Genomic DNA, 57,671 nt, shown 5'->3' with positions numbered 1-57,671 from the left:
GGTCGCGGGCATCGAACGCGCGGCCGGTGAGCTCGCGAGCGAGCATGCGACCGGACAGGATCAGACCGGCGATGGGGCCGAGGAAGCCCCCGACGAGCGGGATGAACCCGAGGAGCAGGACGAGGATCGCGATGAGCAGTCCGAGCAGCACGAGGCGGAGTCCTTCGCCGAGCGTCGTCCAGAAGCTCCCGCCGTCGGCCGGAGGGGCGTCACCGAGGTCGAGCTCGACCGCGCGCCAGATGCGCTGATAGAAAGGGTCGCCGATCGTCAGCGTCAGGGCGGTGAAGACGGCACCTGCGAGCGCGAGCCCCGCGGCCACGAGCACGAGGCTGACGGCACCGCGCAGCAGGCCCCGCCAGGGCTCCGTCCATCCCTCGGCGAAGGGAGTGAGCCATGTCGAGATCGAACCGGTGCCCAGCACCAGAGGGACGAGCACGGCGACAAGGACGATGACCGCGATGACGGCGGGGATCAGTCCGAGAGCCATCAGCCCCGGGCGGGTGCGCCAGACACCGAACCCGCGCAGCAGGAGGCGGACGCCGGTGCTGAACTCCCGGATCACGGGGCGGCTCGATTCACGGGGCGGCTCGATTCATCGGTCAGACGGCCTTTCGCAGCGTGTATCCGCGCGGGGTCGCGACGAATCCGGCCTCCTGCAGCGCCAGCGCGAGCTCGGTGCCGTAGACGCCCTCGCCGTTGATCTTCTCGACCGTCAGGGTGTCGAGCCGTCGCGCACGTGCGGTCGCTGCGAGGTCGGTGGCCGCGGCCCGCAGCACGTCGCCGTCGCTGCCGAACGACAGCACCGTGCGTCCGCCGCGTTCGAGATACAGCACCAGCGCACCGTCGACCAGCACGACCAGCCCTCCGGCTTTGCGGCCGGGGCGGTGCGAGACCTCGTCGAGCTTCGGCCAGGCGAGCGCGGCGCCGTAGGGGTTCGCCGGATCGGTGGCGGCGAGCGTCACCGCCTTCCGCGGCGGAGGGTCGGCGAGCCCGGCGTAGGTGCGCAGGCGATCGACCGTGGCGGATGCGGCGAACTGCGCGGCACCCAGCTTCTCGATCACGTAGCCGCGGCGGCAGTGCCCGGCCTCTTCGAATCCCGCCAGCACGCGGTACGTCTGGGCGAAGCCGCCCGGCACGCCCTCCGCCTGCACCGCCCCGCGCGTCACGACGCCGTAGCGATCGAGCAGGAGCCCGGCGCTGACGGTGGCGCGCCGCGCCGCATCGGTCTCGGCGGTCGGGAGCAGCGACCAGCGCCCGCCGATCGCGGTCGGACGCGGGGCCGAACGCGTCAGCGACATCCCGCGGTAGGTGCGGGTGCGCGGCGCCTTGCGCGTCACCCGATGCGCCTGCGACCCTCCGGCCAGCAGTGACCGGATCGGCGCGAACGTGTCGTTGGTGATGTGACCGGACCACGTGAGCGACCACAGCGCCTCCAGCACCGACTGCTCGTTCTCGGCCGACGTCATCTCTTTCAGCTGACCGGCGAAGTACGCGCCGCCCGCCTGCAGCGCGGTCAGAAGGCGGGCCTCGAGCGAGTCGGCGCCGATCTCGGTGTCCGGTTCGGGAAGGGTGAACGGTGCGAGGTCGGCCGGATGGAGCGACACCCAGCCGTCGCGCCCGGGAAGAGTGCCGTGCCCTGACCAGATGACCTCGCCCGAACTCGTGAGCTCGTCGAGCATCGAGGGGGAGTAGTCGCGCACGCGGGACGGCAGCACCAGAGACTCCCAGGCGCTCGCGGGGATCGGCACCCCGGCGAACTGCTCGATCACGCCGATGACGCCGTCGAGTCCCTCGAGGGGGCGCGTCAGATGCTGCCAGTCGGGCAGGAACCGCGCATACGCCTCGGGGGAGACCGGTTCGACACTGCCGCGGATGGCCGCGAGAGACCGCATGCGCAGACGGCGCAGCACCTCGGTGTCGCACCACTCGATGTCGGAGCCGGATCCGGCCGCCTCGGGGAGGAAGTACCCGCTGGTGAGGCGACCCGCCGACTCCAGGCGCTGCAGCGTGTGTCGCGCCACCGCTGCGCCGATGCCGAAGCGTGAGGCGATCGCATCGGTCGTGAAGGGGCCGTGTGTGCGCGCATGGCGTGCGACGAGGTCGCCGAGAGGATCGGCGAGGGGTTCGAGGAAGGCGACGGGGATGCCGGTGGGAAGCGCCGCGCCGAGAGCATCGCGCAAGCGGCCGGCATCCTCGATCGCGGCGATCCGCTGCGCACCGGCGATCGTCACGGGGATCGCGCGGCGGGCGGCCACCAGGGCGTCGAGGTGTGCGGCCGCGACGGTGACATCGCCGGGGCTGACACCGGCCGCACTGGCACCCGCTGCACCGGTTCTGGCCGCGCTGGTCGCTTCCGAGGCTGAGGCGTCGGCGGGGGCGGCAGTCTCGGCGGTCTCGGGGGCGAGCCTCGCGGCCACCTCCGCGGCGTCGAGCGGGCCCAGCATGCGCAGCAGATCGGCGACCCCCTCGAGACCGCGCGCCCGGCGCTCGGGGTCGAGGCGCTGTGCCTCCCGCTCGAACTGCGCGATGACCTCGGGGTCGAGCAGCTCGCGCAGCTCGACCGTGCCCAGCAGCTCACCCAGGAGCGCGGGGTCGACCGAGAGCGCTGCGGCTCGGCGCTCGGCCAGCGGCGAGTCGCCCTCGTACATGAAGGCGCCCACGTAGCCGAACAGCAGGTCGCGCGCGTACGGCGAGGGCTGCCCTGGTTGCGTCTCGACCAGGCGCACACGGCGGTCGGCGATCGAGGTCGCGAGGCGTCGCAACGACGGCAGGTCGTAGACGTCCTGCAGTACCTCGCGCAGCGTCTCGAGGATCACGGGGAACGTCGGATGCCGTCGGGCGACCTCGAGCAACTGCGCCGACCGCTGTCGTTGCTGCCACAGGGGCGACCGACGATTCGGGTTCGTGCGCGGCATCAGCAGCGCCCGCGCCGCGCATTCGCGGAAGCGGGAGGCGAACAGGGCGGATCCGCCGACCTCGTCCGTCACGAGGCGCTCGAGCTCGTCGGGGTCGAAGACGAAGAGTTCGGCGCCCGGGGGCTCGGCTTCGGCATCCGGGATGCGCACGATGATGCCGTCGTCGCTCGCCACGGCCGATCCCTCGACGCCCAGACGTTCGCGGACGCGGGCGTTGATCGCGAGCGCCCACGGCGCATGCACCTTCATGCCGTATGGGGAATGCAGGATGACCCGCCAGTCGCCGACCTCGTCGCGCCCGCGTTCGACCGTGAGCGTGCGATCGGTGGGCAGGGTGCCGGTGGCCTCGCGCTGCTCGGTGAGGTGGGCCATCAGGTTCGCCCGCGCCTGTTCATCGAGGCCGGCGTCGATGAGTCGCTGCGTGGCCTTCTCGGGAGCGGCGGTCGACACCTCACGCGAGAACCTGCCGAGCGCCTCGCCGAGTTCGAACGGGCGACCGATCCCGTCGCCGTGCCAGAACGGCACCTTGCCCGGCTGGCCATACGCAGGGATCACATTCACCCGGTCATGGGTGATCTCTGCGATGCGCCAGCTGGTGGTGCCGAGCGTGAAGACATCGCCCACCCGCGACTCGTAGACCATCTCCTCGTCGAGCTCGCCCACGCGCGCGCCCGTCGTCTCACCGGCGACGAAGACCCCGAACAGTCCGCGGTCGGGGATCGTGCCTCCGCTCGTCACCGCGATGCGCTGGGCACCCGGTCGGCCGGTGAGCGTGCCGGCATCCCGATCCCAGACCAGACGTGGCCGCAGCTCGGCGAATTCGTCGGAGGGGAAGCGCCCGGCCAGCAGATCGAGCGTCGCCTCGTACGCCGACCGCGGCAGCGACTGGAAGGGAGCGGACCGACGCACGGTCTCGAACCACTCCTCGACACTGATCGCCCCGAGCGCGCTGGCCGCGACCGTCTGCTGCGCGAGGATGTCGAGCGGATTGCGCGGCACCTGGATGGCCTCGATCTTGCCGGCCAGCATCCGCTCCGTCACGATCGCGGTGTGCAGCACATCGCCGCGATGTTTGGGGAACAGCGCCGCGCGGCTGATCTCGCCGACCTGGTGCCCTGCGCGTCCCACCCGCTGCAGGCCCGAGGCCGCCGAGGGCGGGGCCTCGACCTGGATCACGAGGTCGACGGCACCCATGTCGATGCCGAGCTCGAGGCTGCTGGTCGCCACGACGCACCGCAGCACGCCCGACTTCAACTCCTCTTCGACCAGGGCTCGCTGCTCCTTCGACACCGAGCCGTGGTGCGCCTTGGCGAGCACGGGATCGGCACCGGCCGTGGCTCCGGCCTGCGCCATCATCTGAGCGGGCACCTTCGCGTCGGGCAGCGGTGCGCCGATCCGCTCGGAGTAGATCTCATTGAGGCGTCCGGTCAGCCGCTCCGCGAGGCGTCGGGAATTCGAGAAGACGATCGTGGAGTTGTTCTGCAGGATGCGGTCGACGATCGCCTCCTCCACGTGCGGCCACACCGACCCGGTCACCTCGGTGTACTCGGCGTCGGACGACTCTCCCGAGACGCCCGGGGGCGGGGGAGGGTTGGTCATGTCGTCCATCGGCACGATGACCCCGAGCTCGAACGTCTTGGATGCCGGGGGTGCGACGATGTCGACCGGCGCGGAACCGCCGAGGAAACGCGCGACCTCATCGATGGGTCGGACCGTGGCCGACAGACCGATGCGCTGTGCGGGAGCATCGGAGCCGTAACCCGCACGCAGCGCGTCGAGGCGTTCGAGGCTCACCGCCAGATGCGCGCCGCGCTTGGTCGCGGCGACCGCGTGCACCTCGTCGATGATGACGGTGTGCACTCCGCGCAGCGTCTCGCCCGCCCGGCTCGTGAGCATCAGGTAGAGCGACTCGGGCGTCGTGATGAGGATGTCGGGTGGATCGGAGACGAGCTTGCGGCGATCGCTCGACGTGGTGTCGCCCGAGCGCACCCCGACGGTGACCGAGGGCGCGGGCACTCCCAGACGCCGGGCGGATTGACCGATGCCGATCAGAGGAGATCGCAGGTTGCGCTCGACGTCGACGCCGAGGGCCTTCAGGGGTGAGATGTAGAGGATGCGCGTGCGCGGTTCGCCCTTGGGTGGGACGGCGTCGTCGTGCGCCGCGCGTTCGCGGAACACGCTGTCGATCGCCCACAGGAACGCCGAGAGCGTCTTCCCCGAGCCGGTCGGTGCGACGACGAGGGCGTGCCGGCCGGCGGAGATGGCCTCCCACGCGCCGACCTGGGCGGCAGTCGGCGCGGGGAACGCACCCCGGAACCAGTCCTGCGTGGCCGGGGTGAAGCGTTCGAGCACGTCACCCATCTGTCCATCTTCGTCGAGACCACCGACATCCGGGGCGGGAACGCCCTCGAATCATGCCGCCGTGCCCGGGGCACGGTCCGCAGGCTCCGTGCCGGGCACGGAATCGCGATCCGGTCGGCGGACGAGCTGGACGACGACGACCGCGAGCACGGCGACGACGAACGTCGCGATGATCGTGGATCCCGACAGCGGCCGGGTGAAGAGCACGACCGCGGCCGAGATCGTGGCGATCGCCGCGAGCACCAGCACGTGATTGCGGTCGATCCACCGACCGATCGCCCCGGTCGTGATCCCTCGACGATCGCCGGCGGATCGCGCGGCGGCGGCGACGGTCCCGCTCGTCTCGCGCAGCCATCGAGCAGGTCGTGCCGGTCCGCTCGCCCATGCCGTCACGGCGACGGCGATCGCGAGAACCGCGATCGCGAGCACGGTGTTCGCCGCGGCGGCGGTGACGGCGTCGTAGATCACCTCCGCGGCGCCGGCCGTCACGGCACCGCCGGCGATCGCGGCCGCCGCGATCGTCCGGCCGATCGCGATCGCCAGCCCGAGCACTCCCATCAGGACGCCCGCGGCGATGGCGGTCGCGACCAGCGCGCGGCGCCGGTGACGCGCGGCGAAGACCCCAGCGGTGAGCAGTGCGAGCGCGACCCAGGGGAGCCAGGAGCCGACCGCGACGATCACGGCGTAGATCGCGGTGAGCGAGCCCAGCGAGGCGTCCTGCACGATCACGATGCTGCGATCGATGGCGGGGATCGCCTGGGCGAAGGTCACACCGTTGGCGAGCAGGCGGCTGCGCACCTCGGCGATGATCGGGCCCAGTTGCAGTTCGAGCGAGCCTCCCGCGGCGATGGTGAGGGCCGCTCCTGGATCGTTCTGCATCGTGGCGAGAACCTGTGTGTGGGTGGTACGCAGGGTCGCTGCCCAGATGTCGGAGAAGGCGGGCGACGCGATGAAGTCCTCGACGGTGCCGCGCACGAGCGACTGCAGCCCCTGTGCGATCGGTGCCTGGAGCAGTCCGAGAGCGGATGCCGCACGGGGCGGGAGATCGAGGCCGGAAAGCCCATCGAACACGGTCGCTGTCAGGCCGGGGAGGTCGACGGCGTCGGTGATGGCGCCGGTGACGGCATCCGTCACGACTCCCTGCACCTCGGGGTCGTCGGCGAGGGGCGCGAACGTCGAGACGAACATCTCGGTATCGGTGAGCTGGTTCTTCGCATACGACGTCACGACGCTGATCGACCCCAGGGCCAGCCCGAGCACGATGAGCACGGCCGACAGCACCGACCATCCGCGAGAGCGGACGTGCCGCGGCGGGCCGGCGGGGACCGGAGCGCCCAGGGCGGTCTTCAGCCGGGCGTTCTCGGCTTCGAGCTCGGCGAGACGGGCCGCGAGCCCGACGGATTCCGGAGTCGTCATGGGATGAGTGTGACAGGTCGAGGGCTGCGGGATCGATCCTTCACGGTGGCGCTCGCGCCGTCGAACGAGGATGATCGCGTGCAGCGGCACGCAGGGCACGAACGGAAGGCAGCAGCATGACCACTCTCACGATCGGAAGCGCCGTCGATGATGCGGACACCGCGGTGCACCTCGATGCCCGCCGGTTCAACCGCCACACGTTCTGGTGCGGCCAGAGCGGCAGCGGCAAGACCTACGCGCTCGGGGTCGTGCTGGAACAGTTGCTGCTGCACACCGAACTCCCGCTGCTCATCCTCGATCCCAACGGCGACTACACGCGGCTGCGGGAGACGCGATCGACCGCCGCGGCCGACGACGCCTCGCGGATCGACGCCAGCGACATCCGCGTCTTCCGTTCCGGTCGCGCCGAAGGCGAGCCTCTGCACGTGCGGTACACCGAGCTCGCACCCGCGTCGAAAGGCGCCGTGCTCCAGCTGGATCCGATCGCGGATGCCGAGGAATACAACGTGCTCCTGCACTCCGACGCCGATACGGACGGGTTCGATGCGGCGTCGATGCTCGCGCGTCTCCGGGCCGCGGGCGATGAGGGCGAGCGCCGGCTCGCGAACCGCATGGAGAACCTGCAGGTCCTCGAATGGGATCTGTGGTCGCGCGGCGCGGCATCCGTCGTCGATGTGATCGACGAGCGTCCCCGTGCGACGGTGCTCGATCTGGGTGGATTCGCGCACCCTGCCGAGCCCAAGGTCGCCGCGCTCGCGGTGCTCGAACACCTCTGGGCGCGCCGCGAGGAGCGCAGGCCGGTGCTGATCGTCATCGACGAGGCGCACAATCTCTGCTCTCCGCATCCGCAGACCGCCGTCGAGCGAGCCCTGACCGAGCAACTGGTGCAGATCGCCGCGGAGGGGCGGAAGTTCGGCCTCTGGCTGCTGCTCTCGACGCAGCGCCCGACCAAGATCCACCCCAACGTCCTGTCCCAGTGCGACAACCTCGCGTTGATGCGCATGAACGCTCCCCGCGATCTCGCGGAGATCGCCGAGGTGTTCGGGTTCGCATCGGAGGACGCGATCCGCCGGTCATCCGGTTTCGCACAGGGCCAGGCTCTCTTCGCCGGCGGCTTCATCTCCCAACCGACCTTCGTGCAGATGGGTGCGCGGATCACCGAAGAGGCCGGCGGCGATGTGAAGGTCCCGATGCGCGCGGAGTGAGGGCATCGGCTCATCCCTCGGCTGTCTGCAACGCGCCGTCCGCCTCGATCTCCAGCCGGAGGTCGAGGTCGAGTCGGGCGAGGAATGCGTCGTCGTGACTCACGATGAGCACGGCGCCGCGATAGGCGCGCAGGGCGTCGACGAGCTGCTCGACCGTGTCGAGGTCGAGATTGTTGGTCGGCTCGTCGAGCACCACGAGGTGCGGTGCCGGATCTGCCAACAGCAGTGACGCGAGCGCCACCCGGAACCGCTCACCGCCCGACAGTGCGGCGACGGGGCGATCCGCCGTGGCCCCGCGGATCAGGAACCGGGCGAGCCGGTTGCGCAGCTCCTTCTCGGGCACGTGCGGCGCGGTCGCCGCGATGTTCTCGAACACGGAGCGCGTCTCATCCAGCCCGTCGACGCGCTGCGGCAGATATCCGATCAGCGAGGTATGGGCCTCGGCCTGCAGCTCCGGTCGTTCATAACTCCGGAGATCCGCGCCTTCCGGGGCCGATTCCGGCCGCACGGGCTCGTCGGGCACAGAATCTCCGGAGTTCTGGAGCCCGGAACCGGCAGCGCTCGCCACCAGCCGTTCCAGCAGCGTCGTCTTCCCCGCTCCGTTCCGTCCGACCAGTGCGACGCGCTCCGGACCCTGCACGACCCATGACCGCTGGCCGTCGCCGATCGTCGCGATCCGGCGGGCACGCGAGACCTGCGGATCGGGCAATTCGATCTTCATCGAGGCATCCGAGCGGATCCGCCGTCCGGCCTCTTCGTGCGCGCTGCGCGCGGCATCCTCCTTCGCTCCGACCTCGGTGCGCAGCTTGCCGGCCGACACCTCCGCGGCCATCTTGCGTCCGTGTGCGATGATCTTCGGCACCCGCTTCTCCCGCTCGGCCTTCTTCGCGGTACGGGACCGATGGGCGAGCTTCGTCTCGGCCTCGATCCGCTGCCGCTTCTCCCGGCGCACGCTCTGTGCCGCGTCGCGTTCGGCCTGTCTGGCGGCGTCCTGCTCGGCGTCCAGCCAGGAGCGCCACTGCGAATAGGGTCCGCCGAAGACGCTCAGGGTTTGGGCGTACAGCTCGGCCGTGTCGTCCATCAGCTCGAGCAGCGACACATCGTGGCTGACCACGACCAGCGTGCCCTTCCACGCCGTGATCATGGCGGCGAGCATCGTCCGCGCCTCACGGTCGAGGTTGTTGGTGGGTTCGTCGAGCAGCGTGATCGGCGCGCGGCGCAGCCGGATGCCGGCGATCGCCACGAGCACGGCTTCGCCGCCCGAGAGCTCGCCGATGCGGCGGTCGAGGAAGTCCGGGGCGAGCCCGGCCTCCGCGAGCGACACGACGGCGCGCGCTTCGATGTCCCAGTCGTCTCCCACCGCGTCGAAGTGCGCGGGGTCGACGTCACCGGCGGTGATGGCGCGCACGGCATCGAGCGCCGTCGCGACACCGAGCAGTTCGGCGACGCGGCGATCCACGTCGAGTGTCAGGCGTTGCGGCAGGTAGGCCACGTCGCCGGTGGTGGTGACGGTGCCGGACGTCGGGGCCAGTTCGCCCGCCATCAGGCGGAGGAGGGTGGATTTGCCGGATCCGTTGCGGCCGACGAGCCCGGTGCGGCCCGAGCCGAAGGAGCCGGACACCTCGCTCAGCGCGGTCGTGCCGTCGGGCCAGGTGAAGGTGAGGCGGTCGAGGGTGACCGATGCGTGCGGGGTCGGGGTTGACATGAGTGTCTCCAGTCGAGTGCGGGGAGCACTGACACCGAGACATCTCCTCAGTACCGACGGAGGTCGGAGCGTTCGCGGCACGTGGCGCAGTGATGCGGGGTGCACAACGGAGGGATGCGGCCGTGTGAGTCGGCGATCGTCGGGTCAGCGCGCGGGTGAGAGAGCGCGGAGGCGACGGATCAGATCAAAGGACTTCCAGACACGGCGGACAGGACTCAACGACGATACCCGGGCGTGTCGCCGGTGCGCAAGCCCGGGCGTGTCGCGCGGCGTTCGGCGGGAGAGGTGCGGCGGGAGACGCGGATCAGGACGCGGGGATCGCGTCGATCCACTTCGTGAGGAACGCCCGCACGTCGCTGAGTTCGTCTTCGGAGATGCTGTGCGTGAGACCGGCGTAGACGCGGCCGGAGAGTTCGGAATGGTCGGGGAGCCACTGGGCGGTGTGATCGACCAGTGCCGGAGGGATGACGTCGTCGTGAGACCCCCGACCCCAGAACACCGCAGGCCGGAGCTCCTTCAGATCGTCGTCGTGGGGCATCTCGCCCGGGGCGGCGTACCCGCTCAGGGCCACGACGGAGCCGAGCCGTTCGGGAGCGAGACGCAGCGCCTGGAGTGCGACCGCCGCGCCCTGCGAGAAGCCGAGCATCGCGACCGAGGACGCTCCGTCTGCAGCGACATCGAGCCAGCGCAGCACGGCTTCGGCCGCCGCCGTCACCGCGTCGGGGCTGCGTCCGTCGAGGCCTTCGATCGCGTACCAGGAGCGGCCGGGCATCGGCCACGGCGGAGCGAGAGGGGCGGCGATGGATGCCACGACGATGCCCTCCGGCAGATAGGGCACCAGTCCGAACAGGTCGCGCTCATCGGCGCCGTACCCGTGCAGCAGCACGAGCAGGGGCGCGCCCCTTCGGTCATCCGCCGACCAGAGGGTCGCGGCGTCATCGATCGTCAGGTCGTCATCCACCGTTTCATCCTGCCAGCAACGACCGACGTCGTCGGGGCCCCGACGTCCACGCTGTGTCCTCGCACGGGTGTGGCTGGTAGAAAGGACACATGGCGGTGCGTACACCTGATCCCGATCCCGAGCCCGACGACGGCCTCGGCGGCTTCGGCGATGGTCAGCCGCCGTCCCCGGATGGCAACCCGGGCTGGTTGAGCGACTTCGCCCTGGAAGAGGCGCGGCGTCACCTGCCGATGCTCTATGTCGAGGCGATCCCGGTGCGCACCGACGGCTCCGGTCAGGTGACCGAGATCGGCATCCTCCTCCGCTCGACCCCGATGGGGGAGATGACGCGGACGATCGTGTCGGGACGGATCCGTTTCGGCGAGACCATCCGCGATGCGCTCTTCCGCCACGTCGAGAACGACCTCGGCCCGATGGCGTTCCCGCTGCTGCCGCCGCAGCCGCTCCCGTTCACCGTCGCCGAGTACTTCCCGATCCCGGGCGTGAGCGCGTACCACGACGACCGCCAGCACGCGGTGTCGCTGGCCTTCGTGGTTCCGGTCACCGGCACCTGCGAACCTCGCCAGGATGCGCTCGAGGTCACCTGGTTCTCTCCGGAGGCTGCGGGCTCCGACGCTGTCGCGGCCGAGATGGAGGGCGGTCGGGGCACGTTGATCCGCCTCGCTCTCGCGAACCTCGGCCTGCTCCGCTAGGTCGGAACGCGCAACGTCCGCACTCTGCGCGTCGGGGTGTGGCGCGCAGGGGTGTTTCTCCGGTATCCATGTCTGTGGGGGATCTGTTCAGAGCGCCCACCCTGTGCGGTCACCCGGGCCGCTTCCTGCCTGAGAGGCCGCCATGACCTTCCCTGCCCGCATCCGTGCGTCGCGCGCCGCCGCGGTGGCGATCGCCACCGCTCTCTTCGCGTCGATGCTCGTCGCCGTCGCCGCGCCGGCCTCGGCGTCGACCACCATCGCTTCCGTGCCTGCCGCGGTCGACCCTGCGCATGTCTCCTTCGCTGATCGCCTCCCGCTCGCGCTCGCCGCAGCCGCGGCCGTCGCCGCGGAGTCTCCGGCCGAGGCGCCGGAAGGCAGCGCCGGCGTCTCCGGCACCATCGGCTTCCCCGGCGCGGTCGATCTGACCCGCGGGCGCACGTTCGTCGTCGCCTACGCCCCGGGGTCGAGCATCACCGCCCCGCTGGCCGCCGCCCCGGTCGCCGCCGACGGCACCTACGCGCTCTGGGCCCCGATCGGCCAGGTCGTCATCGCCGTGCTGTCAGAGGGCCGCGCGGTGTTCGACCTGTGGGGTCGTGACGGCGTCGGCCTCGACACCGCCCAGCCGGAGACGGTGGATGCCGCAGGGCTCCCGTACGACGCGACACTGGAGCCGTCGGCGCTGATCGCCGGCATGGTGACGGCGCCCGGAAACGTGAACATCACCGGCCAGAAGGTCGCCGCCGTGGTCTACCCGGCCGGAGGCTCCGGCGAGATCGCCACCGCCGCAGGCTACGTCACCGACGCCGGTACCTTCGCGGTCGGCGGGCTGCCGGCCGGCCAGTACCGCATCGCGTTCGTCTCGGCGGCTGCGGGAGCGGCATCCGAATGGTGGAACGACGCGCCCAGCTTCGCCAAGGCGGCCACGATCACCCTCGCACAGGCGCAGAGCCTGCCGTCTGTCGACGTCGTGCTCGCCGCGCTGCGCATCCTCGACTCCTCGGTCCCCACGATCAGCGGCACGACCACCGTAGGTCAGACGCTGAAGGCGGCGCCGGGCACCTGGACCGCAGGTGCGACTCTCACCTACCAGTGGTACGCCAACGGCGCGGCCATCGCGAAGGCGACAGCGGCCTCGTTCGCGCTCCCGGTGGCGGTCGCCGGCAAGCGGATCACGGTCAAGGTCACCGGCAAGAAGTCGGCCTTCGCGCCCCGTACCGAGACGTCTGCGGCGACGGCGGCCGTGGTGCGTCCGCTCACCGCGCCGACGCCCACCATCACCGGCACGGCCACGGTGGGGCAGACGCTCAAGGTCAAGGCGGGCACCTGGACGTCGGGCAGCCGCCTGACCTACCAGTGGTACGTCAACGGCGTCGCGGTGGCGAAGGCGACAGCGGCATCCTTCAAGATCCCGGCGTCCGCCACGAAGAAGACGATCACCGTCGTGGTGAAGGGAACCAAGTCCGGGTACGCGAGTGCGTCCAAGCGCTCGAAGGCGACCGCGGCGGTCAAGGGAATCCTCACCGCACCGACGCCGAAGATCACCGGCTCGACGATCGTCGGATCCCGGCTCACGGCATCAGCGGGCAGCTGGACGAGCGGAACCGTGTTGAAGTACCAGTGGTACCTGAACGGGAAGGCGATCAACCGGGCGACCGGATCGAGCCTGGTGGTGACCGCGGCCATGGTGAAGAAGACGATCACGGTCCGGGTCACCGGCACCAAGAGCGGGTACGTCACCGCCGCCAAGACCTCGGCGACGACCCGCGCCGTGAGCTACCCCGCCCGCACGAAGCCCGTCTCGGCGTGGAACTGCCCGAGCTGGGCGCCGATCAAGGGCAACGCGAACTCGGGGATCTACCATGTCCCCTCCGGCCAGTACTACTCGCGCACGAAGCCGGAGGAGTGCTTCTCCAGTGAGGCAGCGGCGGTCAAGGCGGGGTACCGCAAGTCGAAGCGCTGACTCCGCACGCGGCATGACGGGGCTCATCCGAGAGACCTCTTGCGCTCGATTGGGCTAATGGGCTAGAAAGTAGACCATTAGCCCAATCAGCAAAGGATGCTGCACATGGATGCTTCGACGACGACGTCGCAGAGCGCGGGAACGACACAGGGACGCGATCTGCGCGGAAATCTCGGAGCGGTCGCCGTCACCTTCATGGTGATCGCCGCGGCCGCTCCCCTCACCGTGGTGGGCGGCCTCGTGCCGATCGGCTACCTCGTCGGGAACGGGATCGGGTTCCCGGTGATGTTCCTCGTGGCCACCGTCATCCTGCTGCTGTTCTCCGTCGGGCTCACGGCGATGAGCCGCTACCTGCCCAAGGCGGGGTCGTTCTTCGTCTTCGCCACGCACGGCCTCGGCCGCACGCCCGGCCTCGCCACCGCGTACCTCGCCCTGATCTGCTACACGACGGTGCAGATCGCGGTGTTCTCGTACCTCGGCGCGACGATCAGCTCGAGCATCGCGCTGCTGGGCGGACCCGAGATCCCCTGGTGGCTTCTCACGCTCGCCAACATCGCGATCGTCGGCAGCCTCGGCTACCGCCGGATCGAGCTGAGCTCCCGGGTTCTCGTGATCGTGCTGTTGGCCGAGATCGGCATCGTCGTGCTGCTCGGCGTCGTGATCCTGATCACCGGCGGGGCGGAGGGCGTCACCTTCGGCACCTTCGTGCTGCAGAACGTCCTCTCCGGCGCTCCCGCGCTGGGACTGATGTTCGCGATCGCGAGCTTCATCGGCTTCGAATCGACGGTCGTCTACCGCGACGAGGTGCGCAATCCCGAGCGCACGATCCCGCGCGCCACCTATGCGTCGGCGATCGTGATCGGACTGTTCTACGCCTTCGCCTCGTGGACGATCGTGATCGGCGTCGGCGAAGGGTCGATCGTCGATGAGGCGGCGGCGGATCCCACGACGCTCATCACCCGCGTGACCGAGCAGTACCTGGGGCCCGTGGGATCGGTGATCGTGGCGCTGCTCTTCCTGGGGAGCATGTTCGCCGCGGTGCTGTCGCTGCACAACGTGCTGACGCGGTATCACCATGCGATGGCCAACGCCCGGCTGCTGCCCGACCGTGTCGGTAGCGTGCACAGGACGCACGGCTCACCGCACATCGCCTCGATCGTGCAGGTGGCGACGTCCGCGCTCGCGGTGATCGTGTTGGCGCTCATCGGCTTCGCGCCGGAGAACATCTTCTCCTGGTTCGCCGGTATCGGAACCCTGGCGATCGTCATCCTGATGGCGGTGACCTGCCTCGCCGTGATCGTCTACTTCGCGCGCAACCGTGTGCTGCGCAGCCCCTGGCACACGGTGATCGCCCCGAGCCTCGGGTTCCTCGGCCTCGCCGTCTCAGCAGCCCTCATCGCCGCGAACTTCCCCCTGCTCGTGAGCGATGTGGATGCCGACGGCCAGCCGGCATGGGGACCGATCAGCATCACCCTGGTCTCCGTCGTGGTGGTGGCGCCCGTGATCGGACTCATCCAGGCGGCCGTCATGCGCGCGACATCGCCCGAGGCGTATGCCCAGATCATCCGCCGCTTCGACGAGAACGCCTGACGCGACGCCCCCCCGCACCGGACACGAAAGATGGACATCATCAGCATCCCCACCTCACCCCGCCCTCTGATCGGGATCACCGGTCGCCGCACCCGCGCCGGAGTCATCGGCGCTCCGCACGGTTTCGCCGATGCGCCGCTCGAGGCCTACCTCAGTGAATACGCCACCTCGATCGTCCGCGCCGGCGGGCTGCCCGTGCACCTGCCGATGGATGCTGCGCCGGACGACCTCGTCGACCGTCTCGACGGCGTGGTGATCGTCGGCGGCGACGACGTCGATCCTCGGCGCTACGGGCAGGCGCCCGGCCCGTTCACGGTGCTCGTCGATCCGCAGCGCGATGACTTCGAATCCGCGGTGATCGAGGCGGCGATCGACCGAGGTGTTCCCGTCCTCGGCGTCTGCCGCGGTGCGCAGTTGATCAACGTCGTCCGTGGGGGCACTCTGCGCCAGCACCTCGCGCTCGGCGAGGGAGAATCGCACGGCTCCTACGCCTACCCGCGCGCGCAGCGCGTGCATGAGGTGCGCACGACTCCCGGGAGTGTGACGCACGCCCTGTACGGATCGACGACGCGCGTCAACTCCTTCCACCACCAGGCCGTCGACATCCCCGGACGCGGGATCGTCGTCACCGGCACCGCCCCCGACGGGGTGGTCGAGGCCATCGAGATCCTGGATCTCCCCGTCGTCGGCGTGCAATGGCACCCCGAGACGTTCGGAGGCGATCCGATCTTCGGCTGGCTGATCGAGCAGTCCACCGCCTACTCGTCGCTCGGCGCCGCATCCGCCACCCAGCACGTCGCCTAGGCGTCGCAGAACAAGGAGAAGTCATGAGACACGCAGACAAGAACGTCTTCATCACCGGAGCAGGTTCAGGGATCGGCCGCGAGACGGCGCGACGACTCGCCTCCGAAGGGGCGCGGGTGCTGGTCACGGACGTGTCGCTCGATGGGGCCGCCGAGACCGTGGCGCTGATCGAGGGCGCAGGGGGCGTCGCGCTCGCCGCGCAGGTCGACGTGCGATCGCGGGAGCAGATCCGGGCGGCCGTCGATCTTGCCCGCGAATCCTGGGGAGCCCTCCACCTGCTCGTGAACAACGCGGGGGTGGTCACCGAGCATTCCTTCGAGACGCTCACGGAGGAGGCGTGGGACTTCGTGTTCGACATCAACCTCAAGGGGCAGTTCCTCGTCGCGCAGGAGGTGGCTCCGCTGATCGGCGAATCCGGTGGCGGCGCGATCGTGAACCTCTCCACCGTCGAGGCGCTCGTCGTCGTCACGAGCACCGGCACCGCCCAGCCGCACTACAACGCGAGCAAGGGCGGCGTGCCCATGCTCACGAAGGCGCTCGCGGTCGAGCTCGCCGCCCGCAACATCCGGGTCAACTGCGTGGCTCCGGGGCCGATCGCCACCGACTTCTTCGACTACGAGAGCGTCACCAGTCCCGAGGCGTTGGAGTTCATGAAGCAGCGGCTGCTCGTGCCACGTGTCGGGCTCCCCGCCGACATCGCCGCCGCCGTGTCGTGGCTGCTCAGCGATGAGGCATCGTGGATCGACGGCATCCAGCTGCCCGTCGACGGAGGGTGGCTGACGCGATGATCGACGACGTGCGGCTCGCCCCCGACGAGCTCGAGGCGGCGGGCATCCGCACCGTGATCGTGGCGACGCCCGACCTGCAGGGACGCCTGGTCGGGCGCCGCATCCCCGTAGAGGGCTTCGGCCGCGTGGTGGAGAACGGCGTCGACATCTGTACCTGCGCCTGGGCGTGGGACATCGACCAGGGGCTGGAGTTGATCGACGCGAACAAGTTCGCCCTGTGCGGAATGCACAACGGGGTGCCCGATGTGACGCTGATCCCCGATCTCGAGACGCTGCGTCCCGCTGCCTGGCTCGATGGCGTCGCGATCTGCCTCGCCGATCCGGTCGACGTGCACACCCACGAACCGATGGCGCTCTCGCCGCGCGTGCTGCTCAAGCAGGAGCTCGCGCGGATCGCCGAGATGGGACTCACCCCGCAGGTGGGCACCGAGCTCGAGTTCTACCTGTTCCGCAACGATCCCCGTGAACTCCGCACGTCGGGATTCCGCGATCTGGAGCCGACGACGCTCACGCCCTCGGACTTCATGATCCACGAGGGCAACCTGTACGAGCCGTTCTTCCAGAAGCTGCGCGCAGATCTGCGGGCCAGCGGCATCCTGGTCGAGGCCGCGCAGAGCGAATGGGGCCTCGGACAGTGGGAGATGACCTTCACGTATGGGAATCCCCTCGAGATGGCTGACCGCCATGCGCTCTACAAGCTCGCGGTGCGTGACACTGCGGCCAGGGCGGGGATGTCGGCGACGTTCATGGCACGTCCGCTCAACGACCAGCCGGGGTCGTCGTGCCATGTGCACGTCTCCTTCCTCGACGAGGACGGCACCTCGGCGTTCTGGGACGACACGGCGCCCGATCACCTGAGCCCGCGCATGCGATCGGCCATCGCCGGCGCCCTCAGTCATGCCCCGGCGTTCATGGCCTGGTACGCGCCGACCGTGAACGCGTACCGCCGCAGCAACTCGACCGATGTCGCCGGCAGCGGGCGCACGTGGGGATTCGACAATCGCACGACGACCGTGCGGGTCGTGGGACACACCCCGTCCGCACTGCGCTTCGAGTTCCGCCTTCCCGGTGCGGACACCAACCCGTACTTCACGCTCACCGGAGTGCTCGCATCGGCGCGCGACGGGATGCGCAGCAGCGCGCGACTCGATGCCCCCGTCATCGGCAGCGCCTACGACCTTCCGGGGGACGGGGCGATGCCCACCGACCCGAGGCAAGCGGGCGACCTGTTCGGGGCGAGTCCGCTCGTCGCCGACATCCTGACCCCCGACCTCATCTCGCACCAGCAGGTGCTGCTCACGCACGAGTGGACGACGTTCATGTCGCGCGTGAGCGACTGGGACCTGCACCGCTACTTCGATCGGATCTGACATGACCTACCCCGCGCTGCGCACGTGGATCGGCGGCGACGCCGAGGAGAGCCCGGAGAGCGACGGCACGTGGCTGCACGATCCGAACACGGGTACTGCCATCGCCGCCTGTCTCTCGAGCTCGACGGATCAGGTCGATCGCGCGGTCGGTGCGGCTCAGGCCGCGCATGACGACAGGCGCTGGCGGGGACTCGCGCCCGAGCTTCGGGCGGAGAAGCTCGACGCGCTCGCGGACTGGATCGACGCGCGCGCCGAGGAGATCGCGCGGCTCGACGCCATCAACAGCGGTGTTCCGATCTCGGTCACGCGCCTGTTCGGAGGGGCCAACGGGGCGACGCTCCGCGACGCCGGGCGGCGGGCAGTCGCCGTCGGAGACTCGCGCGCGCTTCCCGCCGATCAGGGCGGCGTGCGATCGCATCGGGTGCCGTGGGGACCCACCGCGCTGATCCTCCCGTGGAACGCCCCATCGGCGATGGCGGTGAAGAAGACCGCGTTCGCGCTCGCCGCCGGCGCGGTCGTCGTGCTCAAGCCGTCGTCGTTCTCGCCGTGGAGTGCGCAGGTGCTGATGGAAGGAGCGCAGGCGGTCGGTATCCCCGACGGCGTCATCTCGCTGGTGCAGGGGAGCGGAGGCGTGGGTCGCCGCCTCGTCGCGGATGAGCGGATCGCCGCGATCTCGATGACCGGGTCGACGCCGACGGGGCGGGCGATCGCGGCCACGGCCGCCGCGCGCTTCGCTCGCCTGCAGCTGGAGCTTGGATCGAACAACGCCGCGATCGTGCGCGCCGACGCCGACCTGCCCTCGACGGCGAAGGCTCTCGCCGACGGGGTGCTGAAGCTCTCCGGTCAGTGGTGCGAGGCGCCGCGGCGCGTGCTCGTCGACCGCGCGCGCCGAGACGAACTCGCAGCCCTGCTGGTCGACGAGTTCGGCCGCAGGGTCATCGGGTCGAGCCTGGATGCCGAGACCGAGGTGGGCCCGGTGGCCTTCGCCGCCCGACGTGAGGAGTTGGAGGAGCAGCGCGATCGGCTGCTCGCTCAGGGCGCCGACGTCGTGCGCGCGGCGGAGGTGCCCACGCACGGTTCGTTCTTCGCCCCCACCGTCGCCGTGCTCGACGGCCCGGGCCTCCCCGACGAGGTCTTCGGGCCGATGATCCTGGTCGGCGGATACTCCGATGAGGAGGAGGCCGTCCGGCTGGCGAACACGGGCCAGGTCGGACTCGCCGGGTACGTCTTCGGCGCCGACATCCCCGCCGCCGCCGACCTCGGCACCCGTCTCGTCGCGGGCGAGGTGAAGGTGAACGGCACGAGCGTGCTCGACATGTCCCCGTCCTCGGCGCAGAGCTTCTTCGGCGCCAGTGGTCTCGGCGGTCACGGCGATGACGATGTGCTTGACTTCTTCGTGGGGAAGCAGATCGTCGGCGTGGACCGCCCGGGGCTCCCCCTCTAGACGGACGGAGAACGCATGGGCGAGCGTGACGAGGCGCACCGCGACTTCTCCCGCGCCGTGCTGCAACCCGTCTCCGGGTACCAGGCCGTCGCGGGGTTCCTGCGGCGCGAGATGGCGCTCGGACGCATCCGCCCCGGTGATCGGCTGCCGCCGGAGCGACGGCTCGCAGAACAGCTCGGTGTCGCCCGCGAGACGCTCAGGCAGGCACTGCGGATCCTCGAGGGCAGCGGGCAGATCGTGATCTCGCGAGGGGCAGCGGGCGGTGCGATCGTGCAGGACGCCGTGATGGACCCCCGACTCATCCGCGAGGAGGTGCGCACGCGCTCGGCCGAGATCGGCGATCTGACGGAGTTCCGCGCGATCGTGGAGTCGGGCGGGGCGGCACTCGCCGCGGCACGGCGCTCCGAGGCCGACCTCGAGGCGATGGCCCTGGCGCAGCGGGAGCTCGCGGCATCCGCGACCAAGGCCGAATCGCGTATCGCCGACACCGACTTCCACATCGCGCTCGCCGAGGCCTCGGGCAACTCGTTCGTGCGCGACGCCGTCGAAGAGGCGCGTGTGCGCATGTTCGAGCCGGTCGACCTCATGAGCTTCGACTTCGTCAAGGACTCCAGCTGGCATGCGCACGAGGCGATCCTCGACGCGGTCCGCGGGGGCGATGCCGAGGGCGCGGCAGAGGCGATGCGCGCGCACCTGCGCACCACGCGCGAGGAGTTCACCCGCGTCGTCGACCTCTGACGCGGTCTCGGCTCAGCGCGCGGTGAGGCGTGCGAGCTCGGCGACGAAGGCGTCGACGTCGGACTCCTGCGTGTCGAAGCTGCACATCCAGCGCACCTCGTTGCGCGCGGCATCCCAGTCGTAGAAGCGGAACGACTCACGCAGCGCGTCGGCAACGCCGTCGGGGACGGTCGCGAACACGCCGTTCGACTGCGTCGGCTGCGTGAAGGCGACGCCGTTGATGGAGCCGGCCGCGATGCCGTCTTCGATCTCACCGCGCAGGCGCGCTGCCATCGCGTTGGCATGCCGCGCGTTGCGCAGCCACAGGTCACCCTCGAGCAGGGCGATCAGCTGTGCCGAGACGAACCGCATCTTCGAGGAGAGCTGCATGTTGAACTTGCGGGAGTAGACGAGTCCATCGGATGCCGCCGGGTTCAGCACCACGACCGCCTCGCCGAGCATCGCGCCGTTCTTGGTGCCGCCGAAGCTGAGCACATCGACGCCGGCGTCGCGCGTGAACGCGCGCAGCGGCAGATCGAGGGCGGCAGCCGCGTTCGACAACCGGGCGCCGTCGAGGTGCAGCTTCATGCCGCGCTCGTGCGCATGGTCGGCGATCGTGCGGATCTCGTCGGCGCTGTAGAGCGTGCCGAGCTCGGTCGACTGCGTGATCGACACCACGAGCGGCTGAGCGCGGTGCTCGTCGCCCCAGCCCCAGGCCTCACGGTCGATCAGCTCGGGGGTGAGCTTGCCGTCATCGGTGGGCACGGTCAGCAGCTTGAACCCGCCGATCTTCTCGGGGGCACCGCCCTCGTCGACGTTGATGTGCGCCGTGGATGCCGCGATCACGGCGCCCCAGCGCGGAAGCATCGACTGCAGGCCGGTGACGTTCGCCCCGGTGCCGTTGAACACGGGGAACGCCTCGACGTCGTCGCCGAACTGCGCCTGGAAGACCTCTTGCAGTCGTGCCGTGTAGGCGTCGCTGCCGTAGGCGCCCTGGTGGCCGTCGTTCGCAGTCGCGATGGCGGCGAGGACCTCGGGGTGGATGCCGGAATAGTTGTCACTGGCGAAGCCCCGGATCGCGGGGTCATGCTGAATGCTCACCCGTCCAGCCTACGGCCCCGGTGGTCATCGGAAACGGCGCGGCGACGGATACCCCCGGGCCGGGGGCCTTCCGGATGTCGGAGGGGCGTTCTACCCTCGGAGCATGCAGCGCACCGCGGCGAACAGGGCTTTCGCGAATGTGCTCGTCAACACGTTGATCGCCAACGTGACGACGAGCTTCCTGTGGTTCGCGCTCACGTTCTGGGTCTACATCGAGACGCGGTCGGTGTTGGCGACCGGCATCATCGGCGGTGCGTACATGCTGCTGATCGCCTTCTTCGCGATGATGTTCGGCACGATCGTCGACCGTCATCGCAAGCACACCGTCATGCTGCTCTCCAGCGTGATCTCCGCGGTGGCCTTCCTGCTCGCGGGTGTCGTCTACGTCTCGCAGCCCGAGAGTGCGCTGCTCGATCTCGGTGGGCCGTGGTTCTGGCTGTTCTCCGCCGTCATCCTGCTCGGCGGGGTGATCGAGCAGCTGCGCAACATCGCACTGTCGACCACGGTGACCCTGCTCGTGCCCGAAGAGAAGCGCGCCAACGCCAACGGCCTGGTCGGCACTGTGCAGGGCCTCGCGTTCCTGGTCACGAGCGTCTTCTCCGGACTCTCGATCGGGTTTCTCGGCATGGGGTGGACCCTGGCGATCGCGATCGCGGCGATGGTGGTGACCTTCGTGCACCTGCTGTTCATCCGCATCCCGGAGGGCGTGCCCGAGGCTGACCCCGAGGCGAAGAGCGCGCTGGATTTCCGGGGCAGCGTGCAGGCGATCCGGCTGGCGCCCGGACTGTTCGCACTCATCATCTTCTCGACCTTCAACAACCTCATCGGTGGCGTCTACATGGCGCTCATGGATCCGTACGGGTTGACGCTGTTCGACGCGCAGATGTGGGGACTCGCGCTCGCGTTCGCGTCGACCGGTTTCCTCATCGGTGGCGGGCTCGTCGCGAAATTCGGCCTCGGCGCCAAGCCGATGCGCACGATGCTGCTCGTCGTGATCGCGATGGGACTGTTGGGCGCGGTGTTCATGCTGCGCGAGTGGTGGCCGCTGTATGTCGTGGGCATGTGGATCTACATGGCCCTGGTGCCACCGGTCGAGGCCGCGGAGCAGACCGTGATCCAGAAGGTCGTGCCGTTCGCGCGGCAGGGGCGCGTGTTCGGCGTCGCCGCGGCGATGGAGGCGGCAGCGGCGCCGATCACCGCTTTCCTGATCGCGCCGATCGCCGAGTTCCTGATCATCCCGTACATGAAGACGTCCGAGGGGCAGCAGCAGTGGGGGTGGCTCCTGGGGGAGGGAGAGGCTCGCGGTATCGCGCTCATCTGCCTCTTCGCCGGACTGATCATGGTCGTGGTCGGCACTCTGGCGTTCTTCACGAAGTCGTACCGGAAGCTCACCGCGCTGTACGCGACCGCTCCTGACACCGCTCCCGACCCTGCATCCGAGCAGGAAGCGGACGCGGAGGGCCCGGAGGCGGAAGGCTCAGAACCCGCACGCCCCGAACCGGTCGGTTCGGAGCCCGCACCCGTCAGTCCAGATCGCGCACCCGGTCGTTGAGGTCTGCGGCGTCCTCATCCCAGAGGCCCACGATGCGGGCGGCGAGGGCGTCGGCGTCGAGGGCCTTGGCGCGGAACACGACGGATGCTGCGCGCAACGGCTGACCCGATTCCCGCGCGGCCTTGGCGAAGCCCTGCGCGACTCCCCGCGCCCACGCCTCACTGGCGGCCTTGACCGCGGCGTAGTTCGCGCCGCCCGCAAGGGGCCGTGCGACGGCGGTGGACGACACGATGGCGAAGCGCCCGGCATCCGACGCGCTGCAGTGCGGTGTCGAACGCGCGGCTGGTCGCACGCACGGCGTCGAGCGCGGGCATCAGTGCGGCGAAGTCCTCATCGCTCTGCCCGGCGAGGCCCCCGCCCCCGCGCCACCCGCCGACCAGAGGGACGACGGCATCCATGGGCCCGATGCGGGCAGCCAGAGCGGTCATGTCGGCGAGCGAGGTCGCGTCCGCGATCTCGGCCTGCGCGCCGGCATCCGCCAACGGCTGAAGACGCTCCGCGGACCGCCCGGTGGCGATCACCCGGGCACCGGCCGAGAGCAGAGCTCGCGCGAGCGTGAGGCCCGAGGCGCTGGTGGCGCCGGCCAGCAGCACGAGGCGTCCGGATGCGGCGGAAGATGCGTTCATGTCGTCAACTCTCCTGCAGGGAAGGCGCTTCTGCGGCCAGAGTTCGCGGAACCATCCGTCGCCTGGCCGCAGAAGCGGGGCGCCCCAGCGTCACATTCAGAACCGCGCGAGCGCGGAGGTCGTGTCAGTCGTCGGTGCCGCGGATGCCGGCGGTCGACTCGATGACGGGCCATCTTCTTGTCGAGCGCTCTCGAAGAACATCGACAGCGGGAACTCGTCGTCCAGCACGGCGTCGGTGTAGCCCTTCGGCGAGCCCGGCGAGGATCTCGTCCGGACAGCCCGCGGCCCACTGCGACGCGGGGTGCGGGGTGAGCGTCCGCGCACGAGCTCGTAGGCGGCGAGCCAGTGCGCGACCTTCGGGCGGTCGATCGAGCGCCAGTACAGGTCGTCGATCGCGTCGCCGAGGGCGACGACCGCGTCGGGCACGGCGTCCCAGTCGAAGGCGAGCGCGGTGTCGGTCCAGTGCAGCACGCCGCGCTGGTGCAGCCACGCGAACAGCAGCTGGCCGCCGAGCGCCGTCGTAGTTGCGACGCGGCTGCCGGTGATCGCGAAGCGGAAGATGCGGTCGAAGATCACCGCGTACTGCACGAGGTGCGCGTGTCGGCATCTCCGCTCGCGTCGGAGAGCTCCGCCGCGGCGATGCGCGCCAGGCGCGCTCGATCGCACGCGACTCGCGGAAGGCGGTCAGGTCGCAGCGCAGCTCCTCGAGCGAGTAGAGGAAGAACGGCATCCGCTGCTTGATCATGAACGGGTCGAACGGCAGGTCGCCGCGCATGTGGGTGCGGTCGTGGATGAGGTCCCACATCACGAAGGTCTTCTCGGCGAGCTGCTGGTCGTCGAGCATGGCGCGCCGCGTCGTCCGGCAGCTCGAGCTTGGTGATCTCGGCGGCGGCGCGCACGACGCGCGGTAGCGGGCGGCCTCGCGGTCCTGGAAGATCGCGCCCCAGGTGAAGGTCGGGATCTCGCGCATGGCGACGGTCTCGGGGAACAGCACGGCCGAGTTGGTGTCGTAGCCGGGGGTGAAGTCGACGAGCCGCAGCGAGACGAACAGCTTGTTGCCGTAGTCGCCGGCCTCGAGCTCGGCGATGAACTCCGGCCAGATCGCCTCGACGAGCAGCGGCCTCGACGAGGCGGTCGCTCGAGCCGTTCTGCGTGTACATCGGGAACACGACGAGGTGGCGGATGCCGTCGACGCGGTGCTGCTGCGGCTGGAACGCGATGAGCGAGTCGAGGAAGTCCGGGACGCCGAAGCCCTCGCGGCCCAGCGGCGGAAGTCGCCGACGAGCGCCGCGAGGTAGGCGGCGTCGTGCGGGAAGGCGGGGGCGAGTGCGCGGATCGACGGCGGTGATCGCTCCGACGTGCGCGCGCGCGGCCGTGGTCGGCGGCCTCCGGCACGGACCCGTCCTTGACCTGCAGCTCCTGCAGCGCGATGGCGGCGTCCTTGAGCGGAGCCAGGCGGCGGAGCGTGCTCGGCGCACGGCGGCGTCCTCGACGACCTCGGGTTCGCCGATCGATGGCCGTGCAGCAGGCTGTGGGCGGAGCTGATGGACATCGGAACCTCCGATCGTGAGGTTCTGCAGGAAATTCTCGCGATGCGGAAGAACGGGTTCGCTAACCGATAGGATCTTACAGCGGACTGGATGATTCTGTCGGACCGGTCGATCGTGCCCGCCGAGGACTCGCGTCGCGATCGCGCGCGGGCGACCCTCGTCGCGACGCTCGTCGGAGCTCTCGCCGTCGGGCTCTCGGTGTCGGCCGTGCAATCGCGCCTGCGCCGACTCGAGACCCGCGGGCGTGATCACCGGCTACCGCGCGATCCTCGACCCCGAGGCGGTGGGCACGCCGCTCGTCCGCGTTCGTCGAGATCACGCCGCTCGATCCCGCGCAGCCCGACAACGCCCCGGAGCTGCTCGAGCACCTCGACGCGATCGAGGCCTGCCACTCCATCGCCGGCGACGCGAGCTACATGCTGTTCGTGCGCGTCGCCGACGCCCCGCGCGCTCGAGGAGCTCGATCCGCGACATCCGCGCCGCGGCATCGGTCAGCACCCGCACGACCGTCGTGCTGCAGACGTACTACGAGCACCGCCCGATCATCCCGATCGGGGACGAGGCGCCGTCGGTCTGACGATCGCTTTCTGACGATCGCTTTCGCCCCGGCGATTGTCTTCGGTCGCGCGCTCCGCCAGGATGGCATTCGTCACCTCGTCGATCACAGGAGATCCATGTCCTTCCAGGCTTACCTCGACAACATCGAGACGAAGACCGGGCTCACGCCGCGGCAGTTCATCGAACTCGCGACGGCGAAGGGGTTCGACAGCACCACCAAGGCGACCCCGATCGTGGCCTGGCTCAAAGAGGAGTACCAGCTGGGGCAGGGTCACGCGATGGCCCTCGTGCACGTGATCACCAAGGGGCCGAAGATCGGCGACAAGCACGTCGGCAAGGCGGGGTCGCACGGCGATGCGTCCGACACCCTCTGGCTCGACGGCAAGGACAGCAATCCGAACCCGTGACGCTCGGATGCCGCATCAGCGGGCCGACTAGGATTCCCTAGCGTGGCAGCATCCTCGAAGCGCAAGAGCAGCGCACGCAGCAAGAGCACCCCGCGGACCCCGAGTCGGACCAGCGGAAACCCGGCACGACGCCCCGTCGTCGAGGCCGGACCCGTCACCGTCGGCGACTGGATCGGTGCGGCCCGCCTGCGCACACTGCCCCTCGCCGCGTCACCGGTCATCATCGGATCCGGCGCCGCGCGCAGCGTCGATCCCGAGTTCCACTGGGTCATCGCGCTCGCGTGCCTCGCTGTCGCCGTGCTGTTGCAGATCGGCGTGAACTTCACGAACGACTACAGCGACGGTATCCGCGGCACCGACGCCGTGCGTGTGGGGCCCGCGCGACTCACGGCCTCGGGTCGTGTGAAGCCGCGCACGGTGCTGATCATCGGGCTGACGTTCTTCGCCCTCGCCGCCCTCGTCGGCCTGGCGATCGTCGTGCGCACCGAGCAGTGGTGGATGCTGGCCGTCGGCGCGGCGTGCATCGTGGCCGCGTGGTTCTACACCGGCGGCAAGCGTCCCTACGGCTACGCGGGCCTCGGCGAGGTGTTCGTGTTCGTCTTCTTCGGCCTCGTCGCCACCCTCGGCACGGTCTGGGTGCAGGTCTTCGACCTCTCCTCACAGGCGTGGCTGGGCGCGATCGCGGCTGGACTGTTCGCCTGCGCCGTGCTGCTCGCGAACAACCTGCGTGACATCGACCAGGACCGTGTCGTCGGCAAGCGCACGCTCACCGTGCTGATCGGCCGCCGCGCGACCCAGGTGCTGTTCACGCTGTTCGTGCTCGCCCCGTTCGGCATCGCCGTGGTGCTCGCGCTGCTGTTCCCGATCGCCTGGATAGCCCTGCTGGCGCTGCTCGCCGCACTGCCGGCCGTGCTGATCGTGTGGACCTATCGTCAGCCCGGCGAGCTCGTGATCGCGCTGGCGCTGACGTCGCTGACATCCCTGCTCTACGCGGGAGCCCTGTTCTGGGCCTTCGCCGGCTGACGCCCTGAGCGGCTGGCACCCCTCCGTGCGCGGCTGAGGGGTCGCGAAGTCAGGCGTCGCGAAGTGCCGCATTCGAGGCCCTGAACCGGCACCTTGTGACGCCTGCCGCGTGAGAGGCGTCGCGAATGGTCGCCTGATCGCGAGGGACGCGGCAGATTGTGACGCCCGCCGAGCGGGTCACGCCGACAGCGGACGCAGAGTGAGGACGTGCGCTCGGTCCGGAGCAGATCAGTTCTGTGTGGGGCCGGGCGTGCCCGGCTCCTCGGTGACGGAGTCTTCGGGCGCGCCCTCGGTCACGGCATCCTCGGCGTCGGCATCCGCCTGGCGCTGGGAGCCGCGTCCCTCGCGGCGCTCGTGCAGCTCGGCCGACGCCTCGGAGAGCGGTCGCCGCAGGAACAGCATCGAGATGCTGGTGCCGATGAGGGCGGCGAAGATCGCGGCGAGCCACCAGAACTCGCGGAAGATCGGGAAGAAGAACCACAGGATCGCGAGGGGGACCAGGAACGCCAGCAGCCGCAGCACGGTGTAGACGAGGAGGGGTGCAGGCTTCACCCCACCAGTCTACGCGGGGCGTTCCGGGTCAGCCGTCGAGTCCGAGAAGGGCGAAGGGGATGCCGCGCACGACACGTTTGCGCGGATGCTCGCCCAGCGACCACAGCATGCGTGCCTCGGGGTCGAGGGCGAGATCCTCGCATCCGATCGGCAGCGGATACGGGTGCGCGGTCAGCCGCTCGCGGGTGCCCGACCACAGCGTGCCCGGCTGCATCCCGACCGACTGCGACACGAACACCCGGTCGCCTCGGCGCACCGCACCCTGCATGTGAGGGATGCCGGGGGTCCAACGCTCCTGCTCCTCGAAGCGCGAGCGCTCGCCGTCCGCCTCCTCGGGGATCGTGAACTCACCGATGCGTCCCTCTTCGCCGTTGCGGAACTCGCCGATAAATACCCGCCGCGTCGCCGCGTCGTCGGCGTCGTACACGCGTCCGAGGAAGGAGCAGCGCAGAGCGACCGGATGCACCCGGGTGCGCACCGCCACGAGCGCCCGCGCGCCGGGCCGGTGACCGCTGATGCCGCGCAGTCGGCGCGCGAGCGGGCCGCGCACCTGCCGGATGTCGGAGAGATCGAACTCCCAGATGCCCTGCCCCGTCGCCGCCACGAACAGCCGATCCCCGAACCAGGCGAGTCCGCCCGCGTGGATGCGCGCCGGCTGCAGTTCGCCCGACTCGTCGACGGCCAGGGCGATGTCGATGTGCCGCGCACGCTCCGGATCGATCAGCACGACGCGCGAAGCGAGATGCCGTCCGGTGCGATCCTGGCGGAACCAACTCACGGCGAGGGTGCGCCGTCCACGCCACAGGCCCACGTCGACGCCCTGCGGGTACCACCTCGTCGTCCACGCCCGCGCGCTCATCCACCGGAAGTCGGCGGTCTCGCGCAGCCGTCGCCGCATCGGCCGTCCGTGCGAAGAGCGTGACCAGAGCATCTGTCCATCGTCGCCGATCCTGCGGCGCCCTCGCGCCAGGACACCCCGCGTTCACCCGGGTGTCGCCATCCGGCAACGCCCGGATGACACCATGCCTGACACGTCCACCCCCGGGAGTTCCGTGCGCGCACCGCTGGTCACCGTCATCCTGCCCGCGAAAGACGCCGCCGCGTACATCGCGACGACGCTCGAGACGCTGCTGCGTCAGTTCGACGACCCGTCGGCGCTCAAGCTCGTGGCCATCGACGACGGGTCGAGTGACGGTACGGGGGCGCTGATGCGGCGCTATGCCGACCGGTTCGTGCACGCCGAGGTGATCGTGAACGCATCGCCCGTCGGCCTCGCATCGGCGCGCAACCAGGGGCTCGCGCAGGTGGAGGGCGACGCCTTCTGCTTCATCGACGGCGACGACTGGATGCAGCCGGGGCGGCTCGCCGTGCTCCGGCGGCGCCTCGACGAGCTGGCTGTCGACTTCGTGCGCACCGACCATGTGACCGTCCGTGAGGGGCAGCGCGCCCTGGTGCGGGCGCCGCATCCCTGGCGCGAGCAGGCGCTCTCGCCCCGCGACGCGATCCTGCCCGACTCCGAGACGACCATGGTCGACTACCCCTTCGCCTGGGCCGGCATGTTCCATCGCCGCCTCATCGATCGCGGACTCGCGGCCTTCCCCGCCGGCCTCTTCACCGCCGAGGACCGTCCGTGGATCTGGCGGCTGCACCTGCAGGCGCAGGGCTTCGCCGTCGTCGATGCGCCTGCCCTGCTCTACCGCCGCGGCGTGACGACCTCGCTGACCCAGGTGCGCGATCGGCGACAGCTCGACTTCGCCTCCGCCATGGCCCAGGTGATCGATGTGGTCGAGGTCGACCCCGACGCCGAGCGCTTCCTCCCGAAGGCCGTGTGGACCGCTCTCGCTCTCAGCTCGCACCACCTCGTCCGCTCGCGCAGGATGCCGAGGGAACTGCGCGCCGAGATGCGCGAGGCGATCCGCGGGCTGCTCGCCCGACTTCCCGACGCCGAGGTCCGTGCGGCCGTGGAGCGGCTCGACGGACCGCGTCGACGGGTGCTCGCACGGTCGCTCCGAGGTGCAGGAGCGCACGCATGACCCAGATCTTCGCCCTGCACAGCGCCTACGGGCTCGCCACCGCGACCGCCGCGATCGATGAGGGGCTGCTCCATCCGGCGGGGGAGAGCCGCGAACGCGTGCTCGTGCCGTTCGTGTCGTCGCGCGTGCCGGAGACGGTGGTCGGGATCGGGGTCGACCCCGCGCTCGCGTCGCTGCGGAGCCGCTTCGACCGGATCGAGGATCTCGACGCGCTGCTCGGTCCGCTGCATCCGAGTTCCTGGGAGCCGGCGGACGCCGACCTGCCGCTGCTCGAACGGCTGCTCGTGCGCGCCTGGGGGATCGACCCCGACGACCTCGAGCTGTTCGTGCAGAGCCCCCAGGTCGCCCCGGCGCGCACCCTGATGTCGCTGTTCCCCCGGGCACGCATCACGATCGTGGGTGATGGGCTGATGACCTACTCGCCGATGCGCGTGCCGCTCGGGCATGCCGTCACCGCGCGCATCGGTCGGGTCGTGCACGCCGACGTGGTGCCCGGGGTGCGTCCCCTCGTCGGAGGCCGGCACGCGGTCACCGTGGGCATCCCGCCGGAGCGCTTCCGTGCCGTGCTGCGCGAGACCGACGCCGGCGAGGCGCTGCTCGACACCACGGGTGCGCCACTCGACGACGGCATCCCCACGGCGCTCGTGCTCGGCCAGTACCTCTCTGCTCTCGGACTCATCACGGCGCGGGAGGAGATCGCACTCCAGCGCGACCTGATCGACCGCGCGCTGGCCTGGTCACCGCAGCGGGTCGTGTTCAAGCCTCATCCGGCAGCCCCTCCGCTGCACACCGACTCGATCCGCGAGCGGGCGCTGGCCCGGGGCGTGGAGTTCGCCGAGTATCGCGGCGCGCTCGCCGCCGAGGTGCTCGCGGATCGGATCGATGCGGTCGCGGTCGTCGCCGGGTTCTCTACCGCGCTGCCCACCGTGCAGGCGCTGCAGGGGCGGCCGATCGGCTCGGTGGGCACGGCGACGCTGCTCGCCGGGCTCGCACCGTTCGAGAACAGCAACCGCATCCCGCTCGTCATCATCGACGCGCTCACCCGGAGCGACTCCGCCTTCGCCGACCCCGAACGACTGCAGCTGCTGATCGACGCGATCGGCTACGCGATGCAGCCGGAGATCGCGGGTCACCTGCGCGGCCGGGCGGAGCGGATGTTGCGCGAGCTCCGACCGGCGGACCGCGACCGCTACTTCTCGCCCACGCGGCTGACGGCCCTCCGCCTGCCGGGGGCGCCCGTCGAGGGTGCTCTTCGTCGGGTGCTCCGGTCGGCCGGAGGCACCGGCAGGGTCGAGGAATGGAGGCTGACCGCGCTGGGCGCGCGTCGGCGGGCGGGCAGGGCATGGCGAGCGATTCGAGGACGATGATGACGAAGACCGCGGCGACCGGGACCGACGCGATGAGGACGGTGGCGATCATCCCGGCGCGGGGTGGATCCAAGGGCGTGCCGCGCAAGAATCTGCAGCGCGTCGGCGGGGTCCCGCTGGTCGCGCGGGCCGTGCGATCGGCGCGGGATGCCGGTGTCGATCTCGTCGTGGTCTCGACCGATGACGCCGAGATCGCCGAGGTGTCGCGGGCAGCAGGAGCCCGTGTCATCGAGCGCCCTGCCGATATCTCGGGCGACACCGCCTCGTCGGAGAGTGCGATCCTGCACGTGCTCGACGAGCTCGATCGAGGAGACGATGCCTACGATGTCGTGGCCTTCCTCCAGGCGACGTCGCCGTTCATCCCGAGCGACGCGTTGGCTGCCGCGGTCGCCGATGTGCAGGCCGACCGGGCCGACAGCGTGTTCTCGGCGCACGAGACCTACGGGTTCCTGTGGCGGGAAGACGCCGACGGGGGCGCCGTCGCGGTGAATCATGACGCCGCGCATCGCCCGCGTCGCCAGGACCGTGAGCCGCACCATCTCGAGACCGGCGCCTTCTACGTGTTCCGTGCCGCCGGGTTCCGGGAGAGCCGTCATCGGTTCTTCGGTCGCATCCGCGTCGCCGCGGTCCCGGAGTGGTCGGCGATCGAGATCGACGACGAGCACCAGCTGCGCATCGCCCGAGCCCTCGCCGTGCTGCACGACCCCGTCGAGCCGATCCCCGTCGCCGCGGTCGTCACCGATTTCGACGGCGTGCACACCGACGACACCGCGATCATCGATGCCGAGGGGGGCGAGCGCGTGCGCGTGAGCCGCGAGGACGGCATGGGGGTCGCCCTGATGCGCGCGGCCGGGGTGCCGATGCTCATCCTCTCCACCGAGGTGAACCCGGTCGTCCGGGCGCGCGCCGACAAGCTGCAGGTGCCGGTGCTGCACGGCATCGCCGACAAGGAGTCGGCCCTGCGCGCTTGGGCGGCCGAGAACGGTATCGATCTCGACGACATCGCCTACCTCGGCAACGACGTGAACGACCTCCCGGCCCTGCGCATCGTGGGCTGGCCGATCGCCGTCGCGGATGCGCATCCGCGCGTGCAGCAGGAGGCGCGCGTCGTGCTGCGACGGGGCGGCGGCGACGGGGCTGTGCGGGAACTCATCGAACGGGTGTTGTCGAGCTGACCGGTGCCGGTAACCCGCAGGACGGACGGCGTTCATCATCGGCGCGTAGCCAGGAGATGCGGGGATTTCGTGACCGCTCGACGACCGGAGGAATCATGACAGTCAGCATCGGATCGCGTGTGATCGGCGGCGGCCACCCCGCCTATGTCATCGCGGAGATCGGCCTGAACCACAACGGCGACGTCGACATCGCCAAGCGCCTGATGGATGTCGCGGCTCGCGCCGGCGCCGACGCGGTGAAGTTCCAGAAGCGCACCCCCGAGATCTCGACCCCCGAGCACATGCGCGATGTTCCGCGCGAGACCCCGTGGGGCACCATGAGCTACCTCGACTACCGTCGCCGCGTCGAGTTCGGCCGCGACGAGTACATCGCGATCGGCGACCACGCGACGATGCTCGGACTGGACTGGTTCGCCTCCCCCTGGGACGTGCCCAGCGTCGAGTTCCTCGAGTACCTGGGCGTCGTGGCGCACAAGGTCGCCTCGGCGAGCCTGACCGACACCGAGTTGCTGCAGGCGTTGCGCGCGACGGGCAAGCCGGTCATCCTCTCCACCGGCATGTCGACGATCGAGCAGATCGACCGTGCGCTCGAGACCCTCGGCACCGACCGGGTCGTGCTGATGCATGCCACCTCGACGTATCCGCTGGAGCCCGCCGAGGCGAACCTGCGGGCCATCGCCACCCTGCGCGACCGCTACCCCGGCATTCCGGTCGGGTACTCCGGTCACGAGCGCGGGCTGCAGATCTCGCTCGCCGCCGTCGCCATCGGGGCGGTCGCGGTCGAGCGGCACATCACGCTGGATCGCACGATGTGGGGATCCGACCACGCGGCCTCGCTCGAGCCGACCGGTCTGGAACACCTCGTACGCGACATCCGGGTGATCGAGACCGCACTCGGAGACGGCGTCAAGCGCGTGTTCGACAGCGAGCGGGCACCCATGGCGAAGCTGCGTCGCGTCAACGCATGACAGTGCGGGACGGACTGCGGGTCGTCGCGATCGCCGACGCCGATTCGTTCGTGAAGTGGTCGGCGTCGCTGCTCGGATCGGTGCCCGGCATCCGTCCTCACCTGCTGGTCGTGCGCACACCGCTGACCGCGAGCGTGGAGCAGCAGCGCTCGGCTCTCGCCGGTACCGGGATGCTGCCGGGTGAGGTCACGCGCGTGCGGTTCGCCGAGCTCGTCGGGTGGCTGGAGGGCCAGCGTCCCGATGTCGTGCTGCTCGCCGGCCGGGGACCGTTCGTGCGGCTGCTGGGTCGCGTGATCGATGCGCTGACCCACCGTCCGGTCACGGTCTCGGGTCTGCCGGGCATGGCCATCCCCGCCCAGCGCGGCGCGCTCGAGTACCGCCGGCACACCGATCTGCTGCTGGTGCATTCGCACCGCGAGGCGCGCGCGTTCGCCGACCTCGGGCGACGGATCGGCGTGGAGGTGCCGACGGCCCTCGCCACACTTCCCTTCGCCCGGCGGCAGCAGCGCATGCAGAGCGCCGAGCGCGCGCTGTCGGGTGCGCTCGCCCGACGCGCAGGGGGAGTGGCGGTGGCGGAACGGCCGCAGGCGCCCACCCCGGTGCGACCCGCGGCGACCGACATCGTGTTCGCCGCGCAGGCGCTCGTGCCCGGAGGCCGGGAGGAGCGGGCGGAGATCGCCGCCATGCTCGTGCGCGCGGCCGAAGCGCAGCCGAACAGACGCGTCGTGGTGAAGCTGCGATCACGCCCCGGCGAGGCCGAGACGCATCTGGAGCGCACGCCGTACACGGAGCTGCTGCCGCAGCGCCGGCCCGACAACCTCGTCTTCTCCTACGGTTCGATGGCCTCGGCGCTCGAGAGCGCGGCAGGACTCGTGACCGTGAGCTCGACCGCGGCGATCGAGGCCACGGCGCTCGGCATCCCCGTGATCGCGCTCGACTCCTTCGGCGTCAGCAAGAGCCTGCTGAACACGGTGTTCGTGGGCAGTGGCCTCCTCGGCGGGCGCAGTGAGGTGATCGCCGGGCGGTTCCGGCATCCGCACCCCGACTGGCTGCGCGACAACTACTTCCACCCCGATGGGGAGTCGACCTGGCGCGACCGGATCGAGCAGCTCGTAGCGCTGCGCCGGGCCGGAGCCCTGCCGGCGAAGCGGGTACCGGCCGCGCGCGGGGGAGCGATGCACGAGGCCTGGCACCGTGCCAGCGTGCTCGGTGCCGAGGATCGAACGCTGCGCGGTGCCGCGGCGCTGGCGCTCGGCGCTCCTGCCGCCGGTGCGCTCGCGGCCGTGCGTCGTCGCCGTGTGCCGGCGGATGCGGGCACCTGGGCGGATGCCTCCACCGACTACACGCTCGAGCCGAACCCCTTCCACGACTCCATCCGGCGCTAGGAGCGGTCGGGCAGCCGGGCGGCGCTAGCGTCCGAGGACCGCGCTGACCTGCGTGCGGACGTCGGCGGCGATGGCGTCGACGGACAGCGCGGCAGTGGCGCTCGCGCCCATCGTCAGGAACATGATCGCCGAGAAGATGCGTGCGAGGCTCTCGGCGCGTGCCGCATCCATCTCGGGGTCGCGTCGGAGGATGGCGACGGATGCCTCCTCGGTCGCCCGCACGATGCGGAGGGCGTTCGCGTGGTGTGCATCCGTTGGGTCGCCGAACACCATCTCGCGCAGATAGCTGCGACCGTTGTCGACGTGCGTGCGGTTGCAGTCGATGATGGGCCGGAGCAGGGCCATGATCGCATCCGCCGGGTCCGTGACGTCCTCGGCCGCGGCGATCCCGGATTCCAGGGCGACGGCGTAGTTGGCGTTCTGCACCAGGAGCAGCAGCTCGCCCTTGTTCTTGGCATAGAGGAACAGCGTGCCGGTGCCGATGTCCGCCCGTTCGGCGATCTGCTGAGTGGTGACCTCGTCGACGCCGTGAGCGGCGAACAGCTCCGACGCGGCCGCGATGATGCGCTGCAGCTTCTGCTGCTTGTTGCGCTCGCGGCGACCGATCACTGGTCCTGCCGTCGACATGACATCCTCCGGAATAGAAACTGATTCCACTCAGTTATGACGAGAGTCGCTTACGCGCGAACTCAGATACATCATTGTCGCAAAGAAGAGAGAACACACCATGCCGTCACTCACCGACGCCGTCGTCCTGGTCACCGGAGCGAACGGGGGCATCGGCTCGCGCTTCGTCGCCGAGGCGCTCGCACGCGGAGCCGCCAAGGTCTATGCCACCGCCCGCACCCCGCAGACCTGGGACGACGAGCGGGTCGTGCCCCTCGCCCTCGACGTCACGGTTGCCGCGTCGATCCAGGCGGTCGTCGAGGCCGCCCCCGACGTGACGGTGCTGATCAACAACGCCGGAGCCTCGGTTCCCACTCCCGGCATCCTCTCCCATTCGGATGCCGAGATCCGCACGAACGTCGAGACGAACTTCCTCGGACCCCTCTTCCTCGCCCGCGCCTACGCACCGCTTCTGGCCGGTCGCCCCGGTGCCGCGATCATCGACATCCACTCCGCGCTCTCCTGGTTCGCGGTCGCGGGCATCTACAGCGCGACCAAGGCGGCGCTGTGGTCGGCGACCAACTCGCTCCGGCTCGAGCTCGCGCCCGCCGGTGTGCACGTCGTCGGCGTGCATGTGGGATACGTCGACACCGCGATGGCCGAGCACGTCACCGACCCCAAGACCGACCCCGCCGACCTGGTGCGTGCGGTTCTCGATGCGACCGAGCGCGGCGAGTACGAGGTGCTCGCCGATGACATCTCCGTGCAGCTCAAGGCAGGGCTCAGCGCACCGCTGGATGCCGTCTATCCGCAGCTCGCCGCCGTTCAAGCCTGACGCCGGAGCGCAGACTCGGCGAAACGGAGACCGAGTGCGCGCGGGGCGGCGCGGCGAGCAGCGACACGCCGGGCGGGGCGCATCGCGTCCGGGTTTCGGCTGGTCTCCGGGCGCCGAGCGAGGACACCCGGTGTCATCCACTGACTCATAGCGTTATCCCAGGAAGCGATCCTGGCGGGGAAGATCACGGCCGGGTAACGTCGTTCTCATCGCGGCGATCCGGGCGGTCCCGGGCCTCAGTTCATACCTGACGGCGTTGCGGGTTCGACTCCCGCCGTCGCGTCCACTTCAGAAGCCCCGCAGTCCCCGAGAAGGGTTGCGGGGCTTCTCTCGGAGGACCGAGATCTTACGCTCTCGACGGTGTTCGCACTACGGGGTTCTCGGCGGCTGAACCGGCGGATACGTTCGCCCGATGGGAACACTCGAGTACAACAGCTCTCACCCGGCGATCGATGTCGACGACGAACTGCTCGCGCATCTCAAGGTCGTGATCTCGACCAAGCTCCGTCGCCAGGAGAGCTTCATGATGACCTGGCCCGCCGGGAAGTCCCGCGACCGGCGGGTGTCGGCGTGGATGCACCCCAGCATCCCGCTCATTCTCGAGTTCGACCAGGAGCCGCCCCCGAGGGTGGATGCCGCGCGCATCGAGAGGATGATGCGTCGACTGAATCAGCGCGGTGAGCTGATCCTCGACGACCTCGGCTGACGTTCGCGCGGGCATCAAGACCCGCTCACAACCCGAGCTGACCCAGCCGTTCCTCGACTGCTCTCCTCGGCAGGCAAGGACAACGGCGTGCCTCGGCGGTCGCCGCATCCGCCGCCGCCGTCGCGATCAGCGCGGCATCCTCGTTCGTGCTGCCCGATGGGCCGTGGCGGTTCCTGCTGCTCGCGGCCTCGATGGGCGCATTGAACACGCTGTACCTCGCGGAGGGGCGTGCGCGGGTGGCGATCACCTATGCCACCGGCACGCTGGTGAGTCTCGGCCTGGCGTTCGCGGCGCTGGTGGCGGGGAGATCCCGTACTGAGTGGCAGCGCCCACTGCTGCTGTGGGGTGCCCTTGCGGGCGGTGCGGTGGTGGGCGCTGCCGCTCATCGACTCGGCGGGGGAGTGGCTCTCCTGATCGCCGCCGTGGTGCTGGGTGTCGTGGCGATCGGGTTGGCCCGACGCGGTCGACGCGCGCAGCCCGCGACGGTTTCGGCGTGAGGGAGCGGGAGCAGCCCCGAACTTGTTGCGCCCCGTGATCTCGGTGCCGATCCCCGGTCCCCACTGCCGTGCGAACGCGTCATCGACACCGGTGGAACCAGGGGTCGGGCCCGGCAGCCCCATCTCGCGGAACGTGCGCGTGCCGAACGCCCACTGCATCAGGCGCGAGTCGGCATGGCCGAACGGCACCTCGAGCGAGACCGAGAAGTTGTGCACGCGGACGAGGGGACATGTCATCTTCAGAGGTCATGTGCGCGACAACCGCAAGGCAGGGGCGCGGCCGACGGTCCAGATGTGCCCGGGAGCGGCTCCTGTCAGCGTGTCGGAGAAGAGGCGGTGGCGCTGTGGTGCGCGTCGAAGCCGCGTCGCGTGGCAGCGATGAACTCCGCCGCCGCCATACGAGGAGACTCTGCACGCAGGACTCCTGACGTCGAGCCCGTGCCATGGGCGCCGACGCGCATGATCTCGAATGCGTCCTGGGGATGCGAGACGCCTCCGGCATGCATCATCAGCACGTCGGTGGCGCGCTCGGCGACGCGGCGATCGATGGTGGGGATCCAGGGGCGATCCGTGCTCTCGGTGCTGCCGATCAGACCTGGCGGCTCGTAGAGCACGATCGTCGGCGTGAGTTCGAGCAGGTCCATGACCGCGTCGTCATCACCGGCGCACACCATGGTCAGGAGTCCGTTGCTGTGGACGCGCCCGATCGCCCGTGCCACCGCCTCCGGGGTCAGCGGGCTCGCGTCGTGGTTGAGCATGACGCCGTGCGCGCCGGCATCCGCAAGCGCCTCGGGAAGCACCCGCGCGACGCTGGCTCCCGGCTCGTCGTCGTCGATACCCTGTGCGAACACGAAGACGCCGGGAACCGCGGCGCGGACGGGCGCGATCAGCGCGGTCGGGACGGTGAGGATGACGGATACCCCGTGCCGCTCACCCGCTGCCCCCGCAGCCTCAGCGACCGAGATGATCTCCGGAAGACGGAGGAGGTTCTTCGGCCCGATCTCGAAGAAGGGTGAACCCAAGGTGCGTGCGCTCACTGGGGCGGCTCCACGATCACGACCGAGAGCGAGGAGGGCATGTTCGGGAGCACTTCGTGATCGGAATCTGTGACGAGCACGTCGATGTCGTCGACGGCGGCGACGCGCGACATCAGCACGCGTCCGAGCTTGGAGTGGTCGGCGACGAGGATCACTCGATCTGACCGTTCGAGGGCCAGCCGCTTGCCGGCGCTCTCATCCGGGTCATAGTCCGTCAACCCTCGGGTGGGATGCACGCCGCTGATGCCCATGACGTAGGTGTCGACGTTGTAGTGACGCAGATCGTCGGACATGGTCGAGCTGGTGGTGAGCATCTCGGACGACTTCACGCGCCCGCCGAGCATGAAGATCTCCACACTCGGCTCCTCCGCCAACTCCGAGGCCACCAGCAGGCTCCGGGTGAGCACGGTGAGCCGCTTGCCGGCACCGCGCAGAGCGTGTGCGACGGCCAGGGCTGTGCTGCCGCCGTCGATGAACACCACCTCGTCGTCGACGAGAAGTTCGGCGACGGCCCGGCCGATGTGCGCCTTCGTCTCATGTTCCGCCAGCGCACGCGTCGACAGCGCGGGCTCGCGGTTCTTCGCGTCGAGGAGGAGCGCGCGTCCGCCGACGAGTCGACGGACGATGCCCTCGTCTTCCAAGGTGCCCAGATCGCGTCGGATGGTCATCTCGGAGACGCCGAAGTGAGCGGCCAAGCTCTGGATGTCCACTTCTGCACGCGAGCTCATGAGTGACTCGATCTCGACGCGTCGACGTTGAGGAGTGATTCCGCTCATCCCATCGCCTCTTTCTTCTTGGTGTGACCTGAGGGCCCGCGAACCGAAAATCTATCACAGCGTGTTACCAACATGTAAATCATTCACAGAAACTCCCCCGGGTCTTGCGCGCTTAGATGTTAAGCAATTACATTGACGTGAAAGCCGATCACAACTTGCGATCAAGGCTCGCTCATCACTGCCGACTCGAAGGACGCCGATGTACCTCTCCACTCGCATTGCTCCCGGCCGCCGGAAGGCTGCTCTCCGCACAGCGCTCATGACTGGTTTCATCACGGTCGTCGGGCTCACGGTCGCCGGCTGCAGCGGTCCCTCAGGCGGCGACGTCGACCCGGACGCCGCTGACGGCTGGTCGCAGGAGTTCGCCGGTACCGAACTCAATGTGCTCGCCGAGGCCACCTTGAACTCTGAGGTCCTCGCAGAGTTGGTGCCCGACTTCACGAAGAAGACGGGGATCGAGGTGAACATCGAGACGGCGCCGTTCGCGCAGCTCGTCCAGAGCGTCACACTCGACTTCTCGACCGCCCAGGGCGACTACGACGTCGTATCGATCCCATACGACTACCTCGGCGCCTATGCCGGCAGCGACTATGTCGAGGAGATCACCCCGCTCATCGACGCGAACGCCGACCGTGTCGGCGAGGACTTCGAACCCACCGATATCGTGACGGGTCTCTGGGAGACGGCGGCCACGTGGCAGGGCAAGTCCTATGGGATGCCGTCCAACAGTGCGGTGACGATGATGATGTACCGCTCCGATCTCTTCGAGAACGCCGACGAGAAGGCCGCGTTCTCCGCCGAGTACGGCTACGACCTCGCTCCGGCGCAGACGTGGGAGCAGTATCACGACATCGCCGAGTTCTTCACCCGTGATGCGGGTGAGACTGCGGCGGGCGAGGTGCTCACCGAGCCGATGTACGGCGTGACGATGGCCGGAAAGCGGCACGAAGCCGCGGTCTTCGAGTGGATGAACTACGCGGGCGGGTTCGGCGGTGGAGTGGTCGACGCCGACGGAGAACTCATCGTCGACAGCGACGCATCCGTCGAGAGTCTGGAGTACATGAAGTCCCTCGGCGAGTTCGCGCCTCCCGGATTCACTTCCGCGACCTGGGATGAGGTCACCGCCAACCTGCAACAGGGGATCGCCGCCCAGGCCATTTCGTGGGGCGATACCGCCGGCGCGATGGAGGACGAGTCGCAGTCGGCTGTGGTCGGCAAGATCGGCTACGGCGATGTGCCGGTCGCCGCTGAGGGCGATGAGCACCACGCGCTCCATGGGGCGTGGACCTACACGATCAGCAAGCAGGCGGTCGATAAGGACGCCGCCTACCTCTTCGTCGCCTGGGCGCTGTCCGCGCCGGTGCAGAAGAAGATCGGCGAGATGGGCGGAGTGCCCGCGACACGATCCGCCTTCGAGGACCCCGAGCTCGTCGCCGCTCTGCCGTCCTGGCCGCAGCAGCTCGCGAGCCTGGAGAACGCCCTCGCTCGCCCCAGGAACGCCGAATGGCCGCAGATGCTCGACCAGCTCGCGCTGCAGGTGTCGACCGCTCTCGTCGGGGACTCGACTCCGCAGAAGGCTCTCGAAGACGCGCAGAACGAGATCGAGGGCATCCTCGGCGACAAGCTCCCGCTGAAGGCGTTCTGATCGTGTCGACCACGACGGGCACACGTTCCGACAGACCCAGGCGATCGGAGGGCGCTCCTCGCGCCGCCCTCCGATCGCGGGCGCGGAACCGAGTGTTCTGGACGCGATTCGGAATGCAGGCCCCGAGCCTCGTCATCCTGGCGATCGTGCTCGCGTTCCCGCTGGCCTACAGCGTGATGCTCAGCTTTCAGTCCTACAGCCCGGTCGATGCCGAAGCCGATGGCCGTTACATCGGGCTCGACAACTACATCCGGATGCTCGGGGACGCCCAGTTCGGGCGGGCGGTGCTGGTCACGATCGCCTACGTGGTGCTGGCGGTCGGGATCGAGACCGTGTTCGGCACGGTCCTGGGCGTCATCCTCTCGCGTCTGATCCGCAGCCGACGCATCGTGACCTCGGCGCTGCTGCTTCCGATGATCGCGACGCCGCTGGTCGTCGGACTCATGTTCAGCTTCGGTCTCAACCCGCAGTTCGGATACATGACCGATTTCCTGCGAGCCCTGGGGCTCGTCGGAGAGGGGGGTGTGCTGGACAGCGCCGGTGGCGCCTTCGCCGCGCTCGTCGTGATGGATGTCTGGGAATGGACGCCGTTCATCGCCCTCATGGTGCTCGCCGGCCTCTCGGCGACGCCGCAGGCGCAGATTCAGGCCGCGGAGCTCGACGGCTGCAACACCTTCCAGCTCTACTGGCACGTCATGCTTCCGATGGTGCGCCCCGTGCTCATCGTCGCCGTGCTGTTCCGTGCGACCGAGGCCATCCGCCAGTTCGACCAGGTGTACATCCTCACCGGTGGCGGGCCGGGGTCGGCGACGACCGTGAACGACATCTTCCAGTACCGCGTCAGCTTCGCGGCCTTCGACATGAGCTACGGGGCGGCGCTCGGCGTCGCCACCTTCGCGGTGGTCGCCACACTCTCCGCCATCCTGTTCCGCTACCTCAACCGCAAGGGCGCCGACGCATGAGCACATCCACAGTCGTCAACACGCGGGCGATCGTGACCCGCGACGCGGGCCGCGGGCGGATCGTGCCCGAGCGTTCCCCTCGCGCCCGGGGCCGCGTGCTCCGCATCGCGTTCGGCATCATCGCGGCGGCACTGATCGTCGTCTACCTCTCGCCGATCATCTGGTTGGTCCTGACCTCCTTCAAGGATCGCGTCGACATCTTCTCCTCGGCACCGAGCCTCTTCTTCGTGCCCACGTTCGAGAACTACCGCGAGGCGTTCCTTGAGAAGGGGTTCACGGACAACCTCCTGAACTCCACGGTCGTGGGTCTGGTGTCGACCGCTATCGCGCTCGTGGTCGGAGTGCCCGCGGCCTACAGCCTGAGCCGTGTGCGCAAGGGGGAGACGTTCATGATGGCGCTGCTCGCCGCGCGGCTGCTGCCGGCGATGGTGCTCGCGGTGCCGCTGTTCGTGCTTGCATCGTCGCTCGGCGTGCGCGACTCCTACTTCGCGCTCATCGCCGCGCATCTCACGTTCGCACTGCCTTTCACCGTCTGGATGATGCGGGGATTCTTCCTCGCCGTGCCGATCTCGCTCGATGAAGCAGCCCGTCTCGACGGCTGCGGGGAGTGGGGCACCTTCTTGCGGGTGATCCTGCCGATCGTGAAGCCGGGACTGGCATCGACCGGGATCTTCTGCCTGATCAACTCTTGGAACGAATTCCTCTTCGCCCTCGTGCTCACCGGGCGTCACACGCAGACGCTGCCCGTCGCCATCCCGAGCCTGATCACCCCGATCGGGACATCGTGGGGACAGGTCGCCGCGGTCGGCACCGTCACGATCCTCCCGGTCCTCATCATCGCCTTCATCGTCCAGAAGCACATCGTCGCCGGGATGACCGGCGGTGCGGTATCGGCCGAATGACAACTCCCTCGATCTCATCCCCGTCCGCCTCGTCAGCAAGGAACACACCGATGTCCGTCCAGACGCATTCGATCACCGTCATCACCCCCGCACGTCAGGAGTTCTTCGACATCACCGACGAGGTGACCCGTCTCGTCGCCGAATCCGGGATCGCCGAAGGCGTCGTGCAGGCGTTCACACCGCACACCAGCTGCTGCGTGCTCATCCAGGAGGAGTCCGAGGACATCACCTACTACGGCACGCAACTGCTGCTGCAGGACACCCTCAACATCTTCGCGAAGATCGTCCCGCCGGCGCGGCACGAGGGGCAGTATCTGCACCCGGGTCCGATCCACATCAAGAATGCCGCCGAGTTGCGGGGCGAGCACCCGTCATGGGGTCTGAACACTGACGGGCACATCATCTCCTCGATCGTCGGACGCTCGGAGTCCGTTCCGATCGTCGACGGCGCAGCGGTACTCGGTGAGTTCGGGCGCGTGTACTTCGGTGATCTCGACGCGGTGCGCGCCAGAGAGCGCACTGTGCTGATCACCGTGATGGGCCGGTGACGATGCTCGTCTACGCGGTGGATCTCGGCACGACCAACCTCAAGGTGGTGCTCTTCGACGAGTCCGCGATGCAGCTCGCGACCGCGACCGCTCCGATGCGGTACCGCCGTGAGGGGGCGATCGTCGAGTTCGACGCCGACGAGGTGTTCGCGTCCGTCATCGAGCTGATCCGCGCCTGCGCTGCCGATGCCGGTGCGGCGCCTGACGCTGCGGCGCACATCGTCGTCACCGGTCAAGCAGAATCCCTGGTGCTCGCTGACGCAGCAGGTATCCCGGTAGCATGGGGGATCTCCTGGATGGACGAGCGCTCGGCCGTCGAAGCCGCAGCGCTCACCGCGCGATTCGGTGCGTCGGCTGCGTTCGCCATCACCGGCGAGACCGAGGCGGTGGCGACGTGGCCTGCGACGAAGCTGCGCTGGTTGCGGACGCATCGGCCGGAGGTGCTCGATGCCGCGGTCCACGTGCTGATGATCAAGGACTTCATCCTGCTCCGACTGACAGGACGGGCCGTCGGCGAGGAGACCACGAGAGGCTTCACCTATCTCTACGACGTACCCGCTCGCCGGTACTGGACCGAGATGCTCGAGTTCTGCGGGGTCCGAGCAGAGACCCTGCCGGAGCTCGTGCCGGCCGGGGTGATCGTCGGTGCCCCGCGCCCCGACGTCGCTGCCCTGCTCCCGCCCGCGGCATCGTACGAAGTGAATGCGGGAGCCCTCGATCACTTCTGCGCGATGCTCGGCACCGGCTCCTACGCACCGGGCACGGTGAGCGCCTCGGCAGGCACCGTCCTGGCCGTTTCTCTGGTCGCCCAGGACTGGGCGTTCGACGAGGCATCCGTCATGTCATTCCATCCGGGCCTGCGCCCAGGGGAGACCGTGCTGTTCAGCTGCGCGGACAGCGGCGGCGTCGCGCTCGAGTGGTTCCGTGAGGGTATCGCGGGCGACCTGAGCTACGAGACGTTGGCGCGTGAGCTTCCCGAGCGGGATCACCGCGCGGCCCCGCTGTTCCTGCCCTACCTGACCGGCGTCAACCCGCCCGACTTCAATCCCGAGGCTCGGGGCGCATTCATCGAGCTGCAGCTGCGACATGACCGCATCGATCTCGCGTTCGCCGTGATGGAAGGCGTCGCGCATCTGCTGCGGCGCAACATCGATGCGATCGGGGATTCCGGTGCGCCTGTGCGCGAGATCGTCAGCGCCGGCGGCGGCACCGCGTCGAAGTTCTGGAACCAGCTGAAGGCCGATGTCTGCGGTGTCGACCTGCGTGTGCCGGACGAGCAGGAGGCCGCATGCCGCGGCGCGGCCATCCTCGCGCTGGTGGCCGCTGGCGTGCTGACGTCGATCGACGACACCGCTCGTCTCCACGCGCCCAAGACCCAGGTCTTCCACCCCCGCACCACGCCCGCGACGAGCGAGCGCTACGACCGATTCGATGACGCGCTCGCGCGCCTGTACGGCTCGACGAGCCCGTCAGCCGACCCTGAAGGAGAAGGACGATGATCCTCTGCTGTTCCACCCCCATGATCCCGGCGAACTCGCTGACCGCGCAGGCGGAACTGTTGCGCGACTGGGGGTATGACGCCATCGCCGTGTTCCAGCCTCGTGAAGAGTGGAACCCGAAGGTTCACGACGAGCTCCGCTCACTCGAGTCCCGTACCGGCGTGCGTCCCGTGGAGTTCGTGCTCACCGGCGACATCTACGGTAACGCGATGTCCGAGAACCCCGAGCTGCGCGCCCAGTGCCGTGACATGTACCGCGAGGCCGCCGAGGTGTGCGCCGAGCTGGGGCTCGTCACAGAGATTGAGTTCGAGTACGGAGCGCAGGATCCGATGCCGCTGTTCGACCCCTACCAGCAGCTCACCGCGGCGCAGGACGAGGAGTTCACGGCCTTCTACACCGAGCTGCTCGACCGGGTCGCCGGGTCCGATGCCGCCATCCTGCTCGAACCGCTGAACCGCTACGAGAGCCGTTATCTGAACTCCGTCGCCGACAACCTCGACGTCGTGAAGCGCGTGGCACACCCGAACGCGGGACTGCTGCCCGACACCTTCCACATGTCGATCGAAGAGGCCGACATCCCCGCAGCGCTGCGTGCCGCAGGCGACCAGGTGCGCCACGTGCACCTGGGCGACAGCAACCGTCTGCTGCCGGGCCACGGAGCACTCGACTGGGCCGACATCTTCCTGGCGCTCCGAGACATCGACTACCGCGGCGCTCTCAACCTCGAGTGCTCGACCACGGGCGATCCCGCCATCACCCTCCCGCGCACGGCCGCCGAGCTGCGCGAGCTCATCGGCGCCTGACGCGCTCGACACCGACCGACACACCATCACAAGGAGAACCCTCATGAAGATCGATCTCGCCGGACGCATCGCCGTCGTCACCGGAGGCGGACGTGGCATCGGCCTCGCCGTCGCCCGCGCACTCGCCGAGGAAGGAGTCGACATCGCCCTCTTCGACCTTCTCGACACGGTCGAGGAGACCGCCGCCTCCCTCTCGGAGGAGTTCGGGGTGCGTGCGCTCGGACACCGCCTCGACGTCACCGACCAGGAGGCGACGACCGCGGCGTTCCTCCTCGTCACCGAGCGCCTCGGCGTGCCACGCGTGCTCCTCACCGCCGCAGGAATCGAGATCAACGAGGACTCGATCGATGTCACCGCGAGCAACTGGCGCAAGGTCATCGACGTCAACCTCACCGGCACCTTCTTCTCGGCACAGGCGTTCGGCCGCACTCTGCTCGAGGCCGGACAGACCGGCAGTGCCGTGCTGATCTCCTCGATGTCCGGCTCGATCGTCAACGTGCCGCAGTGGGCCGCCTCCTACAACTCTTCCAAGGCGGCGGTCGCGCACCTCGCGAAGTCCCTCGCGGTGGAGTGGGCATCCTCGGGGATCAGGGTCAATTCGATCGCCCCTGGCTATGTGCTCACCGACCTCACCCGGCAGATCATCGAACGCGAACCCGCGCTCGAAGCCGAGTGGGTCTCGCTCATCCCGCAGGGCCGGATGGCCACTCCGGAAGATGTCGCCGGGCTCGTGGTCTTCCTCGCCTCCGACGTGTCGAGCTACATGACGGCGCAGCAGGTCACCATCGACGGCGGATACACCGCCGTCTGAGCCTCGCTCCCGTTCACCTCCAGGAAAGGCATTCCGATGGAACCCGAGAACTCCCGCAGCACCGCCGGCACGACCGTGTCGTCGCGCCCGGAGGGCACAGCGCTCAGCACCCGTGGCATCCGTGTCTCGTACGGCCACGTCCAGGCGCTCCGCGGCGCCGACTTCGACTGCCGTGCGGGGGAGGTGACGGCATTGATCGGTGACAACGGCGCCGGCAAGTCGACACTCGTCAAGGTGCTCTCGGGCGCGCTCATGCCGGACGACGGAGAGGTCTTCGTCGGAGGTGAGCCGTTCCGCGCCCACCAGCCGACCGACGCGCAGGCCGCCGGCATCGAGACCGTCTGGCAGGATCTCGCGCTGGCGCCGGACATGGGGCCCGTGGCCAACATGTTCCTCGGGCGTGAGACGAGACGGAAGGGGCTGTTGGGCGCTCTCGGATTCCTTGACAACAAGTCGATGGCTGCCGTCGCGCAACGGGAGTTCGCCCAGCTCGGGGTGACTGCAGACCCACGGCGCGGATCGGTGAGCGACATGTCGGGCGGGCAGCGCCAGGGCGTGGCCGTGGCCAGGGCCGTCAGCTGGGCGCGCACCGTGGTGCTGCTGGACGAGCCCACCGCTGCGCTCGGTGTGGTGCAGACCAAGGGCGTGCTCGACATGGTCAAGCGCGTCGCCGACCGCGGGCTCGCCGTGGTGCTGATCAGCCACAACATGTCCGACGTGCTCGCCGTCGCCGACCGGGTAGAGGTGCTGCGCCTGGGACAGCGCGTCGCGAGCTACTCCCGCGCGGAGGCGTCGCTGGAACTGCTCGTCTCGACCATGACCGGCGGCAGCCTCGCGCCGACCCCCGCCCCTGAAGACACCGGAGGAAACCGATGACCTCTCTCGACACGATGGGCGCGCCCGTCGCGGTCCCCGAACCGCTCACCTTCCGGCAGCGCCTGGAGCGCGCGTGGCAGCATCCGCTGTTCGTCGTCACGTGCGCACTGATCCTGCTCGTCGTCGTCTTCGCGATCATCAACGGTCAGCCGTTCCTGTCGCAGGCGAACATCCGCAACATGTTCCTCGCCGGCTCGATCATGCTGATCCTGGCGGTGGGCGTGACCTACGTCATCATCACCGCCGGCTTCGACCTCTCGGTCGGATCGGTGCTGGTGTTCTCCGGGGTCATCAGCATGATCGCGATGCGACAGGTGGGCGGTGACGGCTGGACGACGGCGCTGATCGGCCTCGGAGTCGCCGTCGTCTGCGGTGTGGGTCTCGGCTGGATCAACGGGCTGCTCATCGCGTACGCCGAACTCAATCCGATCATCGTGACGCTCGGCATGTTCGGTGCGGCACTGGGACTCGCTCAGGTCGCCACCGGAGGGCAGGATCTCAGCGGGATGCCGGCCGCCATGTCGCAGTTCGGTGTCGGACGCATCCTGGGCATTCCGTGGGTCGTGGTGATCGCGGCCGCTGTGGCCGTCATCGCCGCGATCGCCCTGCACTCGACGGTCTTCGGCCGGCACACGTACGCGATCGGGTCGAACAAGGAGGCTGCCGTGCGCGCCGGCATCCCGGTTCGTCGACACCTCACCGTCATCTACGGTCTCTCCGGACTGCTCGCCGGCCTCGCCGGATGGTTGTCTCTCTCGATCTACGGCACCACGAACATCTCGGGCCACTCGCTCGACGCCCTCACCGCGGCCACCGCGGCGATCCTCGGCGGCGCGAGCCTGTTCGGCGGCGTCGGCACGATCGCCGGCACCGCGCTGGGCAACGCGATCCCGGTCGTCCTCGCCAGCGGCCTCGTGATCGCCGGCCTGCAGAGCTTCTGGCAGCAGGTCGTCACCGGTGCCGTCCTCGTAGGCGCGCTCTACCTCGACCGGCTGCGGCGCATCCGAAGCCTCAAGCGATCCAGCTCCGCGCCGAGCTAGGCATCTCGTCCTCGTTCTCCACCGCATCACCCTCCGCACCTCGCACGCATCTCCCTCTCGCTGTATCCCTTCACCCGACCATTCCCGCCCGTTCAAGGAGTCCGCATGAACCGTTCTGCCTTCACCGCACGTTCGTCCCGGCGTCTCGTCATCGCTGCTGCCGCCACCGCTCTTCTTCTCGGACCGCTCGCCGCGTGTTCGAGCGCCGCACCGGAGGCGGAGGGCGATGGCGACGATCCCGTCACTGGCGCCACGATCGCCATCGCCGGGCCGCAGTCCGGCGACCCGTACTACGTGCAGGTCGCGTGCGGGGCGCAGGCCGCCGGCGCCGAGCTCGGCATGAAGGTCGGTGAGCTGCAGGCGCCGCAGAACCAGAATCAGGCCCAGCTGACGACAATCGTGCAGAACGTGCTCACGAGCGCGCCGGATGCCCTCATCTACACGCCCGCCGACCCGGTCGCCGGTGGCATCCCCGTGCAGACGGCGCGGGCTGACGGCGTCACGGTCATCGACGTCGACGCGCAGCTCGACGACGAGGAACTCTACGACTCGTTCATCGCCTCGAACCACTACGAGGGCGCGAAGGAGATCACGAAGTATCTCGCCGACCTGATCGGCGGCGAGGGGCAGATCGCCGCGATCGGCTCGCTCGCGACCAACCCGATCACCCAGGCACGCATCAAGGGCTTCGAGGACGCGCTCGAGGAGTACCCCGACATCGAGGTCGTCTCGATCTCATACCCCGAGATCGCCGCCGATATCATCCAGGCGAATGCCGCATCGACCCTGGTCAAGTACCCCGACCTGAAGGCGATCTACACGACGAACTACCTGAACTCGACCGGCGCTGCCGTCGCTCTGCGCAACGCCGACGTGGTCGGCGACGTGAAGATGGTCAGCTGGGATGCGGGAGCGGCGAACGTCGAGCTGCTGCAGGAGGGCGTGCTGCAGGCGACGGTCGCCCAGCAGCCCTACGCGATGGGCGAGCTCGCGATCGAGCAGATCGCCAAGCAGCTGCGCGGCGAGGAGCTGTCGAAGACCGTGGACGCCCCGGTCGAGATCCTCACCAGCGACGATGTCGACACCCCCGAGGGTGAGGCGCTCTGGTACAAGACCGAGTGCAACTGACGTCCGAACCAGCACGGAAGGAACCCCGCATGACCCTCACCGGATACCTCAATACGCTCTCGGCCGAGCCCGGCGAGGTCGTCGACCTGATGATCAGTGCGACAGCGGATGTCGTCGCCGTCGATCTCGTGCGCCTGCAGCACGGCGATGACAATCCGGCGGGGCCCGGTCGGAAGATCCTCCCCGTCGCGGGGTTCGTCGCACAGACGGTGTCTGGCGGTCTGCGCGATGTGCATCTCGGGTCGTGCATCGTGGTTCCCGATCTCGGTGACCAGGCGCTCGCCGGCTTCCAGATGTCGGTGCTGATGCAGCCGACGACACCGCGAAGCGGGTGCGAGCAGGGCGTGTGGACCCTGCTCGCACCCGACGGCTCTCTGGTGCTGGGTGTGCTGATCGACTCCGACGGACACCTCGTGCTGCGGGGGCCGACCGGCACGCCCCTCGTCGATCTCGACATCCCGTGGCGCACGGATGCCTGGTACCGGGTCGTCGTCAGCGCTCCGGTGGGGATGCAGGTGACGCTTTCCTGCACCGAATCGAGTCCGCGCAGAGAGGGGGAGAGGATGCAGGGTGAGGCGCCGGCGCTCGCGGAGGGGGCGACCGTCGCATCGGCAGTGATCGCCGCTGTCGGATGCCGTCGCGACGGTCGACGCTGGATTCCCGACCGGGTGTTCAACGGCAAGATCGAGCATCCGCAGATCGACAGGGGTGCGGCGGCGGGGAACCGCACCACGGTCGCGGACTGGCGGCTCGAGCTCGAGCAGGGCAGTTCGACCGCGGTGGACGTCAGCGGTCACGAACACCACGGCATCGTCGTCGGTGTTCCTGCTCGTGCCTCGACCGGACACGACTGGCGTTACGAAGAGGTCGACTTCACCAAGGTGCCGACGCAGTACGCGGCGATCCACTTCCACGACGACGACCTCGACGATGCGGGCTGGGAACCGAGCCTGAGCTTCACCGTCCCGGAGGATCTGGAATCCGGGGTGTTCGCGATCGAGCTGCGCGCCGACGGCGTCGTCGATCACGTGCCTTTCGTGGTCCGGCCGCGCGCCGGTGCGGTTCGTGCGCGCACCGCCGTGCTGCTGCCTACGTTCACCTACATCGCCTACGCGAACGAGCGCATGGTCACCCGCCTCGACTTCGAGGGCGACCAGATGAGTGACCACGCGATCCACCCTGGTCACCGTGACCTCGAGCTCGCTGAGCACCCGGAGTGGGGCCTCAGCCTCTACGACGTGCACTCCGACGGCAGCACCTGCGCGTACTCCACGCACCTGCGTCCGATCCCGAATCTCCGGCCCGACTACCGCGCGTGGCTGCAGAACGCCCCGCGCCATCTCAGCGCCGACCTCTACCTCATCGACTGGCTCACCGAGAAGGGTTACCCGTTCGATGTCATCACCGACCATGATCTGAACCGCGACGGAGCACCGCTGCTCGCCGAGTACGACGCCGTGCTCACCGGCAGTCATCCCGAGTACGTCAGCGCGCGGATGCTCGACGCACTCGACGTGCATCTCGACAGTGGCGGGTCGCTCATGTATCTGGGGGGAAACGGCTTCTACTGGGTGACGAGCCAGGACGAGGCTCGCCCTCACCTGATCGAGGTCCGACGCGGTCCGGTCGGGACGCGTCCTTCCGAGGGTGCGCCGGGCGAGGGGTTCCACAGCACGACCGGAGAGGCAGGGGGCATGTGGCGGCAGCGGGGGCGGTGGCCGAACCGGCTCACCGGCATCGGGATGACCGCCCAGGGCTGGGACTCGAAAGCACCGGGTTACCGACGCAACCCCGACCTTCCCGATCGGTGCGCGTTCCTCTTCGACGGCATCGACGATGAGGTGATCGGCGACTTCGGTCTCATCATGGACGGCTCCTCCGGCGACGAGATCGACCGGTTCGACGTCGGGCGGGGGAGCCCGGCCGAGACGGTGGTGATCGCGTCGTCGACTGGACACAGTGATTTCTATCTCCTCGCCGGTGAGGACGTGATGGCATCGCGCGCCGGATTGGGAGGGACGGAGAGCGCGGACGTGCGCTCTGACATGACCTGGCTCGAGAAGCCGGGAGGCGGCGCTGTCTTCAGCGTCGGGTCGATCTGCTTCCTCGGGTCGCTCTCGCACGACGACTATCGCAACAACATCTCCGCTGTCGTCGCCAACGCGCTCGACGAGATGCTGTCGCGGCCTTCCCGGAGCCGCGGATGACGCCAGGTCACAACCCGAGCTGACCCAGCCGTTCCTCGACCCGCACCTGCACGTCTTCCGCCTCGGCACCCTCGAGCTCGGACCACATCTCGTCGAGCTCCTTCTGCACGGACTCGGGGAGGGCGGCGAACTTCTCGTCCCACGCGGCGATCGGGGTCCAGTAGCCGACGACCTTGAAGCGGGTCGCGGGAAGGCCGAGCTCCTTGCGCAGGTACTTGCGCACATCGCGCAGGGCGACGGTCTCCCCGGCGACCCAGACGTACCCCTCGTCGAGGGCGAGTCGCCCGTCGACGATGCCGCGCACGAGCTGCCCCAGCGCGCTCGGACCATGGCCGTTGCCGCCGATCACCCAGGTGACCTCGACATCGGGCCCGACCGCGAACTCGACCTGGTCGGCCGCGCTCGGCACTTCGAGCACGATCCGGGTGTGCACGCCCTGCGGAGCATCCGCGGCGATGCGGGCGACCGCCGGAAGCCCGGTGAGGTCGGCCACGAGCACCTGCCAGCGGATGCCGTCGGGCGGCGAGTACAGTCCGGTCGGCGAGTTCAGGCCGATCACGTGACCGGGCTCGGCGCGCGCCGCCCACGGCCCCGCGACGCCCGCCTCGTGGATCACGAAGTCGATGTCGAGCTCGGCGGCATCCGGACGCACACCGCTGATCGTGTACGTGCGCATCGGAGCCTCGGGTGCGCCCTCGGGCGTCTCCCACCAGTCGCCCGAGGGCACCGGGAGCGATACATCGGTCGGGTCCTCGCCGTGGGGGAAGAACACGCGCACGTACTCGTCGCCGATGCCGGTGCTGAGGAACTCCGCCACCCCGTCGCCGCCTAGCGTGATGCGGATGAGGGTGGGAGTGAGGGTCGTGGTGCTGCTGACGATGCCGCGATGGATGTTCACGCAGTCTCCGCTTCTTCGATCTGGGGCTGTTCGGTCTGGGGGTGTTCGGTAGTGGTCTGGTCGGATGGGGTCTGTGCGGTCGGAGCGAGCTCGGTCTGGGCGAGCCAGAAGCTCCGGTACGGCCCATCGGCCGCGAGGAGTTCGTCGTGCGTGCCGCGCTGGGTGGCCCGGCCGTCGGCGAACACGACGATCTGCTCCGCCGTGGCTGCCTGTTGCAGCCGGTGCGCGATGAGCAGAGCCGTGCGCCCGTCGCGCAGAGCACTGATCGCCTGCTCCACGGCGTCGCGGTGGTGCAGGCCGACGTCGGCCGTCGCCTCGTCGAGGATCACGACGGCGGGGTCGGCGAGGAACGCCCGGGCGACAGCCAGCTGCTGGACACGCCCCTCGTCGAGAGGGGGAGCCTGATCGGCAGGCGAGTCCGTCTGGCCGGTGCCCTCCGCCGCCATCGCGTCGACCGCCCAGCCGGCGCCCACCGCGTGCAGCGCGGCGATCAGGTCGTCGTCGCTCGCGTCGGGGGCGACCAGCCGCAGGTTGTCGGCGATCGTGCCGCGGAACTGGTGCAGCTCCTGCGACAGGTAGTACGGGGTGTGCGCGGCGGCGATGTGCACGCTCCCCGACGTCGGCGGGTGGTGGCCCGCGACGACACGGGCGAGGGTGCTCTTGCCCGAGCCCGAGGTGCCCACGAGGGCGGCGGTGGTGCCCGGTTCGACCCGCAGCGAGATCTCATCGATGCCGCGGCCGGTCGTGGCGTAGTGGAACGAGACCTCGCGCACGTCGATACCGACGGCATCCGCGCCGGCATCCGGACGCGCATCCGGACCTGAGGTCGCGGGGGACGCGGGGGCGAGATCGATCACACCGACGAGGCGGGCCAACCCGATCGCGGCGCGCTGGATGTCGTCGAGACCGAAGATCAGCTGTCCCACGGGCCCGAACAGCCGGTGGAAGAGCAGCGCCGCGGTCGTGACCGCGCCCACGGTGATCACACCGCCGGACTGCAGCACGAAGCCGGTGCCGAGGATCGCGGCGAGACCCACGAGCTCGCCGCCGTTGATCCAGCGGAAGAGCCGGTTGGTGAGACGCACGCCCTCGATCTGCATGCGGATCGACGCCTCGGCGCGCTCCTGGACGCGTTCGAGCGCGTGCTCCTGCTCGTTGAAGGCGGTCAGCGTCTCGATGCCTTCGACCGCTTCGAGCACGGCCTGGCTGCGCGCCGCCTCGCGCACGCGCACCTCGCGGAACACCACCCGTGACCGCCGCAGGAACGACCGCGTGCCGAGCACGTACAGCGGAGCGGACGCGAGTCCGGCGAGTGCGAGCCACGGGTCGAGAGCGGTCAGCGCGAGCACGGAGACACCGATCGCGAAGCTCGCGGAGAGCAGGGTCGGAGCGACGTTGCCCCCGGCCTCGGCCACGGCATCCACGTCGCCCGTGACGCGGGAGAGCAGATCTGCGCTCTCGCCGTCGTCGACCGTGCTCACCGGCAGCCGCATCGCCGAGGCGAACACGCCCTCGCGGAGGTCCGCGAGCATGTCCTGCACGAGTCCGGTCAGCACTCGGGTCGCCCAGAGCATCATCACGGCCGCGCCGATCGCGCCCGCACCGGCGCCGAGAACCCACCCGGCGATCGTCGCGAAACCGGCGTCCGCCGAGACGGCATCGACGATCCGCCCGAGACACGCGGGCATCACGATGCCGAGTGCGGATGCCGCCAGGAACAGCACGGCGACCGCCGCGGTGCGACCCGGATGCCGTCGCAGCAGACCGCCGACGACGGCGCGCACGCGCGCGCTCGATGCGATCGGCAGCAGCGCCTGGTCGTTCGACGGCTCAGACATCGCGAGCATCCGTTCCTTCGGGGGCGAGCTCGATGACGCGGTCGCAGGCGCCGAGCAGCACGGGGGACGTGGTGATCACGATCGTGGTCGTCGAATGGTCGGCGAGAGCACGGGCGATGTGCGCCTCGGTGATGGCATCGACGGCCGAGGTCGGCTCGTCGAGCACCAGCACATCGGCGTCGGCGTGCAGCCCGCGGGCGATACCGATGCGCTGACGCTGTCCGCCCGACAGGCGCCGCCCGGCCTCGCCGACCTCGGCATCCCATCCGCCGACCTGCACGATCGTGTCCTCGAGCGCTGCCATGTCGACGAGCGACGGATGCGGCAGGCCGGGCTCCCCGCGTCCGCGCACGGCTTCCCGGAGCGTGCCGGTGACGATCGTCTGACCGTGCGGAGGAGCGACCACGCGCCGACGGTAGTCGCCCGGATCGACGTCGGCCAGATCGCGGGGCTCGCCGTCGACGAGCAGCGTCACGGCGCCGCGTGCCGGTCGGGTGCGCAGACCGAGCAGGCGTGAGAGTGCCCGCGCCGCATCGCTGTCGGCGGGGCGGATGCCGAGCAGTTCGCCGGCTCGCACCTCGACGACCGGCGACGGGACCGCACCCGCGCGGAAGGTCAGCACGACGTCGTCCGCGTGGGGCGCGACCGCTGCCTGCTCCGTGGCGTCCGCACCGGACGCATCGAGCAGATCATCCGCGTCGATGACCTCGGCGAGCCTCTTGGCGGAGGCGAGCTTGTGGATCCAGTTCGAGGGGAACGAGCCCGCATAGGCCAGGTAGCCGCTGATGAACTGTGCGAGGCCGAGAACGGTCACGAGCTCGCCGATGGTGATGCGCCCCTCGGCGGCGAACCACGCCGACATCCCGGCGAGCGCGGTGGTGGCGACGGCGGCCAGGGTGTTGCTCACGGCCTCGTAGGAGGCGAGCGAGCGCCCGGCCGCGGTGGCGGCGCGGCGGGACACGTCGCTCGCGGCGACGTAGCGGCGCACCGACTCCTCCCGCGCCCCGATGCCGACCAGCACCCGGAATCCGCTCATGAAGTCGGCGGCCACGGCTCCGGCTTCGGTGGCCGCATGCTGCTCGGCGAAACCGCGTCGCTCCAGCGGACGGGAGACGACCCGCATGACCAGCATCATCACGATCGTCGAGCCGAACACGACCAGCGTCGCGACGGGCGAGATCACCAGCATCGCGAGTCCGGCGCCGATGATCGCGGCGATCGTCGAGCACTGCTGCGCTACCGACCATGCCACGCCGGCCACGCGATACGTGTCGGAGGTCACGAACGTCAGGGCCTCACCCGCCGTCACCGTGCGGCGGGACAGGCGTGGTCGCAGCATCCGCGACAGGGTGAGGTGGCGCAGTGCCTGCTCGCCGTATCCGTAGATGCCGACCATCAGGCGCGACGCGGACTGGTAGGTCACGGTCAGCACGAGGAACGTGCCGACCAGCACGGCGATCCAGATCCCGAGGGTGACCGGGTCGGCGGGCAGTACCGCCCGATCGATCGTCGCGCCGATGATGACGGGGATCGTCGCCTCCGCCAGGGCGTGCACGATGAGCAGCGCGGTCGCGCCGGTGAGGGCGATGCCGCGGCCGTCGGCGGTGAGCGCGATGCCGAAGAGCCGCCGTGGCGTGTCGGTCACGGCTTCCGCCGACCGAGCGGGAGTACGAGGGGAGTCCCCGAGACTGGGTCGGTGATCACCTTGCACGGCAGGTCGTAGACGGCCTCGACCAGCTCGGCGGTGATGATCTCGCGCGGGTCACCCTGCGCCACGATGGCCCCATCGCGCATCGCCACCAGATGCGTCGCGTAGCGCGCGGCATGGTTCAGGTCGTGCAGCACGGCGACGAGCGTGGTTCCCTCGCGGTGCAGGTCGGCGAACAGTTCCATGAGGTCGATCTGGTGCGCGATGTCGAGGAACGTCGTCGGCTCGTCGAGCAGCAGGTGCTTGGTCTGTTGCGCGAGGGCCATGGCCACCCACACGCGCTGCCGCTGGCCGCCGGAGAGTTCGTCGACCAGTCGGCGCGAGAGGTCGGTGACCCCGGTGGCCGCCATCGCCTCGGAGACGGCACGCTCGTCGGCACTGCTCCAGGTGCGCATCGCGCTCTGGTGGGGGAAGCGTCCTCGTCCCACGAGGTCGGCGACCGTGATGCCGTCGGGGGCGATCGACGACTGCGGCAGCAGTCCGAGGCGGCGCGCCGCCTCCTTCGGCTTGTACCCGCGCAACTCGGCGCCGTCGAGCAGCACGCTGCCCGTCGTCGGCCGGAGCAGGCGCGCGAACCCGCGCAGCAGCGTCGACTTGCCGCACGCGTTGGGTCCGATGATGATCGTGAACGAGTCGTCGGGTACCTCGAGCGTCAGCTCGGAGATGATCGGTGTCTCCCCGTAGCCCAGCGTGATGTCACGCGCCAGCAGCGAAGCGGTCATGGGTGTTCCTTTCAGGTGCGGCGCGCGTATTGCGCCGCGAGCAGCCAGGCCAGGTAGATGCCGCCGATCGACACGGTCACGACACCGACCGGCACCGCGACGAGCTGCGCCACGGCATCCGACACCACGACGAGCGCTGCGCCCGTGAGCATGACGGGGAGCGTGCCCATCGGGGTGTTCGAGCGGGTCAGACGTTGCGAGATCTGAGGTGCGGCGAGGGCGATGAACGAGATCGGGCCGGCAGCAGCGGTGACGAGGGCGACGAGGGCGACGCCGAAGACCATCGCCGCCAGTCGCGTGCGGCCGGGGCTGATGCCCAGTGCCGTCGCCGCGTCATCGCCCATCTCCAGCACCGGCAGTGTGCGATTCAGCGGCAGGGATGCGAGCGTCACGACCGCGAACACGATCGCGGCGGGGATGAGCTGGTCGAAACCGAGTGAGGCGATCGAGCCCGCGCCCCAGGTCGCCGCCATCATGGCCTTCTCGACACTGACCGAGATGAGGATCCACGAGGTCAGCGACCCCAGCCCGGCCGAGACGCCGATGCCCACGATGATGAGTCGGAAGGACGACATCGTGTTCTTGTTGGCGAGCAGATACACGAGCAGCGCCGTGATGAGTCCTCCGACGAGCGCGCCCACCGCCTTGAACATGTACGTGTTGAGTTCGAGGACGACCATCATCAGCGTCACGCCGAACTGCGCGCCGATGCCGAAGCCGATGATGTCGGGCGAGCCCAGGGGGTTGCGGGTGAGCGACTGGAAGATGCCGCCCGCGAGCGCGAGCGCCGCGCCGCACAGCACGGCGAACAGCACGCGCGGCAGCCGCCATTCGAAGACGACCTGACGGATGTCGGGGTCGGACGACGGGTCCACGATCGCGCGGATGACGGAGGGGAAGTCCACCTCGTACGCGCCGATCGTCATCGACGCGAGGCCGGCCGCGATGATCACGACGGCGAGTGCGACGCAGACGAGGATCGAGCGCACAGGGATGAGGGTGGCGATGCGTGCGGTCTCGATCCGCAGCTGGCGGCGGCCGTGATCGACGGGGGTGAAGCCGACGTCTTCGTGGGCGGATGCCTTCGCCGAGGCGGTGGGTCGCTGGTCGATGCTCACAGTCCACTCACCCGCTTGCGGCGCACGAGGACGATCAGGATGGGGGCGCCGAGAAGGGCGGTGACGATGCCGACACGCAGTTCGCCGCTGGGGAGGACCACGCGGCCGAGGATGTCGGCGACGAGCAGGAAGGCCGGTCCGATGATCATCGAGTACGTCAGCACCCAGCGCTGATCGGGGCCGGTGAACCAACGCACGACGTGGGGGATCATCAGCCCGACGAAGGCGATGGGCCCGGCGGCGGCGACGCTCGTGCCGGCGAGCAGGGTGACCGCGATGATCAC

At 69.5% G+C, this 57,671-nt stretch carries 49 protein-coding genes and 3 pseudogenes (2 of these 52 only partly in view); 33 read left to right on the top strand and 19 right to left on the bottom strand.

What is annotated here, in order from left to right; genetic code table 11:
* The 3 genes in view from P0Y60_16165 to P0Y60_16155 are tightly spaced (at most 51 nt apart) and all read right to left on the bottom strand, a layout consistent with a single transcriptional unit that may run on beyond the window.
* On the bottom strand, nt 1-562 hold the 5' portion of the coding sequence (locus P0Y60_16165) for an EI24 domain-containing protein (protein ID WEK60813.1). It extends 224 nt beyond the left edge of the window; only the first 562 of its 786 coding nucleotides appear in the window; the start codon lies at nt 560-562; its stop codon lies beyond the left edge, outside the window.
* Between the two features lie 37 nt (nt 563-599).
* Nucleotides 600-5,276, bottom strand: coding sequence for a DEAD/DEAH box helicase (locus P0Y60_16160; GenBank protein WEK60812.1), 4,677 nt, complete (start codon nt 5,274-5,276; stop codon nt 600-602).
* A 51-nt stretch (nt 5,277-5,327) separates the two neighbouring features.
* Entirely contained in the window at nt 5,328-6,692 is a 1,365-nt protein-coding gene (locus P0Y60_16155; protein ID WEK60811.1) for a hypothetical protein, read from the bottom strand.
* Nucleotides 6,693-6,808: 116 nt separating this feature from the next.
* Between P0Y60_16155 and P0Y60_16150 the strand changes: the two genes are divergently transcribed.
* Complete coding sequence (locus P0Y60_16150) at nt 6,809-7,897, top strand: ATP-binding protein (protein WEK60810.1); 1,089 nt, start codon at nt 6,809-6,811, stop codon at nt 7,895-7,897.
* Between the two features lie 10 nt (nt 7,898-7,907).
* On the opposite strand, the gene P0Y60_16145 is transcribed toward P0Y60_16150, so the two are convergent.
* Complete coding sequence (locus tag P0Y60_16145; GenBank protein ID WEK60809.1) at nt 7,908-9,602, bottom strand: ATP-binding cassette domain-containing protein; 1,695 nt, start codon at nt 9,600-9,602, stop codon at nt 7,908-7,910.
* A 304-nt stretch (nt 9,603-9,906) separates the two neighbouring features.
* Nucleotides 9,907-10,563 carry an alpha/beta fold hydrolase gene (locus P0Y60_16140; GenBank protein WEK60808.1) on the bottom strand — a complete coding sequence of 219 codons (657 nt, stop codon included), beginning with the start codon at nt 10,561-10,563 and terminating at the stop codon, nt 9,907-9,909.
* An 89-nt stretch (nt 10,564-10,652) separates the two neighbouring features.
* Here P0Y60_16140 and P0Y60_16135 point away from each other — a divergent pair, with 89 nt between their 5' ends.
* The 8 genes from P0Y60_16135 (at nt 10,653) to P0Y60_16100 (ending at nt 19,949) form a co-directional block, all read left to right on the top strand.
* Nucleotides 10,653-11,255, top strand: a complete 603-nt coding sequence (locus P0Y60_16135) for a DUF4916 domain-containing protein (GenBank protein WEK60807.1) — start codon at nt 10,653-10,655, stop codon at nt 11,253-11,255.
* 142 nt (nt 11,256-11,397) lie between these two features.
* The gene (locus tag P0Y60_16130) at nt 11,398-13,215 is read left to right on the top strand and encodes a hypothetical protein (GenBank protein WEK60806.1); all 1,818 of its coding nucleotides are present in this window, start codon (nt 11,398-11,400) and stop codon (nt 13,213-13,215) included.
* A 105-nt stretch (nt 13,216-13,320) separates the two neighbouring features.
* Nucleotides 13,321-14,805, top strand: a complete 1,485-nt coding sequence (locus P0Y60_16125; GenBank protein WEK60805.1) for an APC family permease — start codon at nt 13,321-13,323, stop codon at nt 14,803-14,805.
* A 30-nt stretch (nt 14,806-14,835) separates the two neighbouring features.
* Nucleotides 14,836-15,609, top strand: a complete 774-nt coding sequence (locus tag P0Y60_16120) for a gamma-glutamyl-gamma-aminobutyrate hydrolase family protein (protein WEK60804.1) — start codon at nt 14,836-14,838, stop codon at nt 15,607-15,609.
* 23 nt (nt 15,610-15,632) lie between these two features.
* Entirely contained in the window at nt 15,633-16,397 is a 765-nt protein-coding gene (locus P0Y60_16115) for a glucose 1-dehydrogenase (GenBank protein ID WEK60803.1), read from the top strand.
* On the top strand, nt 16,394-17,767 hold the full coding sequence (locus tag P0Y60_16110) for a glutamine synthetase family protein (GenBank protein ID WEK60802.1): 1,374 nt from the start codon (nt 16,394-16,396) through the stop codon (nt 17,765-17,767). Before P0Y60_16115 ends, P0Y60_16110 begins: the two co-directional genes overlap by 4 nt.
* A gap of 1 nt (nt 17,768) precedes the next feature.
* Nucleotides 17,769-19,211, top strand: a complete 1,443-nt coding sequence (locus P0Y60_16105) for an aldehyde dehydrogenase family protein (GenBank protein WEK60801.1) — start codon at nt 17,769-17,771, stop codon at nt 19,209-19,211.
* 15 nt (nt 19,212-19,226) lie between these two features.
* On the top strand, nt 19,227-19,949 hold the full coding sequence (locus P0Y60_16100; GenBank protein WEK60800.1) for an FCD domain-containing protein: 723 nt from the start codon (nt 19,227-19,229) through the stop codon (nt 19,947-19,949).
* A gap of 12 nt (nt 19,950-19,961) precedes the next feature.
* On the opposite strand, the gene P0Y60_16095 is transcribed toward P0Y60_16100, so the two are convergent.
* A complete protein-coding gene (locus P0Y60_16095) occupies nt 19,962-21,029 on the bottom strand; it encodes a low specificity L-threonine aldolase (GenBank protein ID WEK60799.1) in 1,068 nt (355 codons plus the stop codon).
* 103 nt (nt 21,030-21,132) lie between these two features.
* Here P0Y60_16095 and P0Y60_16090 point away from each other — a divergent pair, with 103 nt between their 5' ends.
* Nucleotides 21,133-22,581: an MFS transporter gene (locus P0Y60_16090; GenBank protein WEK60798.1), complete on the top strand. Its 1,449-nt coding sequence runs from the start codon at nt 21,133-21,135 to the stop codon at nt 22,579-22,581.
* Here P0Y60_16090 and P0Y60_16085 read toward each other — a convergent pair.
* Nucleotides 22,553-23,207 (bottom strand): annotated as a pseudogene (locus tag P0Y60_16085) (SDR family NAD(P)-dependent oxidoreductase). The gene P0Y60_16090 and the pseudogene P0Y60_16085 overlap by 29 nt on opposite strands.
* Nucleotides 23,208-23,303: 96 nt before the next feature.
* A complete protein-coding gene (locus tag P0Y60_16080; protein WEK60797.1) occupies nt 23,304-23,795 on the bottom strand; it encodes a DUF6421 family protein in 492 nt (163 codons plus the stop codon).
* 497 nt (nt 23,796-24,292) lie between these two features.
* Here P0Y60_16080 and P0Y60_16075 point away from each other — a divergent pair, with 497 nt between their 5' ends.
* The 3 genes from P0Y60_16075 (at nt 24,293) to P0Y60_16065 (ending at nt 26,745) form a co-directional block, all read left to right on the top strand.
* Nucleotides 24,293-24,505 carry a hypothetical protein gene (locus P0Y60_16075; GenBank protein ID WEK60796.1) on the top strand — a complete coding sequence of 71 codons (213 nt, stop codon included), beginning with the start codon at nt 24,293-24,295 and terminating at the stop codon, nt 24,503-24,505.
* A 926-nt stretch (nt 24,506-25,431) separates the two neighbouring features.
* Nucleotides 25,432-25,722 (top strand): DUF4287 domain-containing protein, encoded by a 291-nt coding sequence (locus tag P0Y60_16070; protein WEK60795.1) that lies wholly within the window; start codon nt 25,432-25,434, stop codon nt 25,720-25,722.
* A 42-nt stretch (nt 25,723-25,764) separates the two neighbouring features.
* A complete protein-coding gene (locus P0Y60_16065; protein WEK60794.1) occupies nt 25,765-26,745 on the top strand; it encodes a 1,4-dihydroxy-2-naphthoate polyprenyltransferase in 981 nt (326 codons plus the stop codon).
* A gap of 228 nt (nt 26,746-26,973) precedes the next feature.
* Here the strand turns inward: P0Y60_16065 and P0Y60_16060 are convergent, their stop codons facing one another.
* Entirely contained in the window at nt 26,974-27,297 is a 324-nt protein-coding gene (locus tag P0Y60_16060; GenBank protein WEK60793.1) for a DUF4229 domain-containing protein, read from the bottom strand.
* Between the two features lie 28 nt (nt 27,298-27,325).
* Nucleotides 27,326-28,228: a hypothetical protein gene (locus P0Y60_16055; GenBank protein WEK60792.1), complete on the bottom strand. Its 903-nt coding sequence runs from the start codon at nt 28,226-28,228 to the stop codon at nt 27,326-27,328.
* A 91-nt stretch (nt 28,229-28,319) separates the two neighbouring features.
* On the opposite strand from P0Y60_16055, the gene P0Y60_16050 reads away from it, so the two are divergent.
* From P0Y60_16050 to P0Y60_16030, 5 genes are all read left to right on the top strand, one after another.
* On the top strand, nt 28,320-29,330 hold the full coding sequence (locus P0Y60_16050; GenBank protein WEK60791.1) for a glycosyltransferase family 2 protein: 1,011 nt from the start codon (nt 28,320-28,322) through the stop codon (nt 29,328-29,330).
* Entirely contained in the window at nt 29,327-30,697 is a 1,371-nt protein-coding gene (locus P0Y60_16045; protein WEK60790.1) for a polysialyltransferase family glycosyltransferase, read from the top strand. Before P0Y60_16050 ends, P0Y60_16045 begins: the two co-directional genes overlap by 4 nt.
* Complete coding sequence (locus tag P0Y60_16040) at nt 30,694-31,872, top strand: acylneuraminate cytidylyltransferase (protein WEK60789.1); 1,179 nt, start codon at nt 30,694-30,696, stop codon at nt 31,870-31,872. Before P0Y60_16045 ends, P0Y60_16040 begins: the two co-directional genes overlap by 4 nt.
* A gap of 95 nt (nt 31,873-31,967) precedes the next feature.
* On the top strand, nt 31,968-32,840 hold the full coding sequence (locus tag P0Y60_16035; GenBank protein WEK60788.1) for an N-acetylneuraminate synthase family protein: 873 nt from the start codon (nt 31,968-31,970) through the stop codon (nt 32,838-32,840).
* Nucleotides 32,837-34,225 (top strand): hypothetical protein, encoded by a 1,389-nt coding sequence (locus P0Y60_16030; protein WEK60787.1) that lies wholly within the window; start codon nt 32,837-32,839, stop codon nt 34,223-34,225. Before P0Y60_16035 ends, P0Y60_16030 begins: the two co-directional genes overlap by 4 nt.
* Nucleotides 34,226-34,249: 24 nt before the next feature.
* On the opposite strand, the gene P0Y60_16025 is transcribed toward P0Y60_16030, so the two are convergent.
* A complete protein-coding gene (locus tag P0Y60_16025) occupies nt 34,250-34,852 on the bottom strand; it encodes a helix-turn-helix domain containing protein (protein WEK60786.1) in 603 nt (200 codons plus the stop codon).
* Nucleotides 34,853-34,952: 100 nt separating this feature from the next.
* Here P0Y60_16025 and P0Y60_16020 point away from each other — a divergent pair, with 100 nt between their 5' ends.
* From P0Y60_16020 to P0Y60_16005, 4 genes and pseudogenes are all read left to right on the top strand, one after another.
* Nucleotides 34,953-35,666: an SDR family oxidoreductase gene (locus tag P0Y60_16020; protein WEK60785.1), complete on the top strand. Its 714-nt coding sequence runs from the start codon at nt 34,953-34,955 to the stop codon at nt 35,664-35,666.
* Between the two features lie 210 nt (nt 35,667-35,876).
* A pseudogene (locus tag P0Y60_16015) lies at nt 35,877-35,952 on the top strand.
* A gap of 126 nt (nt 35,953-36,078) precedes the next feature.
* The gene (locus P0Y60_16010) at nt 36,079-36,372 is read left to right on the top strand and encodes a hypothetical protein (GenBank protein ID WEK60784.1); all 294 of its coding nucleotides are present in this window, start codon (nt 36,079-36,081) and stop codon (nt 36,370-36,372) included.
* 74 nt (nt 36,373-36,446) lie between these two features.
* Nucleotides 36,447-36,869: pseudogene (locus P0Y60_16005) on the top strand (DUF1275 family protein).
* A gap of 314 nt (nt 36,870-37,183) precedes the next feature.
* On the opposite strand, the gene P0Y60_16000 reads toward P0Y60_16005, so the two are convergent.
* Entirely contained in the window at nt 37,184-37,906 is a 723-nt protein-coding gene (locus tag P0Y60_16000) for a triose-phosphate isomerase (GenBank protein WEK60783.1), read from the bottom strand.
* Complete coding sequence (locus tag P0Y60_15995) at nt 37,903-38,682, bottom strand: DeoR/GlpR family DNA-binding transcription regulator (protein ID WEK60782.1); 780 nt, start codon at nt 38,680-38,682, stop codon at nt 37,903-37,905. The genes P0Y60_16000 and P0Y60_15995 overlap by 4 nt, the downstream gene beginning before the upstream one ends.
* 259 nt (nt 38,683-38,941) lie before the next feature.
* On the opposite strand from P0Y60_15995, the gene P0Y60_15990 reads away from it, so the two are divergent.
* The 11 genes from P0Y60_15990 to P0Y60_15940 all read left to right on the top strand — a co-directional run bounded on the left by P0Y60_15990 (nt 38,942) and on the right by P0Y60_15940 (nt 51,103).
* Nucleotides 38,942-40,327: an extracellular solute-binding protein gene (locus P0Y60_15990; protein WEK60781.1), complete on the top strand. Its 1,386-nt coding sequence runs from the start codon at nt 38,942-38,944 to the stop codon at nt 40,325-40,327.
* A gap of 113 nt (nt 40,328-40,440) precedes the next feature.
* On the top strand, nt 40,441-41,289 hold the full coding sequence (locus P0Y60_15985; protein ID WEK60780.1) for a sugar ABC transporter permease: 849 nt from the start codon (nt 40,441-40,443) through the stop codon (nt 41,287-41,289).
* The gene (locus tag P0Y60_15980) at nt 41,286-42,191 is read left to right on the top strand and encodes a carbohydrate ABC transporter permease (GenBank protein WEK60779.1); all 906 of its coding nucleotides are present in this window, start codon (nt 41,286-41,288) and stop codon (nt 42,189-42,191) included. The genes P0Y60_15985 and P0Y60_15980 overlap by 4 nt, the downstream gene beginning before the upstream one ends.
* A 50-nt stretch (nt 42,192-42,241) precedes the next feature.
* On the top strand, nt 42,242-42,739 hold the full coding sequence (locus tag P0Y60_15975; GenBank protein ID WEK60778.1) for a secondary thiamine-phosphate synthase enzyme YjbQ: 498 nt from the start codon (nt 42,242-42,244) through the stop codon (nt 42,737-42,739).
* Nucleotides 42,740-42,741: 2 nt separating this feature from the next.
* Entirely contained in the window at nt 42,742-44,238 is a 1,497-nt protein-coding gene (locus tag P0Y60_15970; protein WEK62935.1) for an FGGY family carbohydrate kinase, read from the top strand.
* On the top strand, nt 44,235-45,041 hold the full coding sequence (locus tag P0Y60_15965; GenBank protein WEK60777.1) for a sugar phosphate isomerase/epimerase: 807 nt from the start codon (nt 44,235-44,237) through the stop codon (nt 45,039-45,041). The genes P0Y60_15970 and P0Y60_15965 overlap by 4 nt, the downstream gene beginning before the upstream one ends.
* A 43-nt stretch (nt 45,042-45,084) precedes the next feature.
* Complete coding sequence (locus P0Y60_15960; protein WEK60776.1) at nt 45,085-45,852, top strand: SDR family oxidoreductase; 768 nt, start codon at nt 45,085-45,087, stop codon at nt 45,850-45,852.
* 36 nt (nt 45,853-45,888) lie between these two features.
* Nucleotides 45,889-46,728 (top strand): ATP-binding cassette domain-containing protein, encoded by an 840-nt coding sequence (locus tag P0Y60_15955; GenBank protein ID WEK60775.1) that lies wholly within the window; start codon nt 45,889-45,891, stop codon nt 46,726-46,728.
* Nucleotides 46,725-47,768, top strand: coding sequence for an ABC transporter permease (locus tag P0Y60_15950; GenBank protein WEK60774.1), 1,044 nt, complete (start codon nt 46,725-46,727; stop codon nt 47,766-47,768). The genes P0Y60_15955 and P0Y60_15950 overlap by 4 nt, the downstream gene beginning before the upstream one ends.
* Before the next feature lie 105 nt (nt 47,769-47,873).
* Nucleotides 47,874-48,896 carry a substrate-binding domain-containing protein gene (locus P0Y60_15945; GenBank protein WEK60773.1) on the top strand — a complete coding sequence of 341 codons (1,023 nt, stop codon included), beginning with the start codon at nt 47,874-47,876 and terminating at the stop codon, nt 48,894-48,896.
* A 29-nt stretch (nt 48,897-48,925) separates the two neighbouring features.
* Nucleotides 48,926-51,103, top strand: a complete 2,178-nt coding sequence (locus P0Y60_15940) for a hypothetical protein (protein WEK60772.1) — start codon at nt 48,926-48,928, stop codon at nt 51,101-51,103.
* 7 nt (nt 51,104-51,110) lie between these two features.
* On the opposite strand, the gene P0Y60_15935 is transcribed toward P0Y60_15940, so the two are convergent.
* The 6 genes in view from P0Y60_15935 to P0Y60_15910 are tightly spaced (at most 11 nt apart) and all read right to left on the bottom strand, a layout consistent with a single transcriptional unit that may run on beyond the window.
* A complete protein-coding gene (locus P0Y60_15935) occupies nt 51,111-52,001 on the bottom strand; it encodes a siderophore-interacting protein (protein WEK60771.1) in 891 nt (296 codons plus the stop codon).
* Nucleotides 51,998-53,839, bottom strand: a complete 1,842-nt coding sequence (locus tag P0Y60_15930; GenBank protein ID WEK60770.1) for an ABC transporter ATP-binding protein — start codon at nt 53,837-53,839, stop codon at nt 51,998-52,000. The genes P0Y60_15935 and P0Y60_15930 overlap by 4 nt, the downstream gene beginning before the upstream one ends.
* Nucleotides 53,832-55,484: an ABC transporter ATP-binding protein gene (locus P0Y60_15925; GenBank protein WEK60769.1), complete on the bottom strand. Its 1,653-nt coding sequence runs from the start codon at nt 55,482-55,484 to the stop codon at nt 53,832-53,834. Before P0Y60_15925 ends, P0Y60_15930 begins: the two co-directional genes overlap by 8 nt.
* The gene (locus P0Y60_15920; protein WEK60768.1) at nt 55,481-56,269 is read right to left on the bottom strand and encodes an ABC transporter ATP-binding protein; all 789 of its coding nucleotides are present in this window, start codon (nt 56,267-56,269) and stop codon (nt 55,481-55,483) included. Before P0Y60_15920 ends, P0Y60_15925 begins: the two co-directional genes overlap by 4 nt.
* A gap of 11 nt (nt 56,270-56,280) precedes the next feature.
* A complete protein-coding gene (locus tag P0Y60_15915) occupies nt 56,281-57,387 on the bottom strand; it encodes an iron chelate uptake ABC transporter family permease subunit (protein ID WEK60767.1) in 1,107 nt (368 codons plus the stop codon).
* Nucleotides 57,384-57,671, bottom strand: partial view of an iron chelate uptake ABC transporter family permease subunit gene (locus tag P0Y60_15910; protein WEK60766.1) — the 3' portion only. Its footprint extends 798 nt past the window's final position; only the last 288 of its 1,086 coding nucleotides appear in the window; the start codon falls outside the window, past its right edge; its stop codon occupies nt 57,384-57,386. The genes P0Y60_15915 and P0Y60_15910 overlap by 4 nt, the downstream gene beginning before the upstream one ends.

Source organism: Candidatus Microbacterium colombiense, from assembly GCA_029203165.1.
GTDB classification, from domain to species: Bacteria; Actinomycetota; Actinomycetes; order Actinomycetales; family Microbacteriaceae; genus Microbacterium; species Microbacterium colombiense.
Note: the sequence above shows the minus strand (reverse complement) of the source record. Positions and strands in the feature narration are given on the sequence as shown.

Coding starts and splice junctions, on each gene's coding strand:
- P0Y60_16160 (WEK60812.1), bottom strand. CDS start 5,276: ATGGGTGACGTGCTCGAACGCTTCACCCCGGCCACGCAGGACTGGTTC.
- P0Y60_16155 (WEK60811.1), bottom strand. CDS start 6,692: ATGACGACTCCGGAATCCGTCGGGCTCGCGGCCCGTCTCGCCGAGCTC.
- P0Y60_16150 (WEK60810.1), top strand. CDS start 6,809: ATGACCACTCTCACGATCGGAAGCGCCGTCGATGATGCGGACACCGCG.
- P0Y60_16145 (WEK60809.1), bottom strand. CDS start 9,602: ATGTCAACCCCGACCCCGCACGCATCGGTCACCCTCGACCGCCTCACC.
- P0Y60_16135 (WEK60807.1), top strand. CDS start 10,653: ATGGCGGTGCGTACACCTGATCCCGATCCCGAGCCCGACGACGGCCTC.
- P0Y60_16130 (WEK60806.1), top strand. CDS start 11,398: ATGACCTTCCCTGCCCGCATCCGTGCGTCGCGCGCCGCCGCGGTGGCG.
- P0Y60_16125 (WEK60805.1), top strand. CDS start 13,321: ATGGATGCTTCGACGACGACGTCGCAGAGCGCGGGAACGACACAGGGA.
- P0Y60_16120 (WEK60804.1), top strand. CDS start 14,836: ATGGACATCATCAGCATCCCCACCTCACCCCGCCCTCTGATCGGGATC.
- P0Y60_16115 (WEK60803.1), top strand. CDS start 15,633: ATGAGACACGCAGACAAGAACGTCTTCATCACCGGAGCAGGTTCAGGG.
- P0Y60_16110 (WEK60802.1), top strand. CDS start 16,394: ATGATCGACGACGTGCGGCTCGCCCCCGACGAGCTCGAGGCGGCGGGC.
- P0Y60_16105 (WEK60801.1), top strand. CDS start 17,769: ATGACCTACCCCGCGCTGCGCACGTGGATCGGCGGCGACGCCGAGGAG.
- P0Y60_16100 (WEK60800.1), top strand. CDS start 19,227: ATGGGCGAGCGTGACGAGGCGCACCGCGACTTCTCCCGCGCCGTGCTG.
- P0Y60_16090 (WEK60798.1), top strand. CDS start 21,133: ATGCAGCGCACCGCGGCGAACAGGGCTTTCGCGAATGTGCTCGTCAAC.
- P0Y60_16075 (WEK60796.1), top strand. CDS start 24,293: ATGAACTCCGGCCAGATCGCCTCGACGAGCAGCGGCCTCGACGAGGCG.
- P0Y60_16070 (WEK60795.1), top strand. CDS start 25,432: ATGTCCTTCCAGGCTTACCTCGACAACATCGAGACGAAGACCGGGCTC.
- P0Y60_16055 (WEK60792.1), bottom strand. CDS start 28,228: ATGCTCTGGTCACGCTCTTCGCACGGACGGCCGATGCGGCGACGGCTG.
- P0Y60_16050 (WEK60791.1), top strand. CDS start 28,320: ATGCCTGACACGTCCACCCCCGGGAGTTCCGTGCGCGCACCGCTGGTC.
- P0Y60_16045 (WEK60790.1), top strand. CDS start 29,327: ATGACCCAGATCTTCGCCCTGCACAGCGCCTACGGGCTCGCCACCGCG.
- P0Y60_16040 (WEK60789.1), top strand. CDS start 30,694: ATGATGACGAAGACCGCGGCGACCGGGACCGACGCGATGAGGACGGTG.
- P0Y60_16035 (WEK60788.1), top strand. CDS start 31,968: ATGACAGTCAGCATCGGATCGCGTGTGATCGGCGGCGGCCACCCCGCC.
- P0Y60_16030 (WEK60787.1), top strand. CDS start 32,837: ATGACAGTGCGGGACGGACTGCGGGTCGTCGCGATCGCCGACGCCGAT.
- P0Y60_16025 (WEK60786.1), bottom strand. CDS start 34,852: ATGTCGACGGCAGGACCAGTGATCGGTCGCCGCGAGCGCAACAAGCAG.
- P0Y60_16020 (WEK60785.1), top strand. CDS start 34,953: ATGCCGTCACTCACCGACGCCGTCGTCCTGGTCACCGGAGCGAACGGG.
- P0Y60_16010 (WEK60784.1), top strand. CDS start 36,079: ATGGGAACACTCGAGTACAACAGCTCTCACCCGGCGATCGATGTCGAC.
- P0Y60_15995 (WEK60782.1), bottom strand. CDS start 38,682: ATGAGCGGAATCACTCCTCAACGTCGACGCGTCGAGATCGAGTCACTC.
- P0Y60_15990 (WEK60781.1), top strand. CDS start 38,942: ATGACTGGTTTCATCACGGTCGTCGGGCTCACGGTCGCCGGCTGCAGC.
- P0Y60_15985 (WEK60780.1), top strand. CDS start 40,441: ATGCAGGCCCCGAGCCTCGTCATCCTGGCGATCGTGCTCGCGTTCCCG.
- P0Y60_15980 (WEK60779.1), top strand. CDS start 41,286: ATGAGCACATCCACAGTCGTCAACACGCGGGCGATCGTGACCCGCGAC.
- P0Y60_15975 (WEK60778.1), top strand. CDS start 42,242: ATGTCCGTCCAGACGCATTCGATCACCGTCATCACCCCCGCACGTCAG.
- P0Y60_15970 (WEK62935.1), top strand. CDS start 42,742: ATGCTCGTCTACGCGGTGGATCTCGGCACGACCAACCTCAAGGTGGTG.
- P0Y60_15965 (WEK60777.1), top strand. CDS start 44,235: ATGATCCTCTGCTGTTCCACCCCCATGATCCCGGCGAACTCGCTGACC.
- P0Y60_15960 (WEK60776.1), top strand. CDS start 45,085: ATGAAGATCGATCTCGCCGGACGCATCGCCGTCGTCACCGGAGGCGGA.
- P0Y60_15955 (WEK60775.1), top strand. CDS start 45,889: ATGGAACCCGAGAACTCCCGCAGCACCGCCGGCACGACCGTGTCGTCG.
- P0Y60_15950 (WEK60774.1), top strand. CDS start 46,725: ATGACCTCTCTCGACACGATGGGCGCGCCCGTCGCGGTCCCCGAACCG.
- P0Y60_15945 (WEK60773.1), top strand. CDS start 47,874: ATGAACCGTTCTGCCTTCACCGCACGTTCGTCCCGGCGTCTCGTCATC.
- P0Y60_15940 (WEK60772.1), top strand. CDS start 48,926: ATGACCCTCACCGGATACCTCAATACGCTCTCGGCCGAGCCCGGCGAG.
- P0Y60_15930 (WEK60770.1), bottom strand. CDS start 53,839: ATGTCTGAGCCGTCGAACGACCAGGCGCTGCTGCCGATCGCATCGAGC.
- P0Y60_15920 (WEK60768.1), bottom strand. CDS start 56,269: ATGACCGCTTCGCTGCTGGCGCGTGACATCACGCTGGGCTACGGGGAG.